This window comes from Vibrio sp. (assembly GCF_047973365.1).
Taxonomy (GTDB): domain Bacteria; phylum Pseudomonadota; class Gammaproteobacteria; order Enterobacterales; family Vibrionaceae; genus Vibrio.
The window spans coordinates 1-53,370 of the sequence record NZ_JBKEBW010000058.1; the positions used below are offsets into that span (position 1 = coordinate 1).

Annotated in this window: 48 protein-coding genes and 1 pseudogene; 18 read left to right on the forward strand and 31 right to left on the reverse strand. The window is 42.4% G+C overall.

The annotated features are described in order from the left end of the window. Positions 1-203, forward strand: a 203-nt coding sequence (locus ACK5MF_RS08335; protein ID WP_416918509.1) for an IS3 family transposase, incomplete at its 5' end; no start/stop codon positions are given. A gap of 288 nt (positions 204-491) precedes the next feature. Then, positions 492-992 carry a YfbU family protein gene (locus ACK5MF_RS08340; protein ID WP_416921187.1) on the forward strand — a complete coding sequence of 167 codons (501 nt, stop codon included), beginning with the start codon at positions 492-494 and terminating at the stop codon, positions 990-992. 77 nt (positions 993-1,069) lie between these two features. Here ACK5MF_RS08340 and ACK5MF_RS08345 read toward each other — a convergent pair whose 3' ends face one another. Further along, a complete protein-coding gene (locus ACK5MF_RS08345; RefSeq protein WP_416921266.1) occupies positions 1,070-1,822 on the reverse strand; it encodes a MipA/OmpV family protein in 753 nt (250 codons plus the stop codon). A 326-nt stretch (positions 1,823-2,148) separates the two neighbouring features. On the opposite strand from ACK5MF_RS08345, the gene ACK5MF_RS08350 reads away from it, so the two are divergent. The 3 genes and pseudogenes from ACK5MF_RS08350 (at position 2,149) to ACK5MF_RS08360 (ending at position 7,058) form a co-directional block, all read left to right on the forward strand. Continuing rightward, entirely contained in the window at positions 2,149-4,083 is a 1,935-nt protein-coding gene (locus tag ACK5MF_RS08350; protein WP_416921189.1) for a PrkA family serine protein kinase, read from the forward strand. A gap of 131 nt (positions 4,084-4,214) precedes the next feature. Beyond that, complete coding sequence (locus ACK5MF_RS08355) at positions 4,215-5,486, forward strand: YeaH/YhbH family protein (protein ID WP_416921191.1); 1,272 nt, start codon at positions 4,215-4,217, stop codon at positions 5,484-5,486. 12 nt (positions 5,487-5,498) lie between these two features. Further along, positions 5,499-7,058 (forward strand): annotated as a pseudogene (locus ACK5MF_RS08360) (SpoVR family protein). Positions 7,059-7,199: 141 nt separating this feature from the next. On the opposite strand, the gene kdsB reads toward ACK5MF_RS08360, so the two are convergent. The 5 genes from kdsB to ACK5MF_RS08385 are packed head-to-tail and all read right to left on the reverse strand — an operon-like array spanning position 7,200 to position 13,156. Further along, positions 7,200-7,955, reverse strand: coding sequence for a 3-deoxy-manno-octulosonate cytidylyltransferase (gene kdsB / locus ACK5MF_RS08365; RefSeq protein WP_416921193.1), 756 nt, complete (start codon positions 7,953-7,955; stop codon positions 7,200-7,202). Continuing rightward, positions 7,955-8,134: a Trm112 family protein gene (locus tag ACK5MF_RS08370; RefSeq protein ID WP_165310841.1), complete on the reverse strand. Its 180-nt coding sequence runs from the start codon at positions 8,132-8,134 to the stop codon at positions 7,955-7,957. Before ACK5MF_RS08370 ends, kdsB begins: the two co-directional genes overlap by 1 nt. Continuing rightward, positions 8,115-9,122, reverse strand: a complete 1,008-nt coding sequence (gene lpxK, locus ACK5MF_RS08375; protein WP_416921195.1) for a tetraacyldisaccharide 4'-kinase — start codon at positions 9,120-9,122, stop codon at positions 8,115-8,117. The genes ACK5MF_RS08370 and lpxK overlap by 20 nt, the downstream gene beginning before the upstream one ends. Before the next feature lie 9 nt (positions 9,123-9,131). Next, the gene (gene msbA / locus ACK5MF_RS08380; protein ID WP_416921268.1) at positions 9,132-10,880 is read right to left on the reverse strand and encodes a lipid A ABC transporter ATP-binding protein/permease MsbA; all 1,749 of its coding nucleotides are present in this window, start codon (positions 10,878-10,880) and stop codon (positions 9,132-9,134) included. Between the two features lie 32 nt (positions 10,881-10,912). Next, positions 10,913-13,156 (reverse strand): DNA internalization-related competence protein ComEC/Rec2, encoded by a 2,244-nt coding sequence (locus ACK5MF_RS08385; protein ID WP_416921197.1) that lies wholly within the window; start codon positions 13,154-13,156, stop codon positions 10,913-10,915. An 8-nt stretch (positions 13,157-13,164) separates the two neighbouring features. Between ACK5MF_RS08385 and ACK5MF_RS08390 the strand changes: the two genes are divergently transcribed. Beyond that, a complete protein-coding gene (locus tag ACK5MF_RS08390; protein ID WP_416921199.1) occupies positions 13,165-13,680 on the forward strand; it encodes a DUF2062 domain-containing protein in 516 nt (171 codons plus the stop codon). A gap of 322 nt (positions 13,681-14,002) precedes the next feature. On the opposite strand, the gene lolE is transcribed toward ACK5MF_RS08390, so the two are convergent. From lolE to lolC, 3 genes are read right to left on the reverse strand one after another with little or no spacing between them, the layout of a single operon-like run. After that, positions 14,003-15,247, reverse strand: coding sequence for a lipoprotein-releasing ABC transporter permease subunit LolE (gene lolE, locus ACK5MF_RS08395; protein WP_416921201.1), 1,245 nt, complete (start codon positions 15,245-15,247; stop codon positions 14,003-14,005). Continuing rightward, entirely contained in the window at positions 15,247-15,933 is a 687-nt protein-coding gene (lolD, locus tag ACK5MF_RS08400; RefSeq protein ID WP_416921203.1) for a lipoprotein-releasing ABC transporter ATP-binding protein LolD, read from the reverse strand. Before lolD ends, lolE begins: the two co-directional genes overlap by 1 nt. Then, the gene (gene lolC / locus ACK5MF_RS08405; RefSeq protein ID WP_416921205.1) at positions 15,926-17,134 is read right to left on the reverse strand and encodes a lipoprotein-releasing ABC transporter permease subunit LolC; all 1,209 of its coding nucleotides are present in this window, start codon (positions 17,132-17,134) and stop codon (positions 15,926-15,928) included. Before lolC ends, lolD begins: the two co-directional genes overlap by 8 nt. Before the next feature lie 228 nt (positions 17,135-17,362). Here lolC and ACK5MF_RS08410 point away from each other — a divergent pair, with 228 nt between their 5' ends. The 4 genes from ACK5MF_RS08410 to ACK5MF_RS08425 are packed head-to-tail and all read left to right on the forward strand — an operon-like array spanning position 17,363 to position 22,812. Continuing rightward, positions 17,363-17,932, forward strand: coding sequence for a PilZ domain-containing protein (locus tag ACK5MF_RS08410; RefSeq protein WP_416921207.1), 570 nt, complete (start codon positions 17,363-17,365; stop codon positions 17,930-17,932). 8 nt (positions 17,933-17,940) lie between these two features. Then, a complete protein-coding gene (mfd, locus tag ACK5MF_RS08415) occupies positions 17,941-21,402 on the forward strand; it encodes a transcription-repair coupling factor (protein ID WP_416921209.1) in 3,462 nt (1,153 codons plus the stop codon). Positions 21,403-21,442: 40 nt separating this feature from the next. Continuing rightward, the gene (locus ACK5MF_RS08420) at positions 21,443-22,213 is read left to right on the forward strand and encodes a peptidoglycan binding protein CsiV (RefSeq protein WP_416921211.1); all 771 of its coding nucleotides are present in this window, start codon (positions 21,443-21,445) and stop codon (positions 22,211-22,213) included. A 59-nt stretch (positions 22,214-22,272) separates the two neighbouring features. Then, complete coding sequence (locus ACK5MF_RS08425) at positions 22,273-22,812, forward strand: GNAT family N-acetyltransferase (RefSeq protein ID WP_416921213.1); 540 nt, start codon at positions 22,273-22,275, stop codon at positions 22,810-22,812. Between the two features lie 162 nt (positions 22,813-22,974). Here the strand turns inward: ACK5MF_RS08425 and ACK5MF_RS08430 are convergent, their stop codons facing one another. The 7 genes from ACK5MF_RS08430 to ACK5MF_RS08460 form a co-directional block, all read right to left on the reverse strand. Continuing rightward, complete coding sequence (locus ACK5MF_RS08430; RefSeq protein WP_416921215.1) at positions 22,975-23,850, reverse strand: L-ribulose-5-phosphate 3-epimerase; 876 nt, start codon at positions 23,848-23,850, stop codon at positions 22,975-22,977. A gap of 13 nt (positions 23,851-23,863) precedes the next feature. Beyond that, positions 23,864-24,511: a 3-keto-L-gulonate-6-phosphate decarboxylase UlaD gene (locus ACK5MF_RS08435; RefSeq protein WP_416921217.1), complete on the reverse strand. Its 648-nt coding sequence runs from the start codon at positions 24,509-24,511 to the stop codon at positions 23,864-23,866. A gap of 5 nt (positions 24,512-24,516) precedes the next feature. Continuing rightward, positions 24,517-25,338, reverse strand: a complete 822-nt coding sequence (locus ACK5MF_RS08440) for a Cof-type HAD-IIB family hydrolase (protein WP_416921219.1) — start codon at positions 25,336-25,338, stop codon at positions 24,517-24,519. Then, a complete protein-coding gene (locus ACK5MF_RS08445; protein ID WP_416921221.1) occupies positions 25,339-26,163 on the reverse strand; it encodes a Cof-type HAD-IIB family hydrolase in 825 nt (274 codons plus the stop codon). A gap of 8 nt (positions 26,164-26,171) precedes the next feature. Further along, positions 26,172-26,870 carry an L-ribulose-5-phosphate 4-epimerase gene (locus ACK5MF_RS08450; RefSeq protein ID WP_416921223.1) on the reverse strand — a complete coding sequence of 233 codons (699 nt, stop codon included), beginning with the start codon at positions 26,868-26,870 and terminating at the stop codon, positions 26,172-26,174. A gap of 12 nt (positions 26,871-26,882) precedes the next feature. Further along, positions 26,883-27,347 (reverse strand): PTS sugar transporter subunit IIA, encoded by a 465-nt coding sequence (locus ACK5MF_RS08455; protein WP_416921226.1) that lies wholly within the window; start codon positions 27,345-27,347, stop codon positions 26,883-26,885. A 67-nt stretch (positions 27,348-27,414) separates the two neighbouring features. Next, complete coding sequence (locus ACK5MF_RS08460; RefSeq protein ID WP_416921228.1) at positions 27,415-29,190, reverse strand: PTS ascorbate-specific subunit IIBC; 1,776 nt, start codon at positions 29,188-29,190, stop codon at positions 27,415-27,417. A 380-nt stretch (positions 29,191-29,570) separates the two neighbouring features. Between ACK5MF_RS08460 and ulaR the strand changes: the two genes are divergently transcribed. From ulaR to ACK5MF_RS08475, 3 genes are all read left to right on the forward strand, one after another. Next, positions 29,571-30,326 (forward strand): HTH-type transcriptional regulator UlaR, encoded by a 756-nt coding sequence (gene ulaR / locus ACK5MF_RS08465; RefSeq protein ID WP_416921270.1) that lies wholly within the window; start codon positions 29,571-29,573, stop codon positions 30,324-30,326. Positions 30,327-30,436: 110 nt separating this feature from the next. Next, on the forward strand, positions 30,437-31,504 hold the full coding sequence (gene ulaG, locus ACK5MF_RS08470) for an L-ascorbate 6-phosphate lactonase (RefSeq protein WP_416921230.1): 1,068 nt from the start codon (positions 30,437-30,439) through the stop codon (positions 31,502-31,504). Positions 31,505-31,566: 62 nt separating this feature from the next. Beyond that, the gene (locus ACK5MF_RS08475; protein WP_416921231.1) at positions 31,567-31,806 is read left to right on the forward strand and encodes a hypothetical protein; all 240 of its coding nucleotides are present in this window, start codon (positions 31,567-31,569) and stop codon (positions 31,804-31,806) included. Positions 31,807-31,962: 156 nt separating this feature from the next. Here the strand turns inward: ACK5MF_RS08475 and ACK5MF_RS08480 are convergent, their stop codons facing one another. The 8 genes from ACK5MF_RS08480 to ACK5MF_RS08515 form a co-directional block, all read right to left on the reverse strand. Next, positions 31,963-32,721, reverse strand: a complete 759-nt coding sequence (locus ACK5MF_RS08480; protein WP_416921233.1) for an ABC transporter ATP-binding protein — start codon at positions 32,719-32,721, stop codon at positions 31,963-31,965. A 5-nt stretch (positions 32,722-32,726) separates the two neighbouring features. Then, positions 32,727-33,677, reverse strand: a complete 951-nt coding sequence (locus ACK5MF_RS08485) for an iron chelate uptake ABC transporter family permease subunit (protein WP_416921234.1) — start codon at positions 33,675-33,677, stop codon at positions 32,727-32,729. Positions 33,678-33,683: 6 nt separating this feature from the next. Next, complete coding sequence (gene vctD / locus ACK5MF_RS08490; protein WP_416921236.1) at positions 33,684-34,622, reverse strand: iron chelate uptake ABC transporter permease subunit VctD; 939 nt, start codon at positions 34,620-34,622, stop codon at positions 33,684-33,686. 21 nt (positions 34,623-34,643) lie between these two features. Beyond that, positions 34,644-35,609, reverse strand: a complete 966-nt coding sequence (locus ACK5MF_RS08495) for a siderophore ABC transporter substrate-binding protein (RefSeq protein ID WP_416921238.1) — start codon at positions 35,607-35,609, stop codon at positions 34,644-34,646. A gap of 105 nt (positions 35,610-35,714) precedes the next feature. Continuing rightward, complete coding sequence (locus tag ACK5MF_RS08500; protein WP_416921240.1) at positions 35,715-37,760, reverse strand: TonB-dependent receptor domain-containing protein; 2,046 nt, start codon at positions 37,758-37,760, stop codon at positions 35,715-35,717. 358 nt (positions 37,761-38,118) lie between these two features. Next, positions 38,119-39,225 (reverse strand): alkene reductase, encoded by a 1,107-nt coding sequence (locus ACK5MF_RS08505; protein ID WP_416921242.1) that lies wholly within the window; start codon positions 39,223-39,225, stop codon positions 38,119-38,121. Between the two features lie 112 nt (positions 39,226-39,337). Beyond that, positions 39,338-40,246, reverse strand: a complete 909-nt coding sequence (locus ACK5MF_RS08510; RefSeq protein ID WP_416921244.1) for a LysR family transcriptional regulator — start codon at positions 40,244-40,246, stop codon at positions 39,338-39,340. Positions 40,247-40,315: 69 nt separating this feature from the next. Continuing rightward, positions 40,316-41,212 (reverse strand): LysR family transcriptional regulator, encoded by an 897-nt coding sequence (locus ACK5MF_RS08515; RefSeq protein WP_416921246.1) that lies wholly within the window; start codon positions 41,210-41,212, stop codon positions 40,316-40,318. Between the two features lie 109 nt (positions 41,213-41,321). Between ACK5MF_RS08515 and ACK5MF_RS08520 the strand changes: the two genes are divergently transcribed. From ACK5MF_RS08520 to ACK5MF_RS08530, 3 genes are all read left to right on the forward strand, one after another. After that, positions 41,322-41,831 carry a lactoylglutathione lyase family protein gene (locus tag ACK5MF_RS08520; RefSeq protein ID WP_416921248.1) on the forward strand — a complete coding sequence of 170 codons (510 nt, stop codon included), beginning with the start codon at positions 41,322-41,324 and terminating at the stop codon, positions 41,829-41,831. Positions 41,832-41,857: 26 nt separating this feature from the next. Then, entirely contained in the window at positions 41,858-42,841 is a 984-nt protein-coding gene (locus ACK5MF_RS08525) for a zinc-binding dehydrogenase (protein ID WP_416921249.1), read from the forward strand. A 120-nt stretch (positions 42,842-42,961) separates the two neighbouring features. Continuing rightward, positions 42,962-43,468: an SRPBCC domain-containing protein gene (locus ACK5MF_RS08530; protein WP_416921251.1), complete on the forward strand. Its 507-nt coding sequence runs from the start codon at positions 42,962-42,964 to the stop codon at positions 43,466-43,468. 75 nt (positions 43,469-43,543) lie between these two features. Here the strand turns inward: ACK5MF_RS08530 and ACK5MF_RS08535 are convergent, their stop codons facing one another. The 7 genes from ACK5MF_RS08535 to hinT all read right to left on the reverse strand — a co-directional run bounded on the left by ACK5MF_RS08535 (position 43,544) and on the right by hinT (position 49,511). Next, positions 43,544-44,833: an NAD(P)/FAD-dependent oxidoreductase gene (locus ACK5MF_RS08535; RefSeq protein WP_416921253.1), complete on the reverse strand. Its 1,290-nt coding sequence runs from the start codon at positions 44,831-44,833 to the stop codon at positions 43,544-43,546. Between the two features lie 340 nt (positions 44,834-45,173). Further along, entirely contained in the window at positions 45,174-45,713 is a 540-nt protein-coding gene (ycfP, locus tag ACK5MF_RS08540) for an alpha/beta hydrolase YcfP (RefSeq protein WP_416921255.1), read from the reverse strand. A 100-nt stretch (positions 45,714-45,813) separates the two neighbouring features. Continuing rightward, complete coding sequence (locus ACK5MF_RS08545) at positions 45,814-46,668, reverse strand: phosphotransferase (RefSeq protein ID WP_416921257.1); 855 nt, start codon at positions 46,666-46,668, stop codon at positions 45,814-45,816. A 34-nt stretch (positions 46,669-46,702) separates the two neighbouring features. Further along, positions 46,703-47,293, reverse strand: a complete 591-nt coding sequence (lpoB, locus tag ACK5MF_RS08550) for a penicillin-binding protein activator LpoB (protein WP_416921259.1) — start codon at positions 47,291-47,293, stop codon at positions 46,703-46,705. A gap of 20 nt (positions 47,294-47,313) precedes the next feature. Then, positions 47,314-47,703, reverse strand: coding sequence for a YcfL family protein (locus ACK5MF_RS08555; RefSeq protein WP_416921260.1), 390 nt, complete (start codon positions 47,701-47,703; stop codon positions 47,314-47,316). After that, positions 47,703-49,118 (reverse strand): COG3014 family protein, encoded by a 1,416-nt coding sequence (locus tag ACK5MF_RS08560; RefSeq protein WP_416921272.1) that lies wholly within the window; start codon positions 49,116-49,118, stop codon positions 47,703-47,705. Before ACK5MF_RS08560 ends, ACK5MF_RS08555 begins: the two co-directional genes overlap by 1 nt. A gap of 42 nt (positions 49,119-49,160) precedes the next feature. Next, positions 49,161-49,511 carry a purine nucleoside phosphoramidase gene (gene hinT, locus ACK5MF_RS08565; RefSeq protein ID WP_042486751.1) on the reverse strand — a complete coding sequence of 117 codons (351 nt, stop codon included), beginning with the start codon at positions 49,509-49,511 and terminating at the stop codon, positions 49,161-49,163. A 241-nt stretch (positions 49,512-49,752) separates the two neighbouring features. Here hinT and ACK5MF_RS08570 point away from each other — a divergent pair, with 241 nt between their 5' ends. Continuing rightward, positions 49,753-51,744 (forward strand): methyl-accepting chemotaxis protein, encoded by a 1,992-nt coding sequence (locus ACK5MF_RS08570; protein ID WP_416921262.1) that lies wholly within the window; start codon positions 49,753-49,755, stop codon positions 51,742-51,744. 177 nt (positions 51,745-51,921) lie between these two features. Beyond that, positions 51,922-53,082, forward strand: coding sequence for a DUF1887 family protein (locus ACK5MF_RS08575; RefSeq protein WP_416921264.1), 1,161 nt, complete (start codon positions 51,922-51,924; stop codon positions 53,080-53,082). Positions 53,083-53,370: the final 288 nt, after the last annotated feature.

The following is a 53,370-nucleotide window of genomic DNA, read 5'->3' on the forward strand; positions in this document are numbered from 1 at the left end:
ACTGTTTAGATAATGCAGTGGCTGAAAACTTCTTCGCTTTACTCAAAACAGAGATGTATCACGGTCAAAGCTTCACTGATGCTGATGAACTGATTGCAAATATCGAAGAATATATAGAGTATTACAATACAAAACGGATTAAGGTGAAATTTAAAGGCCTGACTCCGATAGAATATCGAAATCAGGCCTTGCAAGCCGCTTAACAGAAATGTCCAACTTTATGGGGTCACTTCAGAGCATGGGAACGAGAGGTTTTCTTCACTGATTGGCATTGAGCTCACGTGCTGGTATTGTTATTTCACCGACCAAGACACGTGGTACAACGACACTGATACGGCCATAATCAAAACGAACATCACAAAAAATAGTCACGCCACTGCATATTTTATGTACTATCTCTATTAAAACAGTGTTGAGATCATGTTTCAGAGTAATGCATTACTGTTAACCTAACCTCAGCAAAAAATAACCAATTTTTAGTGAGGCCAGCTATGGAAATGACTAACGCTCAACGTCTTATTCTTTCAAATCAATACTACTTGATGTCTCAACTCGACCCATCAAACTCAGCGAAATACAAACGTTTACAGACTATCGTTGAACGTGGCTACGAGCTTCAAATGTGTGAATTGAATAAAGAATTTGGTTGTTTGAGTGACACACAATGCCGCGAAGTGATTGACATCATGGAGATGTATCACGCTATGCAAGAGTCACACAAAATGCTCAGCGAAGAAGCACGAAAAGACGTGGATGTACGCCGTCTTAACTACCTTGGTTACGATATTGCAACCGAAGGTCAGTTGGTCAACTACGTTCGCTTTCTGGTGAATTCTGAAGGTCTATACCCTCAGTTTGATAAAGGTGAGCATCTTTTTAACAGCCAAATGCCGATGGCTGATAAGTACCGTCGTATGCTTGCAACCTGGCGTCACTGCCCTCGTCAATACCACCTTTCTGCCAATGAATTACGCCAGATCTTTAATGCGTAATCTCGCCGTGTAGAAATAGAGATTTCAAATGACAAAAAGGCGGTTTACCGCCTTTTTCATTCGCTAAATTTATATCATTAAAATAGATAGGCAACACCCAGAGAAACCGTGGTATTCACACCGCTGTCAATAATCGGACTCTCCTCTAAATCACCTTGCAAATTGGTATAGCGAACATTACCGACAAGTCTCACCGTATCAACAATGTGCCAATACGCTGATAGTCCAACAAAGTACTGACCATCCCACTTAGCTTCATATTCAGGTAAGCCACTGCGAACCGATTCATCACTCGATACGCCATAAAGATGGTTATTGAGCTTATCTGAATTGTAGGCGTAACCCACCCCCGGAGTTATCCCCCAACTGCCAAAGCGCAGTGGCAATCGCCACGCCAATTCAGCATAAATGCCGTTATGAGTATCGCCAATATCAGTACCGACGGAGGTTTCAAACATGCCCGCAAGTGTCATTAACTGATAGCTAACACCGCCCAACACGGTAGAAGAACGCTTATCCAGTAGTTGAATTTGTGCGTTGTCGGAATCTCCTGGCTTTAATGTTCGCGGATCATACATAAGCCGAAACACCACGTTTTGCTGAGACTGCATAGGAAATAACCGGTAGCCAGCGCTAAAGCCGCGTAGGAATAGATGTTCACCTTCATAACCAATCAATGGGATCACGGTACGATTCGACGGTGTGTCTTTATACACGGCTGGCGAATATGCCGCAGCAACGCCCAAAGACCATTGGTTAAGCTCTGCGTGAACAGGCAGAGATATCGCTACAGAGGAAGCAACAAATGCAGAAAAATAAAACTTATTCATGGTGATAGAAATATCCATAAGTACGCAATCCATTGAGCGACATCATACGAAGCTATCCACTCAATAACAACATTGATAGCAATTATTCTAATTTTGTTGCTGTAAAACTACGTTCGATTCTCAATCACATGCGTCAATTGAAGCCGCAGGCACACATCAATTCATCCGTAAATGTCAATTTCGCAGTTTCTTTTTTTCATCACCCATTTGAAATAAATACATAATCTCTAAGCAAAATCGCGAATAGCAAACTAGGCTTAAAGAGTTAGGGATATATGTTTTAAAGCGGTTGTATGTCTGTGCGACATTATTAGAGGGGATTTACTATGAGTATTTTTGACCACTTTCAGGCACGCTATGAAGCAGCCAAGGATGAAGAGCTAACTATTCAAGAGTTTTTAAATCTATGCAAAGACGACAAAAGCGCTTATGCAAACGCCGCAGAACGCCTATTGCTCGCCATCGGTGAACCCGAGATGGTGGATACGTCCAAACACCCTCGATTAAGCCGCATTTTTTCTAACCGAGTCATTTCAAGATACAAAACATTCCAAGATTTCTACGGCATGGAAGAAGCCATAGAACAAATTGTTTCTTATTTAAAACATGCCGCTCAAGGTTTAGAAGAGCGCAAACAGATACTCTATTTACTCGGCCCCGTAGGCGGCGGTAAATCCTCTCTGGCGGAAAAACTCAAAGCATTGATGCAACAGATGCCTATCTATGTGCTATCAGCGAATGGCAAGCGCAGCCCAGTCAATGATCATCCCTTCTGTCTATTTGATGTCAATGAAGATGGGGAACTACTCAAACAAGAATACGGTATCGAAAAACGCTATGTAAAATCCATCATGTCACCATGGGCTGCTAAACGCCTACATGAGTTCGGTGGTGACATTACTAAATTTAAAGTGGTCAAAGTTCGTCCTTCTATTTTGGATCAAATTGCCGTAGCCAAAACAGAACCGGGCGATGAAAACAACCAAGATATCTCTTCACTGGTTGGTAAAGTCGATATTCGTCAATTAGAACACTACTCACAAGACGACCCAGATGCATATAGTTACTCGGGTGCGCTTTGCCGGGCAAACCAAGGTTTGATGGAGTTCGTCGAGATGTTTAAAGCACCAATTAAGGTGCTGCACCCACTATTAACTGCAACACAAGAAGGTAACTATAACGGCACAGAAGGGTTATCTGCTTTACCGTTTGACGGCATGATACTCGCCCACTCTAATGAATCCGAGTGGCAGACGTTCCGCAACAACAAAAACAATGAAGCCTTCTTAGACCGTGTCTACATCGTCAAAGTACCTTACTGTTTACGTGTTTCCGAAGAAGTCAAAATCTATCAAAAACTGCTTGAGCACAGTGAACTCTCCAATGCGCCATGTGCGCCAAGCACACTTGAGTTACTTGCTCAGTTCAGCGTGCTATCGCGGTTGAAAATTCCAGAAAACTCTTCGCTATTCTCGAAAATGCGGGTTTACGATGGCGAAACACTGAAAGATACCGATCCGAAAGCAAAAAGTTATCAGGAATATCGCGACTACGCTGGCGTGGATGAAGGTATGTCCGGTCTTTCGACTCGCTTTGCGTTTAAGATTCTTTCTCGCGTATTTAACTTCGACCACATCGAAGTGTCCGCAAACCCAGTGCATCTCTTCTACGTCATTGAACAACAGGTAGAACGAGAGCAGTTCCCACAGGAAACCGCTGACCGTTACTTAGAATTTGTCAAAGGCTATCTAGTCCCTCGTTATGTCGAGTTTATTGGTAAAGAGATTCAAACCGCCTACTTAGAGTCCTACTCTGAGTACGGTCAGAACATCTTTGACCGCTATGTCACCTATGCGGATTTCTGGATTCAGGATCAAGAATACCGCGACCCAGAAACCGGACAATTGTTTGATCGAGCTTCCCTCAACAATGAATTGGAGAAAATTGAGAAAACCGCCGGCATCAGTAATCCGAAGGATTTCCGTAATGAAATCGTCAACTTCGTATTACGTGCACGAGCGAATAACAACGGTAACAACCCAGCGTGGACCAGCTACGAAAAATTGCGCACGGTTATCGAGAAGAAAATGTTCTCGAACACTGAAGAACTGCTACCTGTTATCTCTTTTAATGCGAAAACCTCTTCTGAAGATCAGAAAAAACACGACAACTTTGTCGCTCGTATGATGGAGAAAGGTTATACCGAGAAACAAGTGAGACTGTTGTCTGAGTGGTATTTACGTGTTCGTAAATCGTCTTAAACACAGTCCGCTTATGACCTAATAACAGATTGAAGGAAGGGTATATCTGATATCTAACATCACGATAGGCATCCACGGATTGGATGCCTAGTTGGAGGGACGATTCAGGTGACGTATACAGGGGAAGACTCATGCCGCAATTCATCGATAGACGATTAAACGGTAAGAATAAAAGCGCGGTAAACCGACAACGCTTTTTACGCCGTTATAAAGAACAAATTAAAGAGTCGGTTTCCGACGCGGTAAACCGTCGTTCAATCACCAATACAGAAACCGGTGAAGATGTCTCTATCCCAAATAAAGACATCAAAGAGCCTATCTTTCACCAAGGCCAGGGGGGCATGCGCGAACGTGTCCATCCCGGCAATGACCAATTTACAAGAGGTGACAAAATAGAACGCCCTAAAGGTGGCGGACAAGGAGGAGGATCGGGAGAAGGCGACGCGAGCCAGGATGGTGAAGGCGAAGATGAATTTGTGTTCCAAATATCCAAAGATGAGTATTTAGACATTTTGTTTGAAGACCTCGAACTGCCGAACCTTGAAAAGAACCAAATCAACAAGATCACCGAATGGAAAACCCACCGAGCCGGTTATCAAACTGCAGGCTCGGCGTCGAATATTGCAATTGTACGTTCACTGCAACAATCTTTAGCGCGTCGCACCGCAATGACAGCCAATAAACGTCGTTTAATGAAAGAGCTGGAACAAGAGCTAGAGCGAATTAAAACCTCTGAACCGGCTCAACTTCTGGAAGAAAAACGCATCAAACAGGAGATTGAAGAGCTACGGGCAAAAATTGAAAGCGTACCTTTTATTGATACGTTCGATTTGCGTTTTAAAAATTATGAAAAACGCCCTATTCCATCAAGCCAAGCGGTCATGTTCTGTTTGATGGATGTCTCTGGATCTATGGATCAGGCCACCAAAGACATTGCAAAACGCTTTTACGTTTTGCTTTATCTATTCCTGACTCGTACTTACCAGAACGTAGAAGTGGTGTTTATCCGCCACCATACCCAAGCAAAAGAAGTGGACGAGCAGGAATTCTTTTACTCCCAAGAAACTGGCGGCACTATTGTATCGAGTGCATTAAAGCTGATGCATGACATCATTAAAGAACGCTACCCACTTGGTGAGTGGAACATCTACGGTGCTCAAGCTTCTGATGGTGATAACTGGGCAGATGATTCACCACGTTGTAAAGAGCTGCTCATTAATCAGCTGTTACCTTACTGCCAATACTATGCCTATATCGAGATTACTCGTCGCTCACATCAAACCTTATGGCATGAATACGAAAAGCTGCAGCCAACATTTGGCAATTTCGCAATGAAAAACATCCGCAGTGTAGAGGACATCTTCCCTGTGTTTAGGGAATTGTTCCACAAGGAATCGGCATAGGGAGAAGCGCGCATGACTACTAATGCTACGACAAAAAAGACTAAAGCTTCACCGAAGAAAGGTGCGAGCAAATCGAATGTGTTGCCTGATGGACCAGATTGGACTTTCGACATTCTAGAGCAGTATCACGCGGAGATTAAACGTGTGGCTGAACTGTATAGACTTGATACCTATGAGAACCAAATAGAAGTCATCACATCTGAACAAATGATGGATGCTTATTCGAGCATCGGTATGCCAATCAACTATAACCACTGGTCGTTTGGCAAAAAATTTATTCATACCGAGCAAAATTATAAGCATGGCCAAATGGGGTTAGCGTATGAAATCGTTATCAACTCCGACCCTTGTATCGCGTACCTGATGGAAGAGAATACAGTGACCATGCAGGCTTTGGTTATGGCACACGCCTGTTATGGTCACAACTCTTTCTTTAAAGGTAACTATCTGTTCCAGACATGGACAGATGCTAGCTCGATTATCGACTATCTTTTGTTCGCTAAAAACTACATTGCCGAGTGTGAAGAAAAATATGGTGTGAATGAAGTGGAACGTCTGCTCGACTCTTGCCACGCGCTGATGAATTACGGTGTCGATAGATACAAACGACCAGAGAAAATTTCGATTGCCGAAGAGAAAGCTCGCCAGGAAGAACGTGAAGAGTATTTGCAATTTCAGGTCAATGCCTTATGGCGTACTGTTCCTCGCAAAGCAAGAGCGGAAAACGACCAACCACGCTTTCCAAGCGAGCCACAAGAAAACATTCTTTACTTCATTGAGAAGCATGCGCCACTACTTGAGTCCTGGCAGCGTGAGATCGTGCGTATCGTACGCAAAGTCAGCCAGTATTTTTATCCACAAAAGCAAACCCAGGTGATGAATGAAGGTTGGGCAACGTTCTGGCACTATACCATTTTGAACCATCTGTACGACGAAGGGTTGGTATCAGATAAGTTTATCCTGGAGTTCCTGCACAGCCATACCAGTGTGGTTGCCCAACCATCTTATAACAGTCGCTATTTCAGTGGCATCAACCCGTATGCGCTAGGTTTCGCCATGTTTACCGATATTAAACGGATTTGTGAAAAGCCAACAGCAGAAGACTACGAATGGTTCCCTGAACTGGCAGGCTCTGACTGGTTAGATGCTGTACATTTTGCTATGCACAATTTCAAAGATGAAAGCTTTATCAGTCAATATTTATCACCAAAGTTGATTCGCGACTTTAAACTGTTCGCAATTACTGACGACGACAGAAAGAACTTTATTGAAGTCACCGCCATTCACAATGACAGCGGCTATCAGTTAATTCGAGAAAAGCTCGCTGCTCAATATAATCTGAGTAACTTGGAGCCTAACATCCAAGTATTCAGCGTCGACGTTCGTGGAGACCGTTCCATTACGCTACAGTATGTCCCCCACGACCGAATTCCGTTAGACCCAAGCTACGAGGAGGTACTTAAACACATGCATCGCCTATAGGGTTTTGAAGTCAAATTGGAGGAGGTAAAAGACACTGGAAGAAGAGAAATCCTCGCAACCTGTCCTAAGAAAGGTGATCACGAAAGGTGATTATCGTTGCGACAAGCTAAACATCTAACCTAACAATTAGTTGTAAAAATAAGTAGTTGTAAACATAAGTGTCCGACAGAATAGACACTGAGTAAAATGAACAAAGCCCCGGACTCTCATCTGGGGCTTTTCTTTATTTGATCACACTTGTTTAGCCACAATACTGCGTACCAGTTCTAAATCTTCTGCAGTATCGACACCCGCAGGAGGTGATTCTAGCGCTACCGCTACGTGGATTTTTTCACCATACCAAAGCACACGTAGTTGTTCCAAACTTTCAATCTTTTCAAGCTGACTCGGCTGCCAGTTAATGTAGGTATTAATAAAACCGGCACGGTAAGCGTAGATACCAATGTGGCGCATTAACGGCTGCACAATCGCTTTGTCTTTAGCAGCGAAGTTATCACGATCCCAAGGAATCGTCGCCCGACTGAAGTAAAGCGCATAACCTTCATGGTCGGTGACCACTTTCACCGCATTTGGATTAAACACTTCATTTTCATGGTCAATTTCAACCGCCAATGTTGCCATAGGTGCTTTGCTCGCCGCCAAATTATCGGCAACCTGACGAATGATCACCGGTGGAATTAATGGCTCATCACCTTGTACGTTAACAATAATGTGGTCATCTTCAATACCCATCAGTTCGACCACTTCCGCTAAACGCTCAGTGCCTGACTGGTGGTTTGGTGACGTCATACACACTGTTGCACCAAACGCTTTAGCAGCCTCTTCAACTCGTGCATCATCAGTGGCAATAATCACTCTTTCAGCCCCTGCTAGCAGAGACTGCTCATAAACCCATTGGATCATAGGTTTTCCACCGATATCAGCGAGCGGCTTGCCCGGTAAACGCGTTGATTGGAAACGCGCAGGGATAACAACGGTAAATGACATTAGCGCCCCTCGTCCATTGACATAGTGCGAGCTTCTGGCTCAAGGAGAACAGGAATGCCCTCTTTGATTGGATAAGCAAGACGATCAAGCTTACAAATAAGCTCTTGTTTATCTTTATCGTAAGTCAACTTGCCTTTACACACAGGACAAGCAACGATTTCAAGCAGACGGTGATCCATACTGTTCCATAACCTCTTTAATTGTTTCCACAATATGCTGTTCATCAATATGAGAAATCTGCGCAGAGACTGGCAAATACCACCAGTTTTCTTGCGCAAATGCAGCACATTTTACGGCGTCTTTTTCTGTCATAACGACATTATCCCCACGCTCTGCCAAAGCAAACAGCTCTGAGGAATCGAAATCTTTATGATCAGCAAATCCATGCTCAACGATTGGTTTTGCTCCTAACGCTTTCAATGTATTGAAAAAGCGTGGCGGATGACCAATTCCCGCCCAAGCAACGATATTGGGTAAAGTTTCGACCGAAACTCGCTCTCTGGTCACCATGTTCACCGCTAAATCCGGTTGCAATGTCATTGCGACTTCACCAACGAGAGGAGAGCCACCATTGGTAATGGTAAAATCCACCTCTTTTAAGCGAGAAACCGGCTCACGAAGTGGACCTAAAGGCAGTAGTTGCTCATTGCCAAATCGTCTCTCACCATCGACCACGGCAAACTCAATGTCACGCTCAAGGGCGTAATGCTGTAACCCATCGTCAGTGATTATAATATCGACATTCTCTTTGAGCAGAGCCTTAACCGCGTTCGAGCGAATAGGATCAACGGCGACTGGCGCTTTGGTTCGTTGGAAAATAAGCTTAGGCTCGTCACCACAATGAGACGTCGACGTACTATCGGAGACAAGCAGTGGATACGCAGGCGCTTTTGCGCCATAACCACGTGACACCACACCTGGTCTGAAACCCAGACGCTGCAAAGTCTCAACTAACCAGATAACCACGGGCGTTTTACCATTACCACCCGCGGTAATGTTTCCCACCACCACTACCGGTACAGGCGCCTTATAACTTTTCTTCTTGCCCGTTTGAAAAGCTTGTCTGCGTGAGCGACTCATCGCTTTAAACATTAGGCTTAATGGCCACAGCAGCGGCCACAAAAGAAAGCGAACAGGATGATGTTGAAACCAGATTTTTTCAATCACAGTTAAAGCCTATTCACCAAATTGAATGCGGTGAAGCTGTGCGTAAGCACCATCTTGTGCCAGCAATTCCGCGTGCTTACCTCGTTCAATAATTTCACCTTCATCGACCACGAGAATTTGGTCTGCCTGCTCAATCGTCGATAGACGGTGAGCAATAACCAAAACCGTTTTGTTTTTTTGTAGTTCGTCCAATGCAGCTTGGATTGCACGTTCTGATTCCGTATCCAACGCTGAAGTGGCTTCATCGAGAATCAGTACTGGTGCATCACGCAGCAACGCTCGTGCAATAGCAATACGTTGACGCTGACCACCCGATAAACTGGTGCCATTTTCACCAATAATGGTATCTAAACCATTTTCCATATCATTAACGAACTCCATCGCATGCGCTAAACGCGCTGCCTCGGCAATTTGTTCGCGGGTGTATTCACCTTCAGCCGCATACGCAATATTGTTCGCAATCGTATCGTTAAACAAGTGTACGTTCTGAGAAACCAAAGCAAAGTGCTTACGTAGGTTCGTCAGTTTAAAGTCGCGAACATCGTGACCGTCAAGTTCAATCGAGCCTGAATCGACGTCATAGAAACGAGTAAACAGGCTGGCAATGGTCGATTTACCTGAACCTGAACGACCAACTAAAGCGACTGTTTTTCCTTGTGGGATGTCAAAACTCACATGGGATAACGCAGGTTTTTCCTTGCCGGAATAAGTGAAAGTAATATCTTTCACGGCAATGTCACCACTAACTTTATCAACTTCATATGTGCCGTTATCGCTTTCCGTTTCTAAGTCCATTAGGTTGAACAAGGTAGAGCTCGCTGCCATACCGCGCTGGAACTGAGAAGTCACGTTAGTTAAAGCCTTTAATGGCCGCATCAAACCAAACATTGCCGAAAAAACGACACCAAACGTACCGGGAGTCAGTTCAGCGCGAATACTATCAATGCTCGCCAAAAAGAGTACGGTGACTAATGCGATGGAAGCAATCATTTGAATCACTGGGTTAGCGATCGCCTGAGCCGCAACAAGCTTCATGGTTTGTTGTCTCATGCGGTTGCTCACTTCGTCAAAGCGTTCACGCTCGACTTGTTGACCACCGTAACTCAATACAACCTTATGACCTTTTAACATTTGCTCTGCTGATGACGTCACATGCCCCATGGTGGTCTGCATATTTTTCGATATTTTACGAAAACGCTTTGATACAACACTGATACCCATTGCAACCACAGGTGCAACAACGAGCAGCACCAATGATAACTGCCAGCTATTCCAAAACATCAACACCAGCAGGCCGATAATGCTCGCACCTTCACGCACAATACTCACTAATGCCTTGCTAGTCGCGGCAGACACCTGTTCGGAATCATAAGTGATACGAGAAAGTAAACTGCCAGTAGGTTCTTTATCAAAGAAACTAACCGGCATATGTATGAAGTGGTGGAAAATAGCACGGCGCATCAGCATGACAACGTTGCCAGATACCCAGCTCAGGCAGTAATCGGAAACGAAGCTACTAATACCTCGTATTGCCATTACACCCAGAATAATAAAAGGAAGTAGTTTAAGAAAGTTTGATTCAGCCTGACCAAAACCTTCATCTAATAAAGGTTTAAGCAATGAAATGAGATAAGTATCGGAAACTGCATTGATAATTAAAGCAATCACCGCTACCACTAGCCCAGATTTATAAAGGCGGATGTAAGTCCACAAGCGTTTAAATGTTTGCCATGTAGTTTCGTCGTTATTCAGTGACATATAAGTGCTTATTCTTATTTCAATATTGTTCGTCATTCTACCCCTTTACGTAGCATCTGCCTATACCAAGGAATCAGCCCATGTTGACGCAAAGTGGATAAGACACGCTTGTCTGCTCGATATTTCAGCGTAATTTGTCCAGAATTCCCGGTATCGTACCAATCTGCACCCGAAGTTAAGTACCTTTCGACGACCGTGTGATGAGGAAGATGCCAGCGATTGCCCCGGTCTAAAGACGCAATCGCTATCTCTGGAGAGACGCGCTCAATAAATGCCGCTGTGGATGAGGTTTTGCTTCCGTGATGAGGTACTAACATCACATCACTTTGTAATGGGTTACTGTCCCGTACAAGTAACCACTCACCGACTGCGGTAACATCCCCTGACAGTAATACGCTATGACCATATTTATTATCGAACACTCGAATGACACACGAGTGCTGATTGTAAGCACGATCGACTTGCTTTGGCGGCCACAACACAAAAAAATGTAGATCCTGCCACAACCAAGTATTCCCTCTGATACAAGGAATAGCGCCCTTAATCTTCTGACTGGAATAGATACGTTGAGGAAAAAGAAGTTGATTGACATCCGCCTGACCACCAGCATGGTCATCATCAAGATGGCTGTATATCACCGAATCTAGTTTATCAATGCCTCTTTTTGCTAACAGAGGAGCTATCACTGAGCGAACATAGCTACCGCCATCCCAACTGCTACCTGTATCGTAGAGTACAGTTTTGCCATCTTTTGCTATCAATACCGCTAAGCCGTGACCAACATCTAACACATCCATTTTCCAATCATAAGTGGAAGATCTAAAAGTCATAAATCCTATTAACACAAATGAAATCAGTATTAGGCTTAAATGGCTCAGGGCAAATCGCAGCAACCAGATCAAAGTGATTGCAAACATCAGATAGAGACCGTCTTCATTGACAGTAATCCAACCAACATTCGAAAACTGCAAAGCCCAAGTGACCGGTTCAAAAGTGAAATCTGCTATTTGCCATAAATAGTGGCTATGTGGTAAAGCAAGGCAAGAGCATAAAACAGCGACAAACAATAAGGGGACAATAATGAAAGAGAACCATGGAATAAAAATCATGTTGAACAAAATAGAGACCCAACTAACCCCACCAAAGAAGTAACCACTAACCGGGGCCATAAGCAAAACCAAAACCAACTGTCCAACAATGACTTTCACCCACCATATCTTCCAATGTGAAGTCATAGCATAGAGATAAATCACAGCACAAACGGCGATAAATGAAAGCCAAAAGCTGCTTGCTAAAGAGGCGAAGGGGTCGATTAAAAGTACGGCGCTTAAAGTGAGCCATATCCGCTGAGAAACAGCGATGTTCATGCGCAACACAGTCAAGATTACATTGAGCAAACACATAACCAAGGCGCGTTGAGTCGGAAGAGTAAAGCCTGCGAGCCACGCATAAGCAACGGCTAAAACCGAACCGAAAATAAAAGGGAGCCAAAGAAAATGCGGTGATAGTCTTGCCATTCCCTGACCGAAAAAATAGCCGATACCAAAAGCGATTCCGATGTGAAGCCCTGAAATTGCAACCAAATGTATCAACCCGCTGTTGCGAAGTTGCGTCCAATCGAGCTGGCTAAGACCAGACCGTTCACCGAATATGAGTGCGCGAATCATGCCCTTGAATTGACTATTCTCGGTATGTTGCTGCACTTTGCTATAGATCCAAGAGCGTAGATTGAAATGTGAAATCACCTGAAAACGAGTGTTTTTATTAACTGTTGCTTGTGCAACCCACCCTTGACTAAGATAGTAAGTTTCAGCATCAAACCCAATCTCATTCAGACGACCAACAACAGGTTTGACTTTCACTGAAAACTCAAAGTAATCACCGATTTGTAAAGGTACCGGTGAAAATAGACGAATACCAACGGGGAACCAGCTAGTGACAAAATGGTCATTTATCTGATATACAGCAACAGAGTTTTCATAGCCATAACTAATTTGTTTAAAAAAGCTGTCAACTTTTCCTTTTATGGTAATATCCTGCCCTGCTTGAAAAATGCTACTGGATTGAGTTTTTACTTCGTTACCATGTGATATGATCACTAACAAACCAAGTACGATCCCGCCCCAGTGTCTTAGTTTGCTAAAGCGGACACTAAACATGAAAAAAAGTGGGCACAATAGCGCAAATCCCAAGGCTGGCATACTAGGCCAATAGGGCGATGACAAAACAGTGAGCGAGAACGAAGCAAGCGTCCAATTTTTCGATAAGAGAGTCATGGTTTCCTATGCCAAGAAAATTCATCAAAAAATTCATGCCTAACCATGATGTGATTAAACGTCAAAAGGCATTAAAAGTTTTTGGCAGTGTTTTATATAACCCTAACTTGTGGTGTCTAAACCGACGTTCAGCAGCGGGTGCATTTGCTGTTGGTCTCTTCATGGCATTTGTACCGTTACCAAGTCAAATGATCATGTCTGCTGGAATAGCCATTGCTTTAGGTGTCAATCTGCCACTATCTGTTGCTCTGGTCTGGATTACCAATCCGATTACCATGCCATTTATCTTTTATATCGCCTATAAACTAGGAGCCTGGATACTCAATATCCCACCACAACATTTTCATTTCGAGCTGTCCTGGGATTTTCTGATCCATCAGATGGGAACCATCGCACCGCCATTTCTTTTAGGTTGTGCAGTGTGTGCGGTAGTCTCATCGGTGATCGGCTATTTTGGCATCCGTGGTCTTTGGCGTTATTCTGTGGTTAGAAGTTGGCAGAAACGACGTACGAAAATAACCTGAACACGAATAGATGAAATGACCTTGGTTTCAACTTGAGAGCAATGTATTACTCAACACTGAAATGAATGTATGACCAACATGAAAAAAGGACCTATCGGTCCTTTTTTCTATTCTGGTTTTGCTACTTAAACAGCGAATTTATACCATTATTCTGGAAAACCTTCTGATCAGTGAATGGGCGTCGATAAGCAAACCCTCCGAGCCATGGATGGCTCGGCGGAGCCCCATGGAAGGCCGATCTTATAAAAAATAGGCGTGTTTGTGTTCGACGCTCATTCGCTGTTCCACCGATGTTCAATCTGATCATATTTTTACCTAGGTATTATTTGCTGCTCAAAACAGATGCAGGGTTAAGCTTGCTTGCCCGAGATGCTGGATACCAAGTCGCCAACAAACTTAGGGCAATGGCAGTGCCCGACACCAACAGTACATCACTAACAACAACCTGTGATGGTAGAAAGTCGACAAAGTAGATATCTCCAGATAAGAACTGATGCCCAATCCATGACTCTAAACCTTTCACCATAGAAGTAAGGTTTAACGCCACCAATACGCCAAATACACTGCCAACGACACCACCCAAAACACCAGAAAACACACCTTGCCAAACAAAAATACGCTTTACCAGACCATCGCTCGCACCCATAGTGCGCAAAATGGCAATCTCCGCTGCCCGGTCTTTTACCGCCATCATCAAGGTTGAGACAATATTAAAACTTGCGACGCCAATCACCAGCACCATAACCAGATACATAATGCTACGTACCATCTGAATGTCACGATACAGGAAACCGAACTTTTGTTGCCAACTGCGAAGATATACGTATTCATTTAATGTCGTGCCGACGGTGCGTACCACGTTCGTTGCGTTCAACACATCTCGAACTTTGATAGACACACCAGTGACCGCGTCACCCAAATTCGCGTATTGCTGGGCATCGTCAATCGGTAGTAAAGCAAGGTTATGATCGATTTGCCCATTTAAAACCAGAAACCCTATTACTTTTACCCGCACACGTTTGGGGGCTTGCACTTTATTTTCACTGGTAGCGCTCGGAATCATCAAGGTAATGAACTCACCAACCTTAACGTCTAACTTATCAGCCACACCTTTACCCAAAATTGCTTGTTGCTGACCAGCAGTAAAAGTCTGCCAAGCATTGTCTGTGACATATTGAGAAAGACTTGAAACTGCACGCTCCATTTGCGGATCAATGCCACGGACTTCGAGCGCTTTAAGCTGTGAGCCTTTTTCCGCTAACGCGGTCATTTTCACATAGGGGGCTGCGGCTTCCACTTCATCATTTTGCTTAGCTTTTTGCACAATATCTTGCCAATTGCTAATAGGGTCACGAACCCCTTCAAACTCGCCGTGTGCAATGACAGAAAGAACCCGGTTTTGCAGCTCGCGTTCGAAACCGTTCATGGCAGAAAGACCAATAATGATGACGGCCACACCAACAGCGATACCAATAGTTGATGAGAGGGAGATAAACGACACCATCTTGTTACGCTGCTTAGCGCGACTAAATCTGCCACCAATAAACATGGATAGAGAAGAGAACACTACGCCTCCTCCACTTTAAGCAACAGACCATCTTGCATATGCATCTGGCGATCCATTTTTGCCGCCAGTTCACCGTCGTGCGTCACCACTAAAAATGCCGTTCCGGACTCTCTGTTCAGCTCGCGCATCAAGTCGTAAATCGACAGTGCGGTTTTATGATCTAAATTACCGGTAGGCTCATCGGCCAACACAAGATCAGGTTTGTTAACCAAAGCTCGAGCAATCGCGACTCGCTGACGCTCACCACCGGATAACTCTGAAGGGCGATGCTCTAAGCGGTGGCTTAATCCCACTCGTTCTAATAGTGCTTGCGCAGCGGCTTTTGCTTCTGACACTTTCATACCACCAATCAGCAGCGGCATCGCCACATTTTCCAGCGCAGAAAAGTCAGCTAACAGGTGATGAAATTGATAAACAAAACCTAAATGCTTATTACGGATTTTCGCCTGCTTGTTGGAATGCAAACGGGTCAAGTCCTGCCCCAGAAACTCCACATGACCTGCGGACGCATCATCGAGCGCCCCGAGAATATGCAATAACGTGCTTTTGCCAGACCCCGATGAACCGATAATCGAAACCAACTCGCCTCGTTGAATATCAAAGCTCACGCCTTTTAATACCTGAGTTTGTAGTTCGCCTTCCTGGTAAGTTTTACAAACTTGGTGACAACGTAAAAGGTTATTCATAACGCAAAGCCTCAGCGGGTTTAACAGAAGATGCTCGATAAGACGGGAACAAAGTGGCAAGCAGGCTCAAGCATATAGCCAGTACAACCACGACCAAAATTTGCGTAACATTAATCACCACAGGTAGCTCACCACCGAGAGAAAATAAAGCTACGCCTAAACTATCCAGAATGGTATTGAGATTACTGGCCAGCAGTGCGCCAAGAGTTCCGCCAACAATAGCGCCAATCACACCACTGCTCGCCCCTTGAAGCATAAAAATCGCAAGCACCTGACTATCTTTCATTCCTTGGGTTTTCAGAATGGCGACTTCAGCCTGCTTCTCCATCACCACCATAATTAACGCAGAAATAATGTTAAAAGCCGCAACGCCGACAATCAAACCCAGCATTAGGCCCATCATGTTCTTTTCCATACCAACCGCCTGGAACAGCTCACCACGTTGTTCTCGCCAATCGGTCCAATGCCAACCTTGCGGTAATGGCTTATTGGAGAGCTCGCCAACAACAAATGGGTCGTCAAAAAATAAGCGCCACCCAGACACGGTCTTGGCGTTGAACTTCAATAATTTTCCAGCATCGCTGATGTGAGTGATCATTAACTGACCATCAACATCAGAACCGGTATTGAAAATACCTGCGACGGTAAAATTTCGCTGGCTGGGGATACGACCCAGTGGCGTAAACTGACTCGCACTGGTGACCATTAATCGCACTTTATCATCAAGTGACACATTAAGAGTTCTCGCCAATGTATGTCCCAAAAACACTTGGTATTCACCCGCCTTTAGGTCGGAAAGAGTACCAGCGATTAAGTGATCCATAATGGGGTCATTTGCCGATGGTTCAATTCCAATCATCAAACCCGCCGCCAATTGCGAGGGGCTCTGAATAACCGCCTCACTGCGGACAATGGGTTCAGGGCTACGCTGACTAGATAACTGAGTAATAAATGCAGGCACCTTATCGGTGAGTACCGTTTTATCCAACGCTTGAGATATAACGGCTTGTGGCAATACGCCAAGAATTCTGCTCTTTAATTGTGCTTCAAAACCGTTCATTACCGAAAGCACAGTAACCAAAGACATGACACCGATGGTAATTCCGGCGGTAGACATATAAGACACGAATCGACTGAACCTGTCACCGGAGCGTCCTGTTAAATAACGCAAGCCGATAAAGGTCGATATCGGATGAAACATAATAAAAACCAATCAAATAAGATGGTGTTACTGTAACGAGAATCTAGCCAAGGTTGTAGCTTTTCTTTGCTAAATAAATGTAATAGTTCCATTTAATGTCATTCTCAGCGCAAAGTGTGCAAAAAGTGATGATGTTGGAGAAAAACAATTATTTGCACTGTCGATACAGGCATAACTTGATTACTTGGTCGGTATGACGATAATCAACAAAGAAAAGAAGGAACTTATATGACAGATCAAGAATTTTTCACGGTACATCACGCCCTTACCATTAACGTCGAACAGATGTCTGACAATTTCATATTTCCTTCTTATGAAAGTTTCGTCAGTGAGATCCCGGCGCCGTTTGTTGTTGCCAGTGAATTTAGCCAACTGGATCAACTCAATGATGCAGCAAAACTTGAGCTAAAAAATAGCGACTTCAAGCACGTCGTCCAGTTACTGGATACTCAGAACTCAAAACTGAATCTTTTATTGACCTTTATGTTGTCCCAACAAGATGAACCTGAGTTACGCCACAAAACGTCAGTATTTGGTGCAAGTCAATTGACTTATTTAACCAATAACGCGCCTGCCGTGGGTACAAAACTGCGTATCAAATTATTTATAGAGCATCCAGCCGCGGCAATTTATTGCTACGCCACGGTTTACAGCGTTGAAGAACACGATGCGCAAAAATCCGTCACGGTAAAGTACGATTTATTGCGTGATACTGACCAAGACTTGCTGATTAAAGCCGCCCTCTACCAACAGCAAAAATTGCTGCGTCAGCGTTCTTTGGATAGAGATAAAACATAAGCATTTCCATGACTAAAAATACATTACTTTGTTTGAATTCGGCCTCAGGCGCCGGAGACAAAAAACACATCGGCAACCTAAAAGGTGCGAGTCTCGCTTTAGCTATCGCTGAAATTGCAAATGACCATGCTGGACATACCTTGCTCGCGGTACCAGATCCACAAACTGCACTCAAATTGCTACATGAAATCGAGCAATTCAGTCACAATGAAATTGCGCTTTTTCCTGACTGGGAAACTTTACCATACGATAATTTTTCACATCATCAGGAAATCAAATCGGATCGAATATCTCGGTTGTACAAGCTCCCATCATTAAGGTCTGGTATTACGATTGTACCGGTGAGCACACTATTACAACGTCAAACACCAAGAGAGTTTCTCCTGCAACACACCCTGATGGTGAAACGTGGTGATCTTTTCTCACTAGAAAAGCTGAGAATCCAGTTAGAAAAATCGGGCTATCGCCATGTAGATCAAGTGTTCGGTCCTGGCGAATATGCCAGTAGAGGTTCTATTCTCGACCTATTCCCGATGGGAAGTTCAAATCCATACCGTATCGATTTTTTTGATGATGAAATTGATACCATTCGCACTTTCGATCCTGAGAATCAACGTTCAATTGAAGAAATTCAGGATATCTGTCTGTTACCAGCGCACGAGTTTCCAACAACAGAAAGTGCGATAGAAGATTTCCGTATACGTTGGCGTCAACGTTTTGAAGCTCGCCGTGAACCCGAATCGGTTTACATGCAAGTCTCTAAAGGGACGTGGCCGGCAGGTATCGAATACTGGCAACCGCTGTTTTTTACACACACAGAAACACTTTTCGACTACTTACCCGCCGATAGCCAGCTCATTTCTATCGGCGATATAGAAAAATCTATCGACCAGTTTTTGACTGATGTCGACTATCGATACGACCAACGTAACGTCGATCCGCTGCGACCTCTGCTGCCACCCGAAGAGTTGTGGCTGAAAAAGGATGAGTTGTTTGCTCAATTTAAGGATCTGCCTCATACCATAATGAGTATCGACCCCGTGTCTGAAAAGGCGGGTCGAAGCAATCCGGATATCAGTGTTCTTCCACCACTTGCCGTTCAACACCAACATAAAGAACCACTCGCAGCACTGCGTCAGTTTAGCGAGCAGTTTAAAGGCAAAGTGATTTTTTCTGTTGAATCTGAAGGCCGCCGTGAAGCGCTACTTGAATTACTGCAACAAATTAAACTGCGCCCACACAGTAAAAATACCTTTGGTGAAGCGCTGGAAAGCAGTGATAAGTTCACGCTAGTTCTCAGTTCTTCTGAGCACGGTTTCATTTTTGCGACTGACCAACTCGCGCTCATTTGCGAAAGCGATTTACTCGGCGATCGAGTCATACAACGCCGTAAGAAAGATCGCAAAGCCACTAACAGCGATGCTGTCATTCGTAACCTTGCTGAACTCAAACCGGGGCAACCTGTGGTTCATATTGACCATGGTATTGGTCGTTATGTCGGGCTACAGACACTAGAGGCTGGTGGCTTAACCACTGAATTTGTCACTCTAGAGTATTTGAACGATGCAAAACTCTATGTGCCAGTATCCTCATTAAATCTAATTAGCCGATACTCAGGTGGCGCTGAAGAAAGCGCACCATTGCACAAGCTTGGCAGTGAGTCATGGACGAAAGCGCGTACTAAAGCAGCAGAAAAAGTTCGCGATGTCGCCGCAGAACTGCTGGATGTTTATGCCAAACGCGAACTCAAACCTGGCTTCAAATTTACTCTCGACAGAGATCAGTACGCTACATTCAAAGCAGGGTTTCCATTTGAAGAAACCGATGACCAGACAATGGCGATCAATGCCGTGATGTCTGATATGTGTCAGGCAAAAGCAATGGACAGATTAGTCTGTGGTGATGTGGGTTTTGGTAAAACCGAAGTTGCCATGCGCGCCGCCTTTTTATGTACTGACAACAATAAACAAGTTGCCGTGCTCGTTCCGACAACCTTACTGGCACAACAGCACTTTGAAAATTTCCGCGATCGATTTGCCAACTTACCAATCCGGGTCGAAGTATTGTCACGTTTTAAGTCAGCAAAAGAGCAGAAGCAAATTCTACAAGACGTTGCGGAAGGTAAAGTCGATATTCTGGTTGGCACGCATAAGTTGCTGTCCAACGATATCCAATTTGCTGATTTAGGCTTACTGATTGTCGATGAAGAACACCGCTTTGGTGTTCGTCAGAAAGAGAAAGTGAAGGCAATGCGCGCCGATGTGGACATTTTGACTCTCACGGCAACACCGATTCCTCGGACACTAAACATGGCAATGAGTGGCATGCGTGATCTGTCGATAATCGCGACGCCTCCAGCGCGCCGTTTGGCGATTAAAACCTTTGTCCGTCAAACCGAAGACAGCGTCATTAGAGAAGCCGTGCTGCGTGAGATCATGCGTGGTGGTCAGGTTTACTTCCTACACAATCAGGTAGAAAGCATCGAAAAAGTCGCTGAAGATTTAGCGAAGCTTATTCCAGAAGCTCGTATTACTACCGCTCATGGTCAGATGCGCGAGCGCGAGTTGGAACGCGTAATGAATGATTTCTATCATCAGCGTTTCAACCTTCTGGTATGCACCACTATTATTGAAACGGGTATCGACGTGCCAACTGCCAACACCATCATCATGAACCGTGCTGACTCATTAGGTTTGGCACAATTACACCAGTTGCGTGGTCGTGTCGGTCGTTCTCACCATCAAGCATACGCTTACTTATTGACACCACCACCGAAAGCCATTACCAAAGATGCCGTTAAGCGTCTTGAAGCCATTGCATCATTGGAAGACTTAGGAGCGGGCTTTACATTAGCGACCCATGATCTAGAAATTCGCGGTGCTGGTGAACTATTAGGCGATGAGCAAAGTGGGCAGATTCAATCGATTGGTTTCACGCTCTATATGGAAATGTTAGAGCAAGCCGTTGAAGCTCTAAAATCAGGCAAAGAGCCATCCTTAGATGATTTGCTCCGTGAGCAAACTGAGGTTGAAATGCGCTTACCCGCGTTACTACCAGACGACTACATCCCTGATATCAATACCCGTCTGTCGATGTATAAACAAATTGCCAGCGTCTATGATGAGAGTGAGCTGGTAGAATTGAAAGTCGAACTGATTGATCGTTTCGGCAAGCTGCCGGATGCAGCGTTAAACTTACTTGCTGTTGCACAGCTTAAACTTGATGCGGCGAAACTTAAAATTCGTAAAATTGAAGCGCACGAGAAAGGTGGATACATCGAGTTCTATCCAAATGCTGACATTAACCCTATGTTTTTGGTTAAACTGTTGCAGTCTCAACCGAAAAAATTTGCGATGGATGGACCAACTAAGTTTAAGTATGCGGTACCATTAGTCGACAGAAGAGAAAGAGTTCAGTTTGTTGCAAACATGCTGGATGAATTCCAGCAAAACTTACTTCCAACAACGTAAAAATGATGTGTGGTGCTGAGCGCCGAATGACGGAGTCATAATGAAAAAACTGATCCCATTACTGCTTTTACTTGTCGCTATGCCTAGTTTGGCTCAAAGACAATTTGATATTGAAGTCATCATCTTCAAAAGAGCAGTAGAAGCAGAGAAAATCAGCGAATCTTGGCCTGATAGTTTGTCAGAAATTAATATGGCAAGGGCTGGCAATTTTGCTGATGCTAATTATCGCCAATCTAAAGGCGTTAAAATGCTTGCCTACTCAGACTATCAGCTTAATGACCAAGTCCAAGAGCTTAAAAAGCACGCAGGTTTTGACGTACTTTTGCACACCGCATGGCGTCAGGGAGATGAAGCAAAGAACGCCGCACCTATGTTCCATATCCAAGCGGGTAAAGATTATTCGCGCCAATATCGCCCTAATGGCGATGCGATTGATGATACTGTGACTCAAACATCGATTGATGGTGTCACTGAACAAAGTATCGCTAAACCACTTTATGAACTAGACGGTACATTTCAAATCTATGTACAGCATTACTTATACGCCGAAGTGATGATGGATCTTAAAAGACCAAGTGAACGTCAAATCGTGATGCAAGATGTATCAATTGAATTAGCTAATGACGAGCAAACCGATGGTATGGTACAAGCAGGCAACTTAGCGCCCGTTTCTCCCACTAAGCAAATAGAGACGTTCCTGAAAAGCTATCGCATCGATCAAAAAAGACGTATGCGCAGCGGTGAAACACACTATTTGGATCACCCTCTGATGGGCATGATTATCCAAGTCAGAAAAGTCGAAGAACAATAAAACCTAAAGCGCCCCATGGGCGCTTTTTTGCATTGACACTCTAAGTGTTGAGATAAAACATGCTGCCAGATTTCCAGATAACAACTCAGCGATTGCAACTCAGACTTCTCAAACTTGAAGAGGCCCAAACGCTCTCTGATTGTATTAGTCACTCACCATCTCTTCATCAATGGATAGACTGGTGTCATGAACAGTTTTCAACAAAAGATGCCGAACAGTTTATTTTGGCTAACCGACTAAACTGGGTTAAAGCAGATGCATACGGATTTGGTGTATTTGAAAAGCACCAACAGAAGTTAATCGGTATGGTTGCAATTAATGAATTCTATCGCGTGTTCAATATGGCAAGCATAGGATATTGGATAGCAGATCATGCCCAAGGCAAAGGTTTCGGCCAAGAAGCCGTCAACGCATTAATCGAATTCTGTTTTAGTCAATTAGAACTCACCAGAATCGAGATCATTTGTGACACAGAAAACCTTCCCAGTCAGAAACTGGCATTAGCTTGTGGTGCGCTAAAAGAACATATTGCCCGCAACCGTTTCTTGTTTAATGACCAACCTAAAGATGGTGTTGTGTTCTCATTGATCCCTGGCTGAGATTAAGAATTAAAAATCTACAATAAATATATAAATCATCGATGATAGTAATAGAATTAAAATATAAATGGTGCAATGCATCATAGCGGGGGCGATGCATTGCATCTACTCCAACGATTGGAATAAAAATAAATTTATAAAAATATATTTAACTAGAGATATTTAAAATAATTTAGGTAAAGAAGAATATTCACAAGCATCATTTAATTTACTTTGAGCGATTGTAATATTTTCTTTCCAATGCTCATCATTAGCCCACATTTCAATAACTAAAGGAACGACACATTCTGTTTCTTTAAGAGTGGTAAAAATAGCATTAAAATCCACCTGCCCTTCACCTATGATTAAATCACGGAACTGTCCTTTACTTTCAGATGTAACTTTATAAGTATCCTTTAGATGTATCTGTGTAATATTAGGTTTACTCAATTTTAGTTCGGTAACTATGTCATAGTTCCATCCAGAAATATTTCCCACATCAGGGTATGCTGTAAAAAATGGTGAATTTATTTCTCTATTCAAGACTTCAAACTTACTCAAAGAATTAAGATAATCAGTATCCATTATTTCCACAGCTAACATGACACTGGCTCTTTCTGCCAATTTAGAACAACACTTCATACCTTCAATAAATCGTTGGTGTGTTTCTTTATTCGCAGGTTCATAATAAACATCATAACCCGCAAGTTGAATTGTTCTAATTCCTAATTTATAAGCTAGAGTAATCGCTTTTTCCATATGAATAACAGCTTGATTTCTAATATCAGGATCAGCCGAACCAAAAGGGAACTTGCGATGAGCACTCAAACACATTGATTGCAGAGGAAGCTCATATTGTTCACACAAGCGGCGTAATGAATAGATCGTTTCATCATCCCAATCTAAACGGCTACGACGTTCATCTGATTCATCGACAGATATTTCTAAGAAATCAAATCCTAATTCTTTTGTCGTTCTAAGCTTATCTTCCCAGCTCAGCTCATTGGGTAGGGCTTTTTCATAAAGCCCTACTCGGTGTCGCTGTAAGTTTTGATACATAGCGACCTCTCAACTATTTCCAAAAACGGTTAATTTCAGTACGTAGTGCTTCTGCTGTTTCTTTACCTTTATCACCCGCTAATGCACGACCTGCAATAAACGTTTTTGCTTTAATACCTTCAAATAGATAAACATCTTCAGGAACAATGCCGCCAGTGATTGACAGCTCTAGACCCAGATCAGAAAGCTTGCGCATTTTTTCTAAGTCTTCACCAGTCCAACCCACACCAGCGAGTTCAGCATCACGAGAACGGTGATAGATAGCTTGAGTTATACCGAGGTCAACCCATGCTTGTGCGTCTTCCATTGTCCAATTTCCGTAAAGTTCAATCTGGATTTCACTATTAAACTCATCAGCCACTTTTTTACACACTTCAATGGTAGCAATGTGTGCAGCAGCAGAGACAGTGATCCAGTCTGCACCAGCCTCAAATGCCATACGTGATAGAATTGCACCACCATCAGTAGTCTTCATATCACAGACTAAAATGTGGTTAGGGTGATTCTTACGTAGTGTAGATACTGCGTTCATGCCTTCACCGAACGCTAAGATAGTGCCCACTTCAATCACATCTACGAAACTTTCTACATTCTGAGCAACTTCTATTGCTGCTGACAAATTAGTTTGGTCAAGAGCGATTTGAATCATTGGTTTAGTCATAATGTCTATCCTTTTATTTTTTCACGAATAAGATGAGCAAGGCCATCTTGGTTGTTGTTTGTTTGACAGATTTCATTTGCAAATGATTTAACGGTGTCATCAGCATTAGCCATTGCAACACCTAAACCTGCCAGTTGAATCATTGAAGTATCATTGTGGTTATCACCGACTGCTATTACATCATTGGCTTGAAAACCGAGCTGTTCTATATATTCAGCAAGTCGATTACCTTTCGTATTTCCTTTTGCTGCAAAATCAATTCGATTTGACCAAGAACGCTCCCCATTAAATTTGGTTTGAACTAATGGATGTTGAACCAATAATTCAACGGCGCTTGATTCAGCTTCAACAACGAATTTCCAAATAAATTGTGTTGTATTTGCTTCCTTAGGTATCGATTCAATCTTGTAAATATTCGGTCGAATATTTTCAGGGATCGTTTGTGCCCAATCCTCTAAAGTTTGCATATAAGAAATTGGTGCTTGTCTTTCGTAAGTCATCGCATCGGTCACATACATAACTAACTTGGCATTGTGCTTTTCTGCCAGAGCAATGAACTCTAATGCTGTTTCTTTATCGATCGCATTATGTGTAATGACTTGCTCATTTTTATAATCGTAAATGTATGTACCGTTACAACAAATAATTGGCGTATTCAATCCAAGCTCAACATAATAAGGGCGAGCCGCAGTATGGTGACGTCCCGTAACAATAACGACATGACAGTGCTGTTGCGCCTCTTGGATTGCAGCTTTAACTTGCGGAAGAATAGTGTGATTATCGGTCAGCACCGTTCCATCCAGATCTAATGCGAGTACTTTATACATTTACTGTCCCCTTATTTGGTTGCGAATTAAATGCCCTAATCCACCCTCGTTGTTGTCACTCTCACAAACGATTGATGCGAATTGCTTTACTACATCATCAGCATTTGCCATTGCGACACTGAGACCTGCATATTTCAACATCGAAATATCGTTATGGTTGTCTCCTACAGCCATCACATCACTGAAATGAAGTCCAAGACTTTCCACATAATCAGCAACACGTTTACCTTTACTATTCTGTTTTGAATAACAACTTAGGCGATTCAGCCAAGAACGTTCTAAAGTAAAATGTGTCGTAATAAACGGTTCATTTAAGAACTGCTTGATTGCGTTATTTTCGCCCTCTACCACAAATTCCCAAACAAAGTCAGTTGCGGCAATAACATCTTCAAATGTAGATATCTGCTTAATTTTAGGTCCTTTTCCCTTTGGCAAAGTTTTCGAGAACTCTTCTAACTCAATCATGTATTTCACAGGATTACTGATGCTATGAACCATGGTATCCGTTACATACATAACTAACTTCAGTTGGTACTTTTGTGCTAACCGAACGAACATTGATGCATGCTGTTTATCTACAGCGTTATGTGCTAACACACAGTCTGTTACGTAGTCGTATAAATACGTACCATTGCAACATATGATTGGTGTCGTTAACCCTAACTCATCATGATAAAGCCTTGCTGCTGTATGATGACGCCCTGTAACAATGACGACGTGACAGTCTTGTTTCACATGAGCGATAGCCTGCTTAACGGCTGGATGAATTGTATGTTGATCCGTTAATACAGTACCGTCTAAATCAAGAGCAAGAACTTTATACATATCAGAAATTACTCCCCACCTTGACCATAGTAAGCATTCTCACCATGCTTACGCATATAGTGTTTATCTGATAATTCTGGTTGGATTTTTATTGTGCCGTTAAGTGCGCGAGTATCGATTGCCATCGCCGAGACTTCTTCAAGTACTACGGCATTGTGAACCGCATCATCGGCATTTTTTCCCCAAGAGAAAGGAGCATGACCAGCCACTACCACACTAGGAACCGCTTTAGCTTCTATGCCACGCTTCTTAAATTCTTCAATGATCACCAGCCCGGTATTTTTCTCATACTCATGATCAATTTCTTGTTTTGTTAATAAACGAGTACATGGGATGTCACCATAGAAATAATCAGCATGAGTTGTTCCCAGAGCCGGAACATCTAACCCTGCTTGCGCCCAAACGGTCGCTTTTCTTGAGTGTGTATGTACAATCCCACCGACTTGAGGGAACGCCTTATATAGCTCGATATGAGTAGCAGTATCACTAGATGGATTTAGACGCCCTTCAACGACATCACCGTTAAGATTTACCACGACAATGTCGTCCAATTTCATTTCATCGTATTCAACTCCCGATGGTTTTATTGCTAAAACACCACGTTCTCGGTCAATCTCTGAAACGTTTCCCCAAGTAAAAGTAACTAAGCCGTATTTAGGTAACTTAAGGTTTGCTTCTAAAACACGTTTTTTTAATTCACTATACATAGCTCTACTCACTTATTCGTCTGCGGCTAACAACGCTTGTTCAATAAGTTCAGCAACTTCATCAACGGTCTTACAAGCACGTAGTTTTGAGAAGTCCTCATCAAACTCGATTAAATTCGCAACTTGCATTGTGCCTTCAATATGTTCTTCAGAATCTTTCCCAGCTAAAGTCACCAGAACATCAACTGGCTCATCAACTCCCTCAAAAACAACCGGAGTTTCAAGTACAGTTAACGCGAAGCCTGTCTTGATTACACCATCTTCTGGACGAGAATGAGGCAGAGCAAATGCATCATGAATGCAGATGTAAGGACCTTGCTCTGTGATTGCTGAAATAATTGCATCGTAGTAACGAGACTCGACAACCTCAGCGTGAACAAGAGCATCAGTGCCAAGCTTAATAGCCTCTTGCCATGTAGATGCTTTAGCATTCAGTAAAATTGAGTTGTTCTGAATTAATGATTCTTTCAGTTGCATAACGTTACCCTTTTATTTTCTTTATCCAGCACTCACGCGTTGAGCATGAGCGCTAGAATAATTGTTATTATTTGTGGAAGTTTTCGGTGATGATTGACTCTAATTCATTAGCGAATGTTTTAGGCATAATCATGTTTTTAACACCTAGTTTGAACTTGCCTTCAGGAAGGTCAATAACTTGCTCAGCTAAAGCCACTGATGTCACGATAATATCGAAACTGTCTACACGTGATTTATGGTCTGTAATTGCACAGTTAGATGTTTCACTCGGAATACCTTGTTTGTCTAGGTAAGACTTAATCTTCTTAGAACACATCATCGAAGAGCCTTGACCAGAGCCACAACAGACTAAGATACGAACGGGTCTTTGTGCAGATGTACTTACTGAAGCGGCTGAAGATGCTTTTTCAACTTTTACTTCAACTTCGATACCTTCTGGAGTCACCGCTGTCATCGCCGCTTCTGCGTCTTCTTCTTCACGAAGTGCACGTGATGCATAGAACATATAGACACCCGCTAATGCAAGAATAACGAAGAAGAACAGACTAGAAGCAGATAGAGCTTGAACTACTGGTGGGAATACTAGTGCCCAGTCAGCCATACCCATCCAAGCGTTAAATTCAGCACCATTTTGAGCGAAGATATGAATTGCCCAAGCAGAACCAAGCACTTCAATGATACCCATAACGGAACAGATCTTCATAACCGCTTTCCAACCACCAAAGTGGTTAGCGAATACACCGATTGTTGCGTTAGAGAAGAACATAGGAATAAAGCCAGGGATAATCATAATTGGTGAATCAAATGCAAGCATGCCCAGTACAGCAACAAACTGACCTACAGCACCCCACATGAAACCAAATACCATTGCGTTTGGCGAGTATGCATAGATAGCAGCACAGTCAATCGCAAGAACTGCATTTGGAATTAGGCGTTCAGAAATACCGTTGAATGCTTCAGATAATTCAGAAACAAACATACGAACACCTGTTACAATCACTTGGATTGCTACCGCGAATTTCAAACCAGTCTCAAAAATGTAGATTAACCAGTGTGTTTTACCAGCCATATCCTGCAGATTGTCTAGACCAAAAGATAGCAAAATGATGCCGAAGAACACGGTCATAACGAGCGTCGTTGCTGCAATGGAATCGTGGAAAATATGCAACCATTTCGGCAAGTTAATATGATCAACACTATCCTTTTTATCACCCAATTTAGGGGCTACTTTGGTTGCAATCCATGACGCAAATTGTTGTTGGTGACCAATAGAAAAACCTGCACCACCAGTAACTTCCTGAGTCGCTTTGAACATGATATTTGAAGAAATACCCCAATAAAGCGCCATCAATATTGCCGAATAAATAATGGTTTCCCACATACTCGCGCCAAGCACAAAGTAAAATACAGCGATAAGCCCTGCCTGCTGGAACATGATATGGCCAGTCAGCATAATGGTACGAATACCAGTAAAACGACGGAATGCAACTAAGACAATATTTAGACCAAGCGCAAGTAACACTGCATAACCGACCCATGAGTAGTTCTCACCCATGGTTTCCATTGTTGCCATCATGGTGGTATAAGGGTCGATAACTGAACCCGTTAAGCCATGAATTTCATTCAACTTTTTGATAACTGGCGCGAAACCAGCGACAAGAGAACCAGAACCGACTTGTACGATCATAAAACCAACGATGGTTTTAATCGAACCAGATATAACTGTTGTTACATCTCTTTTTAACAGAATATAGCCAAGACATGTAACCAAACCGAGCAACAACGGTGCTTTGGTCATTACTTGGCTGTAAAAAACATAGAATATGTCGTATAGAAACTCCATATCTTTACCCCTTATTTTGATTATCAATAGTTTGTAGGTTTGGGGCATTATCAGAACAGACAATGCTCATCCTTTGCTCACGAAAGAATTATTAATAATCATAAATAATCATTCAATGCACATTTGTGATTAAATTGATTTAAATCAATTTTAAAGAGACCCGATAATGATTATTGAGTTCCTTATCACAAAACACAATATAGAAGTATTAATATTTCATTTAAAATCAATATGTTAGTTGGCTTTTCGATTTTTGAGATAGTTTTTAGTGCAGAAATGTTTGACTTAAAAACTGATGATTATTAAACTCAAAATCAAATCATAAACAATCAATAACAATCATAAAGTGATTATGAAAAGTAGATAAAGGTGACAAAATGATAAACGAAGCTCAAAGGCATGACGGAATTTTGTCGCTATTAGAAGAGAACCATACAATTACCGTCGGGCATATTATCGACAAATTCTCGGTATCGCCGGCTACGGCTCGTCGTGACATATCAAAACTAGACGAGGTGGGTAAACTCAAAAAAGTTCGTAATGGCGCTGAGCGCATCAAAACGAAAAAGAAACACTGGTCTCCATTAAATATCGATAGTGCTGATTACTATGAAGAGAAATCTCGTATTGCTCTCGCCGCAGCTCAGCTATGTCATAAAGGCGATAGCATCGTTATAAACTGCGGTTCAACAGCGTTTCTTCTCGGACAACAATTGTGCGGTAAAGATGTTCAAATCGTAACTAACTATTTTCCGTTAGCTAGCTATTTAATAAATGAAGATCATCAAGATGTAATTATTATTGGTGGGCAATATCATCGAGCTCAAAATATTTTCATTAATCCGATGCCAGATTCGCTTAATGGTTATGCAGGAAACTGGATGTTCACATCAGGAAAAGGATTAACTGATGTTGGGCTTTATAAAGCCGATATGCTCACCGCTGTTGCAGAGCAACATATGCTAGAGCAAATCGATACTTTAGTCGCTTTAGTCGATAGTTCAAAGATTGGTAAGCGAACCGGTATGTTGTTCTGTTCAAGTAAAAAAATAGATATTTTAATTACCGGAAAGGATGCAGACTCCTCAGTAATTAAAAATTTAGAACAACAAGGTGTTAAGGTTATTCTGGTTTAACGCCTTATCACAATTTATTAACTCACTTATAAACCGCGTCTTTAAATAAAAAGACGCGTAGGTCTCTACACCCTAAATTTTATAACTCTTAATTAAAAGGTAAGAATATCATGAGCCATGTAAACGAAATTACACGCGAGTCTTGGATTTTAAACACTTTCCCTGAATGGGGAACTTGGTTAAATGAGGAAATTGCAAATACTAAAGTTGAACCAAACACGTTTTCTATGTGGTGGCTAGGTTGTACTGGTATTTGGTTAAAATCAGAAGGTGGTGCAAACCTATCGATGGATTTTTGGTGTGGTACAGGTAAGAAAACACAGAAAAACCAATTTATGAAAAATCAACACCAGATGATGCGTATGGGTGGTGTTGAAGCGCTACAACCTAACCTACGTACAGCTATCTTCCCGTTAGACCCATTTGCAATTAAAGAGATCGACGCAGTAATGGCATCACATGACCATGCTGACCACATTGATATCAACGTAGCAGCTGCTGTACTACAAAACTGTGGCGACCATGTTAAGTTTATTGGCCCTAAAGCCTGTGTTGAATTATGGAAATCTTGGGGTGTTCCTGAAGATCGTTGTATCGTTGCAAAAGTTGGCGATGAAATCACCATTAAAGACGTAACCATTAAAGTGTTAGATGCATTTGACCGTACAGCATTGGTTACTTTACCTGAAGGTGTGTCTTCTTTAGATAAAGAGATTCTAGATGGTATGGATGATCGAGCAGTAAACTATCTCGTTGAAACTACAGGTGGTTCACTGTATCACTCTGGTGATTCTCACTACTCTAACTATTACGCTAAACATGGTAATGATCATAAGATCGATGTGGCATTACTTTCTTACGGCGAAAACCCTCGTGGTGTTACAGATAAGATGACTTCTTCTGATATCCTTCGTGCCGCAGAATCATTGAATTGTGAAGTGGTTATGCCATTCCACCACGACATCTGGGCTAATTTCCAAAACGACCCACGTGAAATTGAAGTTCTTTGGAACATGAAAAAAGACCGCCTGCAATACAAATTTGCTCCATTCTTCTGGCAAGTTGGTGGTAAGTACACGTATCCAACAGACAAAGGGCATATGCACTACCAACACTTCCGTGGTTTTGCGGATATTTTCAAAAATGAACCAGAACTACCATATCGCGCATTCCTATAATTGCCCTCAATAACACCAGAGTGGAGGTTTTAAGCCTCCACTTTTTATTAAGGTTTATACTAATGACTCTCAATGAATTTAAACAAAGCTATCTTTTAGGATATTTAGATAAAGCTATTGTTACTCCATGCCCTAAAGAGCATGGGTTCTATTTAATGGTCACAAGCAATCAATGGGGAATAAACAGTTTTCTAGAAACATCACGAAGCTTAAAACCAAGGAGATTTTCTACCCAACAAGCAGTTATTAATGCAGCAAAATCTATAGGTTTTCAATCACGCAGTATTGTTTATACAAAATAATAGACTCGATACATCACTTTATTGTTACTTAAAAACTCCTTTTTTCCTCCAAGTCTAAATTATCATTCAGTTAAAGAGCACCTACCTCTTGCAATACAAGCCTTACGGTCAATGCTTAAAGAGCACGTTCCATCAGAATGGGAAAAATGACATTAACTAAGAATGGTACAAACACATACGCTTACCTTCTACCTCAATAATACGAAAAGGAGTTTCATAAATTTGTTGCAAAATATCTGCCTGAATAACAGAATTGGTATCTCCCTGAGCAACAATTTCACCATTTTTCAAGGCGATAATATTGTCGGCATAGCAAGCTGCAAAATTTATATCATGTATAACAATGACCACCATTTTACCCAGCTCATGCGCTAACTTTTGAATAATATGCATGATCTGTAAAGAATGTTTAATATCAAGGTTATTTAATGGCTCATCAAGAAATATATAATCCGTATCTTGAGCAATCACCATTGCAATAAAGGCCAACTGTCGCTGCCCGCCACTAAGCTCATCAAGATATTTATCTTGTAAACCAGTCAAATCTAAATATTCCAACGCTTGATCGATAATATTATGATCTTCAACAGTCAATTTCCCACGCGAATAAGGGAAGCGACCAAAAGCCACCAGCTCTTTAACCGTGAAACGCATAGTAAAACTATTAGCTTGACGCAAAACAGATAAATGCTGAGCCAACTCTTTGGTATTCCAGTCGACCAGAGCCCGACTATCAATCCACACTTCACCAGCATCCGGCGTTAGCAGTCGTCCAGCCATAGATAATACGGTACTTTTACCTGCTCCATTAGGGCCAATAATGGCTGTAACCTTACTGCGTACAAATTCAGCACATGCCTGCTTGACCACATAGTTTTGGCCAAATTTTTTCGATAATTTATCTAAACGAATCATAACGCCTATACAACCTTATTTCTCAACAACAGATATAGAAAATACACTCCGCCAATAAAGTTAATCACCACACTGAGCGTGGTTTGAAAGCCCAATAACCTTTCAACTACCCACTGACCAGAAATCAAAGCCACGACCGACATGAGAGCACAACATGTCAATAGCATACGATGCTGATAAGTTCGCAACCATTCACGGGTTAAGTTAGTCACTAATAGCCCAAAGAAGAGCAAGGGTCCGACTAGAGCTGTAGAAATGGCTACCATACCTGCAGAAAGTAACAATATATTTCGTGTTGTCCGCTTCACATCGACCCCTAAACTGATGCAATTGTCTTGATCTAGCAGGTAGACATCCAAAATGTTGTGATATCTGAATAAAGCAACCGCTATCAGTATCAGAACAGGCACTGTCCAATACACTAAACCGACATTAACATTATTAAAGCTGGCAAACATATTTGACTGAACAATGGCAAATTCATCAGGATCCATCAACATCATAAAAAATGATGACAAGCTCTGAAACAACTGTCCAAATATCACACCAAGAAGCAACAAAGAAATGATATTGCGACTCGAGTACCTGAAGTAAAGCGCAAACAAGATCAGGGAAAAACCCAACATCATCAACGATGATAAAGCGAAATTGATAAAGGGATTAATAGCCCAAACGCTAAAACCGCCCACCGTAACCACAATAAAAGACTGAATCAACAAGTACAATGAATCAAACCCCATGATGCTAGGGGTTAAAATGCGATTATTAGTGATCGTTTGAAAGCTGAATGAAGCAATACCAATAGCAATACCTGCAACAACAATCGCTAATACTTTAGGCGTGCGACGATAAAGAAAATATTGATAATTATCCCAGGTTAAACCTGCTGAAATAAATAAAAAAATGAACACTAAAGAGATGATTATTAACGTCAGTAGTTTTTGTTTATCTGTCATCTTGTCCTACCCTTTCGCCTTCATGTCCCGTAGAACTAAATAAATAAACACACTACCGCCTAACAGACTAATCACCATAGAAATGGGGACTTCGTAAGGGAATATAATCAATCGCCCTGCGATATCGCATAACAGCACTAATAAACTGCCCATCACCGCCGTACGAGGAATATTTTTACGCAAGTTATCGCCATAAAAACGATTAACTAAATTAGGAACAATTAAACCTAAAAATGGCAGTTGACCGACAATCATCACAACTGAAGACGACATCACTGCAACCAGAATTACGCCTACAACCACGACCTGCTGATAGTTAAGCCCCAAATTAATTGCAAACTCTTTACCCATACCTGCGGCAGAAATCCGCGTAGCATACAAATAACTAAACAACATAAAAGGCAATGCGATATATAAAAGCTCAAAATTGCCATCAAGAATATTAGCGAAATTAGCTACGCTCCAACCTGAAAGGTTTTGTATTGCATCATATTTGTAAGCAATAAAAGTCGCTAATGAGCCAACCACGTTACCAAAAATTATGCCTATCAGTGGTACAAAAACTGTATTTTTAAATTTAATTCGTTGAATTAATTGTACAAATGCTAAGGTTCCTAGCATGGCGCACAAAAAAATCAGCCACAACTGCTGTCCATATCCAAACAAAACCAGACTAAGAACAAACCCCAACATGGCACATTCGATCGTACCTGAAGTAGAAGGTGCCGCGAAACGATTCTGGCTAATTTGCTGCATAATCAAACCAGCTATACTTAAACCGCTTCCCGCCAATAAAATAGATAACAGCCGTGGAATACGGCTGCTTAAAAAGATTTGCCATGCATCAACCTCCCCTTGCCATAAGTTGGCAAGAGAAAGTTGACCGACCCCAATAAATAATGAGACTAAACTTAACCCCACTAAAACTAAACTCAATCTGAGCACAACAAGTTCCTTGGGCGTAGATTAATTTAATTGTTCGATATCACGTAACATTTGCTCGGTCGCATGAACACCTGAACCAGCAACATACCAAGCAGTAATATCTAAAAAGACCATGCGGTTATTTTGATAAGCTTGAGTCGCTTTAACCAGATCATTTTCAAAATCTTGATGAGTGGTGCTCTTACCACGATTCACCAATTTATCACGGTCCAGAACAAACAGAGTTGATGGATTGTTTTGTTTAATTAACTCATATGAAACTAAGTTGCCATGTCCGCCATTACGACCACCTGCCGATTTTTTATCCGCATTGTCTGCCATTTGTATACTAGGCTTAAAACCAAAATCTTTATATAAAGAAGCAAAGCGCGAATTTTCATTAAAAGCGGTAATATTACTACCCGAACTCATTACCATCAGCGCATTATAATCATGTTCTTTATTATGTTTTTCTATCGATTTGAATCGTGAGTCCAGAGCATTGATTTTATTTTCTACCAATTCTTCACGGTCTAACACTTTACCGAGTTTTTCCCATAGTACTTTGGTGTCAGACCAGTATGAATCACCATTATTAACCGCATAGACAAACGTTGGAGCAATCTTACTCAGTTCTTCATAATGTTTAGAACTTCTTGGGCCAACAATAATCAAGTCCGGCTTTTGCATATAAATTGACTCGAAATCCGGTTCAAAAATTGTGCCTGCTGAAGCATATTTATCATCTGCATATTTAGATAAATAATCAGGGAATGCTGCAACCTTAGATACGGCGACAGGTTCTACGCCAAATGCATCGACAGCATCAAGTGCACCAATACCAATCACGACAATTTTCTCAGGAGAGGTATTTAACGTCGTTTCACCCATAATATGCGACACCGTGACAGTGTCAGCCAGTGCAGCTCCACTGCATAGTACTGAAACACCGATAAGGCCCACTGAAATGAATTTATATATTTTCTGTTTATATTGCTTAATTTTCATATTTATTGTACCTGGTGTAATGAGTTCTCAGAAATTAACCATTAAAATTTTAATTGTATTTAATACAACAAAGTGGGACACATATAGCCCCACTTTTAGCTATATTTAAAAGCGCACAGTTAAAGCAAGGTTATATTTACGACCATCGAGAATATAGATATAACCTTCGTCTTCTTCTGGGTTAATTTCTTTATTAAACAGATTGTAAATACCCGCTTTTAGATTGATATCCTTTTTGATTTTATACGCTAAGCCAGCATCAAATAAGGTGTAGCTTGGGATAATATCTTCACCGCTTTCATCTCCTGAGCTTTCACTACGGTAGTTACCCTGTGTCCATAGTAATAACTGCTCTGATGCCTGCCATTCGACAGAAGCGTTATACATATGTTCTGAAACATTATTTAGTGGCTTACCTATGTTCTCACCACTTTTCTGTTCCGATTTGGTGTAAGTATATGACTGACGAAGTAACACGCTGTCGCTAATCTGGTAATCCATCGTTGCTTCGATACCCGACATTTCGACTTCATCAATGTTATCGTAAGCCTTGTAGCCATATTGATGGGCAGGATAAGTTGTTCCATTGTAAGTACATTCAACGTTTTTGGCACAAACGTAGTCAGTACGATTAATTTTGTCTTCGAATTCAGTTAAATAAGCGGTTAACGTTGCGGAAATACCTGAACCCATTCGGTCATCGAAACCGATACCAATCTCATAGTTCAAACTTGTTTCTGGTTTCAGGTCAGGATTACCAATCGTTACTCCTCCTCGGGAAGTCGCACCAAAATCAGGAGCGCTTTGACGTAAACTCGGAGCTTTATAACCAGAAGTTATCCCACCCTTTAAAACGAATTCATCGCTTAATCCATACACTGTATAGACTTTAGGGCTAAAATGGCCACCAAATGCTTCATTTTCGTCATAACGACCACTCAGAGTCACTGACCAGTCGTCCATGGGTAACCATTCGTCTTCAACAAACAGTGAGTATTGATAGCGTTCCATGTTAATGATGTCATCAGACAGGGTATTAGTTGCACCGTCTTCCAGTTTTTCATTTTTAAATGTCGCACCCATTGTCAGAGTATTAGCATCCCAGAACCAGTTGGCTTGAGAGTTGAGAGTCAAAACACCAAATTCAATACCGTTGCCTGTTGTTTCATTAGTACGTGAATCATTTTTTGAGTAATCATAATTGATGTAAGATTTAAGGCGTGCAGCTTCGAAATTAGCTTCATGTTCAATAAAATAAGTGTCACGTACCGACTTAGTGGTCGAGACTTCGTTTATAGTAGTCACGCCTCTAACAGTTGATGATTCCGCAATACTCACTCCCGGCGTTGTAGTCCTGTCCTGTTCAGCACGGCTGTAACCAAAAACTAAATTATTGCTCTCATTCATTGTCCAATTCAGTTTGGTATCAAAGCTTCTACGTGTATAGCCCGGATCAGAGGCTTGATTATCATCACCGCCAATAAAGTGGCTTTCGTCCTGATCCAGATATGAGCCGTTAAATTGTAATGAAAGTGTATCTTTAATCAGAGGGGCATTTAAAGCTATGCTGGTCTGCGCGGCGTCCTCATTCACTTTATTGGCGCTATCAGCCTTAGTGTATTCCGTGGTAACACTACCACTCCACTCATTAGTGACTTTCTTGGTGATGACGTTAATGACACCACCCATAGCATCAGAACCGTACAAAGATGATGCAGGACCACGAATAACCTCAATACGCTCAATCTGAGAAACTGGCGGTAAAAAGTTGATTGGCGTACCAGATTGCGTACCATTCAATCCAAATGCATCGTTTCCTTGAACAGGACGTCCATCAATAAGAAAGAGTGTGTAGTCTGCAGACATACCCCGAATCATGATGGCTTGTTCAACCCCGCCACCGACGACCTGAACCCCAGAAATGTTTTTTAATACATCTGTAATATCCGTATAGGATTTGTTCTCAATATCTTCGGCTGTAATGACCGAAATGGTCGCTGAAGCACGGGTGATATTTTGTTCGTAACCGGCAGCAGTCACTACCATGGTTTCATCTACTTGAGTTTCCGTTTCATCTGCCATGGCGGGAAATTGACAAATCAAGCCCAGAGATACCGCTAATAATGCCTTTGAGGGGGTCCATTTATACATCCAATACATCCTTAAGTGAAAATGATTACCAAACGTTTATGAGAATTATTCACATTTATGATTGGATAAATAGACCAATATATGAAATAGTTCGGACCATTAATGGAACAAACGTACATCTCAAATAAAAAACACAACAAATTCAATACATTAAATTAAGCAACTTATACCCATCATTTAACTGGCAAGTTGAAATGGCGTTTAAATAAACTAAAGATGTAATATGAATATTTTAATGAATCGATAAAAGGCCGAAATCAATTTAGATTTCAGCCTAATTTATTGTTTTACAATACTAATGCTACGGGGCAACCCTACCCTTCAAACAGTTAGGGTAAGATAAAGCCCGTGAAATGGGTTAGCGAGCCACACCGCTGTACGGTAGATAATCCGTATAGCCATGTTCGTCGCCACCGTAGTAGAGAGACAGATCCGGCTCTTGGATTGGCCAGCCATGACGATAACGTTCAACTAAATCTGGATTAGAGATATATTTCGCTCCAAACGCAGCCAGATCAATAGTACCGTCAGAAAGTAACTGATTGGCTTTGTCCAAATCCATACCACCAGCCAGGATCAATGTTCCCTTAAAGGCTTCACGGAATTTTTCTAAGAATCCGTCTGGCATAGCAGGAGCACCACGGCTAGCCTGGTCCATAATGTGAACATAAGCGATGCCACGGTCATTCAGTTCACGAGCCAAATGCAGGAAGGTCTCTTCTTCTCCCTCAAAATCGCCCAGATCGTGTAAGCGACCAAATGGAGAAAGGCGGATGCCGACACGTTCAACACCAATGCGTTCAATACACGCATCCACCACTTCTAGTGCAAAACGCACACGGTTTTCAACCGTTTCACTGCCATACTGATCCTGACGATCATTAACCGCCGCATTAATAAACTGCTCGACGAGATAGCCGTTCGCACCGTGAATTTCTACACCATCAAAACCCGCTGCAACGGCATTTTCTGCTGCCTGAGCGAAATCAGCGATGACATTCTTAACTTCTTCTGTGGTCAGACGATGAGGTTTACTCGCAGGGACAAAACTTGGTTTTCCATCCGCATCATAACCAAACGCGCTACTATTCGTAGCCTGCTGATCCGTTGAACTGACCGGAAAAGCACCCTCTTTTTGCAATGATGTATGACTAATACGACCTACATGCCATATTTGGGTATAAATAACGCTGCCAAGATCATGTACGCGCGCCGTCACTTTACTCCAGGCATCGATTTGAGCCTGATTCCAGATCCCAGGGCAATCGACAAAACCAGTCCCTTGCTGACTGATTGGCGTACCTTCGGTCACAATCAGCCCTGCATCTGAACGCTGACCGTAGTAACGAACCGTGCTGTCATTAGGTACATTGCCCGGAGCTCTGGCTCGAGTCATAGGGGCAACAACGGCACGATTTTTTAACGTTTTGCCATTTAACACATAGTCATCGAAAAGCACTGTCATTGGATTTTTCTCCTTAGGTTGCAAAAAGAGTAAGGTAACAGTGCCATGCTAGAGAACGGATACTATAAATGGAATAGCGATTTGCTTATTAACAATATAAATAAAACTTATATCAGAAATGAGGTAACTGGCTGACTTCCAGACAGAGTGCCCGAATCCAACGGTGAGCGGGATCTCGATGTGAACGTTCATGCCACGCCATGCTTTTAGTAAAACCAAGTACCTCTAACGGCGTATCCATGATAACCAGATTATCGTGACGGCACGCTAAGCGTCTCGGAACCACGGCAATCATATCGGTAATTCTTAAAACTTCGGGTAATACCAAAAAGCTATTCACTGACAGGCCGATATGACGGTTGAGCTTCATTGCAGCTAATGCATCATCAGTAGGCCCCCAAAATCCGCCTTTATTGGACACCAGAATATGCTCTAAAGAACAGAATTGTTCCAACGTTATCTCATCTGCTGCTGCGACAGGGTGACTTGCACTCATCATGCAAACATACTGCTCTTCATATAAAGCGCGGCTATGTAGTTCCTCCGGTGTGGTTTGAGGTGTAACAAGAGCCAAATCGACGGCACCTTGTTCCATCTGCTGTGCAAGGTTATCATGATTGACGTTAATTACCGCCACCCTCACGCCTGGAGCCTGTTTTTTAAGCTCTGCCACCAAGGGGACAATAACGGCTTTGAGGGCATAATCTGTCGCGGCGATGGTATATGCCATTTGTGCAGTCAGCGGGTCAAAATGAACGGGTTGTAATAACAAGTTTATATCGGCCAAAACCCGTTTAATTGGGTCTGCTAACGCTATAGCTCTTTCTGTCGGCACCATTCCACGTTGAGAGCGAACAAAAAGTGGATCATTAAAATTATCTCTCAAACGTGTCAGCATCGCACTCACGGCGGGTTGCGTCAGCACTAAGCGCTGAGCGGCTCGAGTGACACTGCCTTCATCCATTAACGCATCGAATGCTTTGAGCAAGTTCAAATCTAAGTTTCGGATGTCATTATTCACGTCAGTTAAATACTCCTAAAATAATCATCTCTCTAAAAAACACTAATATTCCAACCTTTCGCGCCCCCTTCAATCACATTGTGTCAGCGTATCCTCAATGACTTTTACTACTTGATCATAGCGCAGCGCAAGTTGAGAATGACGTTTGCTAACCAGATAAACGGGTTCGTTGACCTCTTTTTCAATGTCCAATATCTGCAGTTTATCTCGATCGGCAAATAAATTAACACAACGTTTCGGCACCACCGTAAAACCAATACCTTTAGAAATCGGCACTAATATTTGATGGATTTGATTGATGTAACTTTGCGTTGAGATACCGTCGAGATCCAGTTTTGATAATAGTGATAAATCAGACTTCTCAACGTAAGTTTGAAAATAATGCGGCAGATCCGGATGACGTATCACACCGAGTTCTGACAGTAGATTATCGAGTGGTAATGCTGAATTTACAAATTTAGGCACAACGAAAACCAAAGATTCAGCGCCAATCACCTTACTATCAAAATACTTAGGATTCGGCTTTTTAGTCACTATACCAATATCGAGCGTTCCGTTTTGTATCTGCTCAAAAATTCGTTGATTGGGTGTCGCTTCAAGTTCTATTGAAAGCATGGGATATTCAGATTGTAATGAAAGCAATTGCGGGTATAGCAACCAGGCAAAAGTCCCTGAACAACCAATAGTACAACGACCGCTAAAAGGTTCGTCTCTTCCTAAATCCTGTAATAACTCAGATTCTTCCTCCATTCGTTTAAGAGCAAATTGATACACTTTTCGACCATAAACGGTTAACTCAAACTGTTTGTTGAATCGTCTTATCAACGGATAACCACACGCCAATTCCAGTTTATTTATATGTTGGCTAACACCGGGCTGGGTCATATTGAGCGCTTCAGCGGTACGAGTGAAATGCCCCAGTTCAACCAAAGTTTTAAAAGTATTAAGCCAAATAGGATTTAGCATAAATTAATAACTCATAATTATCATAATAAGAATATTTAATAATTTTTTATTTCGTAAGGCAACTTTTAAAATGGCATAGCATGACTTAAATTCTATAAGGAACAGCTTAATGTCAAACACAAACACATACCCAAGAACCTTTTCCCATATCGGTATCTCGGTGCCGAATCTGGATAAAGCCGTGAAGTTCTATACCGAAGTACTTGGTTGGTACCTGATCATGAAACCAACCACCATTGTAGAAGACGACACTCCTATCGGTGAAATGTGCACCGATGTTTTTGGTCAGGGGTGGTCAAGTGTAAAAATCGCCCATCTGTCTACGGGAGATCGAATTGGGGTTGAAATTTTCCAGTTTGAAAATGCTGAAAATCCGGAAAACAACTTCGAATATTGGAAAACCGGTGTTTTCCACTTCTGCGTACAAGATCCAAACGTAGAAGAGCTAGCTGAAAAAATTGTTGCCGCCGGCGGTAAAAAACGTATGAAAGCTCCTCGTTTTTACTATCCTGGTGAGAAACCATACCGCATGATCTACATGGAAGACCCATTCGGCAATATTTTAGAGATCTATAGTCATAGCTACGAATTAACCTATTCGAGCGGCGCGTATAACTAATCCCACCTAATTAAGAGGAACGGAAAATGAAAGCTATCACCTATCACCCAGAATCGGACCGTTTTACGGTCACGAATATCGCAGAGCCAGAGTTAGAAACGCCTTTCGACGTTATGGTCAAAGTCCATGCGGTTGGTCTTAATCCGGTCGATGCGAAAATTAATTACTGGTTTGGTATTACTGAAGCGGGTAATCGTGACATGGTTGGCGGACTTGATGTCTCTGGTGTGATTGTTGCTAAAGGTAGCCAGGTCAGCGATTGGAATATCGGTGATCGTGTTCTCTATCATGGCAATATGCGCCGCCGTCAGGGTGGTTTTGCTTCATTTTCCGTTCATGACTCTCGTACATTAACCAAACATCCTAACCTATCCGATATTGAAGCGGCGGCATCACCTTGTGCCGGATGGACAGCCTATCGTGCACTGAACGATAAACTTCATCTTGCGGGTAAAAAGAGTATTGCTATCTACGGGGCAAGCGGAGGCGTAGGAAGCTATGCTCTCCAACTCAGCCGCTATTTTCAGCTTGATACCATCATTGCGGTCTGTTCAGAACATAACTTTGATTACGCTACATCATTAGGTGCAACGCATTGCCTCGATTATCGGGATCAGCAACTTCTCACCAAGGTGAACGCCATAGCAGAAAATCAGGGGGTTGAATGTGCTCTCGATTGTATCGGAGGTCCGACACAGGCACTGACTTCCTCAATGCTTGGCTTTGACGGGCAATTAGTCGAACTGGTAAGCACCATTGATTCTACACAGCATCAAAACGCGTTTGATCGCGGCTTAACGTTACATCAGTTAAGCCTGGGGGCTGGTCACGTGAACGGCGAGATGGGCATGAAGTCAATCACTCAAGCGGGTATTGCTATGAATAACCTTCTTGAGCAGAACATCATTGCTTCTCCTCAAACGACCACAATTAGCTTAAGTGATATCCCAGAAATCCTTAATCAAATCAGACAGGGGCATTCCCGGGGAAAATACGTCGCTAAGTTTTAGATATAAATCATCGTTATACCCCATATCCTTTTTTGTGATTGGAGTAATAAGTGCAAAAATCGGATGATATCACCATCAACGAAACAACATGTTTCACTATTCAAACATGAGGAATTCATTATGAGTGACATCATCTGGCCTGAAGGCTTTGTACCCGGTTTTACTGACAACTTCTGTTCAAATGAAGTGATTGTCGCTGGTCTTTCAACAAAAGATATCTGGCCTCTACTTAACACACCAGCATTATGGCCAACTTACTATGCTAACTCTGCTAATCCTCGTTTTTATGACGATAAAGGCCCTGAGTTAGAAAATAACGTTCTATTCTATTTCGAAACTTTCGGCTTCCCGGTTGAGTCACAATGTGTTGAACATATTGCACCGGTAGAAGGTCAACCTGCACGTATTGCATGGCATGGCTGGTCAGGCGAAGGTGATACTCGTTTAGATGTACATCATGCCTGGTTAATTGAAGATCTTTCTGACAACCGAGTTCGCATCCTGACTCAGGAAACCCAAAATGGTAATCCAGCCAAACAACTTGCAGCAACTAAGCCTAACCCAATGATTAATGGTCATCAGGAATGGTTAGACGGTCTGGTTGAAGCAGCCCGTAAAGCAAGATAACAATAAAATGCCACTCGCTCTAAACGAATGGCATTAATCATAATCTATGGGATTTTAATTTTTAATCAAAACAGATCAATGTAGTTTCAAGTTAGGACGTAGCACTCGGTTAATACGACCCACCAACATCATCAAACCTGTTTTGAAAATGCCATGCAACGCCATCTGGTGCATTCGATACAGAGAAATATACACTACGCGTGCAATACGACCTTCAACCATCATTGAGCCTTTGGTTAGGTTACCCATTAAGCTACCCACCGTTGAGAAACGACTCAGTGAGACAAGGGAGCCATGATCTTTGTAAACATAAGGTTTAAGTTCACGACCATTAAGCATAGCTACAATGTTTCTGAACGCTTGTGATGACATTTGATGAGCCGCTTGAGCCCGTGGTGGCACGAATGACCCGTCAGCCTGTGTACATTGCGCTAGATCACCGATGGCAAAAACATTGTCATCACGCGTTGTTTGCAACGTATCTTTTACCACTAGTTGGTTAATACGGTTTGTTTCCAGACCTGCGATATCTTTCATAAAATCAGGCGCTTTGATGCCCGCTGCCCAAACCATGATATGCGCGTGGATCTTGTCACCATCTTTAGTGGTTAAGCCATCTTTATCTGCCTGAGTGACCATAGTCGCGGTACGCACGTTCACACCCAGCTTAGTTAATTCACTGTGTGCGGCAGAGGATATACGAGGAGGCAGAGCAGGAAGTATACGCTCGCCCGCTTCAACCAAGTTAACGTTCAGCTTGCTTGAGTCCAAATCACCAAATCCGTAAGTACGAAGTTCTTTAATCGCATTATGCAGTTCAGCACTGAGCTCGACTCCTGTAGCCCCTGCGCCAACAATTGCGATATCAACAGTACCTTGACCATTTTTGGCGTGCAGTTTTAGGAACTCATTGTTCATTTCAGTACGAAAACGGTGAGCCTGTTCTGGGCTATCCAGGAAAATGCAGTTTTCGCGAACGCCTGGAGTGTTAAAATCGTTTGAAGTGGAACCAATAGCCATGACCAGAATGTCATAAGCCAGCTCTCGCTTAGGCATAAGGAGTTCACCATGATCGTCATACAACTCACTTAATACGATTTTTTTACGTTCGCGATCAATCGACTCTAAACTGCCTAGTTGAAAATCAAAGCTGTGGTTTTTGGCATGAGCACGGTAGCTAAGCGCATCAACACCTTCGTCCAACGAACCCGTGGCAACTTCATGTAACAGAGGTTTCCATAGATGGCTTGATTTACGGTCTACTAGAGTAATATCTGCTCGGTTCTTGCGGCCTAAAGTACGCCCAAGCTTAGTTGCAAGCTCAAGACCACCAGCGCCACCACCGACTACAATAATGCGTGTCACAACAACATTCCTCAAAAATAATGAAAAATCAACGTTCAGCATGAAAAATTCACACTGAAGAAATTCTTAAGTTCGTACTAAGCTCAACGATTTGAGGCTAATTATTAATGTTAAGTGTTTGAGACAGAAATGGATTTTAATCTAAATTCTAGGCAAGTTTTATGCCTTGCTCTTAGTCATTTTTTTGATGTACATCAAATTTATTTCGAGGCTCACATTATATCTAGCAAAATCCGCTACGCAACCTTATATTCATTCAAACTGTGGGGAAATAAGCCATAGATTGCATAATAAAAAACGGCCGAATGATCGACCGTTTTTTACATTAAATTTTGTTAAATCAAGCCGTTTTGAAAGCTTTTATCGCTTGAAGATGTTGCGACAACTTCTTGAACTTGTGAGACTGTGTTTCATCCCAAATGATGTCGTAATAATCTTCTAACGCTTTAGCGGTTAGTTGGTTATCAAGCATTTCGTCATTGCGTGACAGAATGACCAAACAACGTCCTTTGTTCTTAACACGGTACTGTTCAACACATTTGGTCGCGATATCATCATACTCTTCTGGCCGATCAATTTTGCCAGTCATATTGTTTTCTGGACTGAGATTTGGGTTAAGAATCACCTGCTTGATACCACAAAGAAAACCAATGCGTTCAGACCAATAGCCACCTAAGCCTACGCCACAAATAATAGGATTTGGATCATTAGAATGCTCAATCGCTTTATGAACTTCTTTTAGCAGATGCTGCATATCGTGCTTTGGATGTAAGGTGCTGTAGCTGACAAAACGAACGTCGTCGTCAATAAACTGCAGTTGCAGAACTTTTTCGTGGTTCCCTGGACTGGTTGAGTCGAAACCGTGCAAATAAATAATCATATTACTCTCCCGCTCCTTGAGGTTTAAATCTACCACGAACACTAAGGTTTTAAAGTAAATCGTGTTGAAACATACGATCCATAAATGAGAAACAGTGATCCTAACTACAAAATGTTTCTTTTATTTTAATCGCCTGCTGATAATAGTACTCATCGCCCCATAACTGAAAGGCAAGTAGATACCAAAGCATCGCCATCACCGTCGTTCTGGGTAGCCACGCCTTAGTTCCTTCAATCCATGTATCAATATCTTCGATATTTCGCAACTGACAATAACGCGCTATGGCTTCCGCGGGATTTTCGCCAGCGACATCAATGCTTAATGCCAGATCCATCCTTGGGTCAGCAACGGAAGCATATTCCCAATCGATCACTTTGATGCCATTTTCAGTTCGCACCATGTTATAGCCAGCTAAATCAAAATGACACAGCGCGTAACCAACGTTGGCTAAACTTGGCGAATTACGCCAATCCCGATACAGTTTTTCAAACTCAGGTGTTTTTAAACTCTGTTTTATTTGGAACCAATAATGGTCAATTCGGGCAGAAAATGAGAATGGCACGACGGGGATTTTTATCGTCTCAATGGTATGAATTCGTGATTGGACTTTGAGCAGAGAATCAAAGCTGATGCCTTCGCTAAGGGATTCACCTGCAACCCATTCGACTAACAGCCCGTGCTCACTGATAAATACGGGCACAGGTCCGATATTGGTATTCTCAATCGCTTTGAGAATTTGGTATTCCTGAAAACGAGAGATAGAGAAGGCTTTGGTGATGCTAGTATTCGGGCGCCATACATAGGTTTCACCCTTTTGGCACACAACCTTCCAACAACGGTTAGTTAACCCCCCTGTTAAGGTTTGTGCATATTCCGGAGGAAAAGAAAAATAGTGAGCAACAGCCTGCAAGGTTGGATCTAACTGACACGCTTCTTGCCAAGACATTCTCGCCATTGCTCACCTCATTCACCTTCAGGACTGGCTAGGATTAAAGACCAAGTAAACTCTTAGATTCTTGTTTACGAATTTCGGTTTCATCAGCCCATTCAATAAGACCCGTTTGCAGATCCATTAAACGCATGGTCATTTTGTAGTAAACGTCTTTATCACTGCCAGCACTCTTCACTATGCTAGCCAAGTTTCCGTACAACATGTATTGAGCACCCACCATTTTGCCGAACTGGATTGCTGTACTTTGGTTGACAAGTTCATCGTTGTTTTGGAAGTTAAGTTGTTCACGCACAGATTCCACACGATCCATGTCAACAAAACGGAACTTACCGGAATTCAACATCTTAGTACTAATGGTGTCAGTAATTGACTCAGTATCAATATGCTCGCTAGTTTTGTTCTTGATACGTTCGACAAAAACAATCGGTCGAGAATCACGAGTAATCGCAGCAACAGAGCCCGACATCATCATGCTATCGACCATTTCACCAGCAATTTTTTGCAGATCCGTAGAACCGAAATCAACGCTAACCGTTTCTACAGCTTGCGCATCACCATAACTGACTTTGTTTGAACATCCACCAAGAATCACTGCTAATCCAAGCAACGCAATAACACTCTTTTTCATTTGCTTTCCTCTAAAAATGCCTAGTTATCAGATTCACGGATCTGAACTCGAAATTGTTTCCCATTTGGATTGACCGAAACTTCAGATATAGAAATACTTTCCATGCCACGTACAATCGCTTGTTTCCACGGAGCGAGCCGAGTGTTTACTTCCAATCCATTTTCATCATACCAGTAGAAACGATATTGAATATTTTGGTCGCCATTATAATTACTGACCAAACGGACAACGCCTCGGGCATGTCCATCAACATCTATCGTAGAAATATCATCAATAACAAGTCGGCTGCCTAATACGTTGTCGGCAAACAGGACTCTTTGCGATTCACCTTCAACGCTAAGTCCTGCGGTATTATTACCACATCCCACTATTACTAAAGCTGACAGTAAAGCTACTAGCCATTTTTTCATCACAATTTTCCTAATTGCTTATGCCACACCGTGGCATTCGACCCTTGCTGAGATACCCAAACAAGCGTGGTTCCCCTGTCCGGGACATTGAAGCTGTACGACTTACCAGCAACACTCAATGTTTGCTCACCTGACAGCACGATTTCAGTTGCACCTTTAACTGAAGCTGGCAACGTAATCCAACTACGAGTGTCTGGTTGCTCCGTTAGTGTATTCCAAATATTAAACACTAAGTTACCCACATCGTTGCCATTAGCGGTCTCTTTACGCAACTGATCCTTCGCCATAACACGCAACGCCTGTCGAATCGCGATTGTTGGCATCTTTTCCGATAAGTTTTGTTGCGCCATCAAATCAACATCCACTAACGTTGAGGTGCTGATTTCTTTGCCATTCAACTGTGAATAAAACTTTTGTTGCACTACGCCACTGTGGTAGTAAGGCAAAGCTAAAGAATACAGCGCACTACGTCCTCTGCTGTCATAAAGAGGTAAAGATAATCGCCAGCTTTCCATTGCTTTAACAACACCTTGCTCTTGTAACAGAATAACTCTTCCTTGCCCATTTTGCAGAGTTTGTGTCACGCCATACTGCTTTTCCAACACTACGAGGTCTTCTTTCATACCAAGACGTTTAGCAACTCTTAATGTACCATCAATCACTGCGTTATTTTGCGGTGCAACCGCCAGGGCACGTTTGTAATCAATATAAGCACTGTTTAGGTCATTGGATGCTTCGTAGAGAAGCGCTGACAGATAAAGCAAATAGCCATTCTGTACTGCCTGCAACGTTTTACCGGCATCGGGATATTTAGCGAGAACACTGCCTAAATTGGCACTGACACCGTTTTCACGTAGCTGATTTTGCGCATTTTGCAGTTCGGCTTCACGGTTAGCTCGGGCTTGTTCCTGAACCTGATTCGCTCGTCGCATCTCAACTAATGCGCCATCCAAATCATTAGCCTGTACATAGTTGAGACCGAGATAAAGATGCAGAAAACCTAACTCGTAATCCGCTGGTTGATAATCGTTTAAGTTGTCGTTAGCCGCCAAGGAGCCAACACTCGTTGCCGTATCTGAAATAGAGATCAGCGCTTTACTTTGCTGCTCTTTTATCGCTGCATCGGAAAACTCAAATGTCGCTTTACTTTCGGCATACTGCTGATTCAAAAAATAAACGCGACCCTTCTCCAAATTATCAAGAATATCGCCTGCCACGTATTCTTCGAGCAAATCTGTCGCTTCTGCGTACTGACCTTGTTTGACTGTTTGATACAAATTCTGATTCTGGGCACTGTAATGACTGAACAGATTACCGGCCGTCAGATTGGCGCAGGCACTAAGTAGCAAACAGACTATGGAAACCGTAACGTGCTTCTTTGTCGCCTTCACCACATACTCCGCAAATATTAGAATGGAGACAATAATGCCCCGTCGTGTAACGGGACATTATCATAATTAGCTCATTAACAGCGGGCCAAGTGGACGCCCGCCAACAAGGTGCATGTGAATGTGATACACCTCTTGTCCACCATGAGAATTGCAATTGACTAACAGACGGTATCCGTCTTCAGCAATCCCCTCTTCCTTTGCCAACTTCTTAGCTACAGTAAACATACGACCTAGTGCAAGTTCATCACTCTCTTCCACATCATTCACGGTAGGGATCAACTTGTTGGGGATGATCAGAATGTGACTTGGAGCGCGAGGATTAATGTCTCTAAATGCAGTGACTAAATCATCTTGATAAAGAATATCTGCTGAGATCTCTTTGCGAATAATTTTACTGAAAATGGTTTCCTCAGCCATAAAGTGCTCCGTAATAGGCATTTTTTATCAATCATTGTGCATTTGAGTATGCGTCAAGGCACTTCAAAGCTCAACACAAAACATTATCCAGTTAACAGAATTCAATTTTTGATAGTAGCAAATCACAATTTTGTAACTTTCCTCAAAAAAAGAACGGTTGATGATTCATAGAATGAATGGATTTTGCCATAGAGCATTATTTATTATTTTTTTGAGATTGTGTTTATTGGGGGGTAAAGGTATGCAAGGTTCCGTAATTAGACGGATGTATGCTGGGTTTGCATTAATTATTGTCATGTTTGCTGTAACCGTCGCTATCATGATGAGCGGAATGAATCAAATTCATTCAAATTTCGAAAGTGTATCGAAAACCGCACTGCCGCTGGTTTCGTTATCTAACCAGACGAGCGTTCAGTTGCTGTCAGCAGATAAATCTTTTAAAGACTTTCTGACCACTCAGAATCTCGCGCGAATGAACGAAATGCGTGCCTCTTTTGCGGCGGCAAAAAATAAATTCGGCGAAACCTTAAATCAGTTACAAACGGCCAGTGTTTCTCACCCCGAACTGATTGAACGAGTGGACTCACTGAAACAATTAGAAAACCGCTATTTCAATGAAGCTGACAATGCTATGAGCAACTATCAAGCGATGTTCGACGCTCAAGCTAAAGTCCAAAAATCCACTCGCGAGTTCCAACGTTTACAAGCCGAATTAAGCGCAGGAATGAAAGAAGCTGTGGATGGTCAAGACAACATTTCTGTTAAAGTCATGGCAAAAAGCTACTTTATAAAACTGCGCGATGCCGAAGTGATCACATCCGACGCATTAGCGAGCACAGATGTAGCCTTTGTCGAAAAAGCCGTCGCACTCAATAAAAAAGCCGTCACCCACCTTAATTACGCTTATCGTGGTTTGATAACTCAGTTGCCAGAAATTAAAAACAATTTTGAGCAGAAAGTGGAGAAGTTTACTCAGGACATTGGTCAGAAAGGCGGCGTACTAGATCAACACAATGAATATCTTAAAGCTCGTACAGCTTTGTATGAAAACATTGGTAACCTAGCCGCTGATATCGATAACGCGATGACCATTTTGGATTCATTTAACGAAACAGCAACCGGCGATCTTAATGGTTCGTTAACTGAAGCTGGTGACGTTTATTATCAAGGTCTGTATAAAGCTGTTGCTATAGGTATCGCCGTTGTTGTGCTAGCACTCGCGATTGGTTATCACCTAGCGCAGAGTGTACGTGAACCACTAAAACGAATTCTTACCACACTGGAAAGCCTGACGAATGGTGATATGACACAACGTATCGGCATTCGTTATAACAACGAATTTAGCCGAGTGAGTGGTCATATTAATACCCTTGCCGATAGCCTGCACGACATACTGAAAAAGCTTAATCAAGCTTCTGATGCGCTAACCTCTACCGCGAACAATAACCAGACGACATCCCAAGGCGCACAATCTCAGTTAAACAACCAACGTCAGCAAACAGCAAGCGTTGCAACAGCAATGACCGAAATGGCGCATTCCGTTGAGGAAGTGGCCAACAGCGCACAAAACTCGCTGCAAATGGTTCAACAGGTTGAAACCGCATCTGAATCTGGTCGCGTGATTATGAGCCAAAATATCTCAACGATTAATCAACTTGAGGCTCGCTTAACTGAATCTGTGCAAGCAACGAATGATCTACGCCGGATGAGTAGCCAAATAGGTAGTATTCTTGATGTAATCCGTAATATCGCCGAACAGACTAATTTGCTCGCCCTTAACGCAGCTATCGAAGCGGCTCGTGCTGGTGATCAAGGTAGAGGTTTTGCCGTAGTCGCAGATGAGGTTCGTGTATTGGCCCAACGCACCACTCAATCAACCGCTGAAATTGAGAACATGATTAACAACCTGCAATCAAGCTCAACGTCTGCCAGCAAGGTGATTGAAAGCTGCATGAAGGATATGGATCAATCTGTCGAACAAGCATCAAATGCGAACAGCGCAATGGAAGAAATTCAGGCTCTAATCATCGAAATCAGTCAGATGAGTACGCACATTTCTCAAGCTGCGGCTGAACAAAATGAAACAACAGCAAGCATTGCGCGTAGTATTGAAGACATCAATCTCATTGCTGATGAAAGCTACCGGGCAATGGAAGAGATCGCAGATAACAGTGCCAATCTGACTCAACTGGCAGCACAGCAAAGCGAGTTGGTACACAGATTTAAACTCTGATTAAACTGCGCATTATAAGTACAAGATTGTAATCATTAGGTAAAAACTCTCTTCAGGGTGGTCTTTTCTATAAGGTCACCCTTGTTTTTTCCGCATAGCACCGTTATATGATAGCTATGGCTTGCGGCAAACCTTTCATACTTAACTCTTTTTGCAAGCCAAACATGAGGAAAAACTATGGCCGTTCATGTTGGCATTATTGACCAAGACCCAGTCCGTTTGGTTACCCCACTTCTGGATGACAGAACCGCAAGCCGTCATATAGTGTTTATTGGGGATAGCTCGCAAGAAGCGATGTATGTTCGCCTGCATACGGTGCTTAACCAACGCAATATCACCTCTGAGTTTTTTGAAATACCAGCCGGCTCAAATGTCGCTGAGATTAAAAAAGCCATTAACAGACTTGCGAATAACCTCAAGCAACGCAATTTATCCGTTAAGTTGAATGCAAGCTGTGGACTGAGACACCGACTGCTCTGTGTATACGAAGTTTTTCGCACCTACCATTGGCCGATTTTTGTGGTCGAACCTAACAGCGACTGTCTATGTTGGCTTTATCCTGACGGGAATAGCGATACTCAAGTACAAGACCACATTACCATCTCAGATTACCTGACCATATTTGGTGCGCGTGGTGAATTTAGTGAGCAGAACATTCCGCCTCAATTGGACGAAAAGCTTTATAACCTAGGTGAACGCTGGGCAAGTAACGCTTTAGAGTTGGGTCCCGGCTTAGCAACACTGAACTATTTAGCGACGACTTGCCGCAAAGAACAGCGTTTGGACGTAGAGTTATCTGAAAAGCAGCAAGGTTATCGCGAATTGAACATGTTGCTGAATGATTTAGTGGAAACTGAAATCGCTAGCTATGAAAACGGCATTCTGACCTTCGTCAACGAAGATGCACGTCGATTCTCAAATGGTGAGTGGTTAGAGACCCTTGTTCACAGCACTGTTAGGCAGATCCAAGACGATTTGCCAACCATTCAGGATCGCTCATTAAACGTCCAAGTTTATCGTCAACTCGGAGATAAAGAGGTTCGCAATGAGCTGGATGTCGCAACCGTTGTAAATAACAAGCTGTATATCATTGAATGTAAGACTAAAGGCATGCGTGATGACGGCGATGACACGCTCTACAAGCTGGAATCTCTACGTGACCTGCTGGGGGGGCTGCAAGCTCGAGCTATGCTAGTCAGCTTCCGACCTTTACGTCACAATGATATCACTCGGGCTGAAGACCTTGGGCTCGCATTAATTGGTCCTGACGAACTGAAAGATCTGAAAACTCATCTTACCGCTTGGTTCACTCAAGCTGGCGGCAGAGAAAATATTTAACACGTTATGTCTTAAAATAAAGCCCGCATCAAATGCGTAATACCAATCAGTTAAGAGAATCCTCGTTCCCATGCTCTGAAGTGACCCCCAATAGTTGGACAACCAATTATTGGGGGTCTTTTATTTATGTCCAAATACAGTCGCGAGTTAAAGTTCAAAGTAGCTAAAAAGTATCTTGATGGCTCCACTCCTCGAGAGCTCGCTGAAAAATATTCTGTCCCAACAAAACATGTTCGTTATTGGGCTCATGTTTTCACTATGCATGGTTCAAATTCATTTTTAATTGAT

Coding starts and splice junctions, on each gene's coding strand:
- ACK5MF_RS08340 (WP_416921187.1), top strand. CDS start 492: ATGGAAATGACTAACGCTCAACGTCTTATTCTTTCAAATCAATACTAC.
- ACK5MF_RS08345 (WP_416921266.1), bottom strand. CDS start 1,822: ATGAATAAGTTTTATTTTTCTGCATTTGTTGCTTCCTCTGTAGCGATA.
- ACK5MF_RS08350 (WP_416921189.1), top strand. CDS start 2,149: ATGAGTATTTTTGACCACTTTCAGGCACGCTATGAAGCAGCCAAGGAT.
- ACK5MF_RS08355 (WP_416921191.1), top strand. CDS start 4,215: ATGCCGCAATTCATCGATAGACGATTAAACGGTAAGAATAAAAGCGCG.
- kdsB (WP_416921193.1), bottom strand. CDS start 7,955: ATGTCATTTACCGTTGTTATCCCTGCGCGTTTCCAATCAACGCGTTTA.
- ACK5MF_RS08370 (WP_165310841.1), bottom strand. CDS start 8,134: ATGGATCACCGTCTGCTTGAAATCGTTGCTTGTCCTGTGTGTAAAGGC.
- msbA (WP_416921268.1), bottom strand. CDS start 10,880: ATGTCACTGAATAACGACGAAACTACATGGCAAACATTTAAACGCTTG.
- ACK5MF_RS08385 (WP_416921197.1), bottom strand. CDS start 13,156: ATGACTCTCTTATCGAAAAATTGGACGCTTGCTTCGTTCTCGCTCACT.
- ACK5MF_RS08390 (WP_416921199.1), top strand. CDS start 13,165: ATGCCAAGAAAATTCATCAAAAAATTCATGCCTAACCATGATGTGATT.
- lolD (WP_416921203.1), bottom strand. CDS start 15,933: ATGAATAACCTTTTACGTTGTCACCAAGTTTGTAAAACTTACCAGGAA.
- lolC (WP_416921205.1), bottom strand. CDS start 17,134: ATGTTTCATCCGATATCGACCTTTATCGGCTTGCGTTATTTAACAGGA.
- ACK5MF_RS08410 (WP_416921207.1), top strand. CDS start 17,363: ATGACAGATCAAGAATTTTTCACGGTACATCACGCCCTTACCATTAAC.
- mfd (WP_416921209.1), top strand. CDS start 17,941: ATGACTAAAAATACATTACTTTGTTTGAATTCGGCCTCAGGCGCCGGA.
- ACK5MF_RS08420 (WP_416921211.1), top strand. CDS start 21,443: ATGAAAAAACTGATCCCATTACTGCTTTTACTTGTCGCTATGCCTAGT.
- ACK5MF_RS08425 (WP_416921213.1), top strand. CDS start 22,273: ATGCTGCCAGATTTCCAGATAACAACTCAGCGATTGCAACTCAGACTT.
- ACK5MF_RS08430 (WP_416921215.1), bottom strand. CDS start 23,850: ATGTATCAAAACTTACAGCGACACCGAGTAGGGCTTTATGAAAAAGCC.
- ACK5MF_RS08435 (WP_416921217.1), bottom strand. CDS start 24,511: ATGACTAAACCAATGATTCAAATCGCTCTTGACCAAACTAATTTGTCA.
- ACK5MF_RS08440 (WP_416921219.1), bottom strand. CDS start 25,338: ATGTATAAAGTACTCGCATTAGATCTGGATGGAACGGTGCTGACCGAT.
- ACK5MF_RS08445 (WP_416921221.1), bottom strand. CDS start 26,163: ATGTATAAAGTTCTTGCTCTTGATTTAGACGGTACTGTATTAACGGAT.
- ACK5MF_RS08450 (WP_416921223.1), bottom strand. CDS start 26,870: ATGTATAGTGAATTAAAAAAACGTGTTTTAGAAGCAAACCTTAAGTTA.
- ACK5MF_RS08455 (WP_416921226.1), bottom strand. CDS start 27,347: ATGCAACTGAAAGAATCATTAATTCAGAACAACTCAATTTTACTGAAT.
- ACK5MF_RS08460 (WP_416921228.1), bottom strand. CDS start 29,190: ATGGAGTTTCTATACGACATATTCTATGTTTTTTACAGCCAAGTAATG.
- ulaG (WP_416921230.1), top strand. CDS start 30,437: ATGAGCCATGTAAACGAAATTACACGCGAGTCTTGGATTTTAAACACT.
- ACK5MF_RS08475 (WP_416921231.1), top strand. CDS start 31,567: ATGACTCTCAATGAATTTAAACAAAGCTATCTTTTAGGATATTTAGAT.
- ACK5MF_RS08480 (WP_416921233.1), bottom strand. CDS start 32,721: ATGATTCGTTTAGATAAATTATCGAAAAAATTTGGCCAAAACTATGTG.
- ACK5MF_RS08485 (WP_416921234.1), bottom strand. CDS start 33,677: ATGACAGATAAACAAAAACTACTGACGTTAATAATCATCTCTTTAGTG.
- ACK5MF_RS08495 (WP_416921238.1), bottom strand. CDS start 35,609: ATGAAAATTAAGCAATATAAACAGAAAATATATAAATTCATTTCAGTG.
- ACK5MF_RS08500 (WP_416921240.1), bottom strand. CDS start 37,760: ATGTATAAATGGACCCCCTCAAAGGCATTATTAGCGGTATCTCTGGGC.
- ACK5MF_RS08505 (WP_416921242.1), bottom strand. CDS start 39,225: ATGACAGTGCTTTTCGATGACTATGTGTTAAATGGCAAAACGTTAAAA.
- ACK5MF_RS08515 (WP_416921246.1), bottom strand. CDS start 41,212: ATGCTAAATCCTATTTGGCTTAATACTTTTAAAACTTTGGTTGAACTG.
- ACK5MF_RS08520 (WP_416921248.1), top strand. CDS start 41,322: ATGTCAAACACAAACACATACCCAAGAACCTTTTCCCATATCGGTATC.
- ACK5MF_RS08525 (WP_416921249.1), top strand. CDS start 41,858: ATGAAAGCTATCACCTATCACCCAGAATCGGACCGTTTTACGGTCACG.
- ACK5MF_RS08530 (WP_416921251.1), top strand. CDS start 42,962: ATGAGTGACATCATCTGGCCTGAAGGCTTTGTACCCGGTTTTACTGAC.
- ycfP (WP_416921255.1), bottom strand. CDS start 45,713: ATGATTATTTATTTGCACGGTTTCGACTCAACCAGTCCAGGGAACCAC.
- ACK5MF_RS08545 (WP_416921257.1), bottom strand. CDS start 46,668: ATGGCGAGAATGTCTTGGCAAGAAGCGTGTCAGTTAGATCCAACCTTG.
- lpoB (WP_416921259.1), bottom strand. CDS start 47,293: ATGAAAAAGAGTGTTATTGCGTTGCTTGGATTAGCAGTGATTCTTGGT.
- ACK5MF_RS08555 (WP_416921260.1), bottom strand. CDS start 47,703: ATGAAAAAATGGCTAGTAGCTTTACTGTCAGCTTTAGTAATAGTGGGA.
- hinT (WP_042486751.1), bottom strand. CDS start 49,511: ATGGCTGAGGAAACCATTTTCAGTAAAATTATTCGCAAAGAGATCTCA.
- ACK5MF_RS08570 (WP_416921262.1), top strand. CDS start 49,753: ATGCAAGGTTCCGTAATTAGACGGATGTATGCTGGGTTTGCATTAATT.
- ACK5MF_RS08575 (WP_416921264.1), top strand. CDS start 51,922: ATGGCCGTTCATGTTGGCATTATTGACCAAGACCCAGTCCGTTTGGTT.